Source organism: Phocaeicola massiliensis B84634 = Timone 84634 = DSM 17679 = JCM 13223, assembly GCF_000382445.1.
In the GTDB taxonomy this organism is placed as follows: domain Bacteria; phylum Bacteroidota; class Bacteroidia; order Bacteroidales; family Bacteroidaceae; genus Phocaeicola; species Phocaeicola massiliensis.
On record NZ_KB905472.1, the window covers coordinates 1,174,847 to 1,232,517 of the forward strand.

At 43.4% G+C, this 57,671-nt stretch carries 42 protein-coding genes, 1 tRNA gene and 5 pseudogenes (2 of these 48 running past the window's edge); 27 read left to right on the plus strand and 21 right to left on the minus strand.

Going from position 1 to position 57,671, the window contains the following annotated elements; translation table 11 throughout:
* Both tgt and lon read right to left on the minus strand, forming a co-directional pair.
* Positions 1–914, minus strand: partial view of a tRNA guanosine(34) transglycosylase Tgt gene (tgt, locus tag HMPREF1534_RS14045; RefSeq protein WP_005937857.1) — the 5' portion only. It extends 217 nt beyond the left edge of the window; the window shows 914 of its 1,131 coding nt (coding positions 1–914); it begins with the start codon at positions 912–914; its stop codon lies beyond the left edge, outside the window.
* Between the two features lies 1 nt (position 915).
* Positions 916–3,396, minus strand: a complete 2,481-nt coding sequence (gene lon / locus HMPREF1534_RS14040; RefSeq protein WP_005937860.1) for an endopeptidase La — start codon at positions 3,394–3,396, stop codon at positions 916–918.
* A 188-nt stretch (positions 3,397–3,584) separates the two neighbouring features.
* Between lon and HMPREF1534_RS14035 the strand changes: the two genes are divergently transcribed.
* The gene (locus HMPREF1534_RS14035) at positions 3,585–4,289 is read left to right on the plus strand and encodes a tRNA1(Val) (adenine(37)-N6)-methyltransferase (RefSeq protein WP_005937863.1); all 705 of its coding nucleotides are present in this window, start codon (positions 3,585–3,587) and stop codon (positions 4,287–4,289) included.
* 1 nt (position 4,290) lies between these two features.
* Here the strand turns inward: HMPREF1534_RS14035 and HMPREF1534_RS14030 are convergent, their stop codons facing one another.
* Entirely contained in the window at positions 4,291–5,325 is a 1,035-nt protein-coding gene (locus HMPREF1534_RS14030; RefSeq protein ID WP_005937865.1) for a diacylglycerol/lipid kinase family protein, read from the minus strand.
* Positions 5,326–5,574: 249 nt separating this feature from the next.
* Here HMPREF1534_RS14030 and spt point away from each other — a divergent pair, with 249 nt between their 5' ends.
* Complete coding sequence (spt, locus tag HMPREF1534_RS14025) at positions 5,575–6,762, plus strand: serine palmitoyltransferase (protein WP_005937869.1); 1,188 nt, start codon at positions 5,575–5,577, stop codon at positions 6,760–6,762.
* 296 nt (positions 6,763–7,058) lie between these two features.
* A complete protein-coding gene (locus HMPREF1534_RS14020) occupies positions 7,059–7,946 on the plus strand; it encodes a DMT family transporter (RefSeq protein WP_018452808.1) in 888 nt (295 codons plus the stop codon).
* A 20-nt stretch (positions 7,947–7,966) separates the two neighbouring features.
* Here HMPREF1534_RS14020 and HMPREF1534_RS14015 read toward each other — a convergent pair whose 3' ends face one another.
* The 8 genes from HMPREF1534_RS14015 to HMPREF1534_RS13980 all read right to left on the minus strand — a co-directional run bounded on the left by HMPREF1534_RS14015 (position 7,967) and on the right by HMPREF1534_RS13980 (position 23,451).
* Positions 7,967–10,309 carry an ABC transporter permease gene (locus HMPREF1534_RS14015; protein WP_005937874.1) on the minus strand — a complete coding sequence of 781 codons (2,343 nt, stop codon included), beginning with the start codon at positions 10,307–10,309 and terminating at the stop codon, positions 7,967–7,969.
* A gap of 169 nt (positions 10,310–10,478) precedes the next feature.
* Positions 10,479–11,153 carry an ABC transporter ATP-binding protein gene (locus HMPREF1534_RS14010; RefSeq protein ID WP_025066815.1) on the minus strand — a complete coding sequence of 225 codons (675 nt, stop codon included), beginning with the start codon at positions 11,151–11,153 and terminating at the stop codon, positions 10,479–10,481.
* 28 nt (positions 11,154–11,181) lie between these two features.
* Positions 11,182–13,392 (minus strand): ABC transporter permease, encoded by a 2,211-nt coding sequence (locus HMPREF1534_RS14005; RefSeq protein ID WP_005937880.1) that lies wholly within the window; start codon positions 13,390–13,392, stop codon positions 11,182–11,184.
* A 159-nt stretch (positions 13,393–13,551) separates the two neighbouring features.
* Entirely contained in the window at positions 13,552–15,840 is a 2,289-nt protein-coding gene (locus HMPREF1534_RS14000; protein ID WP_005937883.1) for an ABC transporter permease, read from the minus strand.
* A gap of 14 nt (positions 15,841–15,854) precedes the next feature.
* Entirely contained in the window at positions 15,855–18,254 is a 2,400-nt protein-coding gene (locus HMPREF1534_RS13995) for an ABC transporter permease (RefSeq protein ID WP_005937886.1), read from the minus strand.
* A 19-nt stretch (positions 18,255–18,273) separates the two neighbouring features.
* Positions 18,274–20,667, minus strand: a complete 2,394-nt coding sequence (locus HMPREF1534_RS13990; RefSeq protein ID WP_005937889.1) for an ABC transporter permease — start codon at positions 20,665–20,667, stop codon at positions 18,274–18,276.
* Positions 20,668–20,678: 11 nt separating this feature from the next.
* Positions 20,679–21,929: an efflux RND transporter periplasmic adaptor subunit gene (locus HMPREF1534_RS13985; RefSeq protein WP_005937891.1), complete on the minus strand. Its 1,251-nt coding sequence runs from the start codon at positions 21,927–21,929 to the stop codon at positions 20,679–20,681.
* A gap of 55 nt (positions 21,930–21,984) precedes the next feature.
* Positions 21,985–23,451, minus strand: a complete 1,467-nt coding sequence (locus HMPREF1534_RS13980) for a TolC family protein (protein WP_018452811.1) — start codon at positions 23,449–23,451, stop codon at positions 21,985–21,987.
* 206 nt (positions 23,452–23,657) lie between these two features.
* Here HMPREF1534_RS13980 and HMPREF1534_RS13975 point away from each other — a divergent pair, with 206 nt between their 5' ends.
* From HMPREF1534_RS13975 to HMPREF1534_RS13965, 3 genes are all read left to right on the plus strand, one after another.
* Positions 23,658–25,025 (plus strand): sigma-54-dependent transcriptional regulator, encoded by a 1,368-nt coding sequence (locus HMPREF1534_RS13975; protein WP_005937898.1) that lies wholly within the window; start codon positions 23,658–23,660, stop codon positions 25,023–25,025.
* Entirely contained in the window at positions 25,022–26,347 is a 1,326-nt protein-coding gene (locus HMPREF1534_RS13970) for a sensor histidine kinase (RefSeq protein WP_005937901.1), read from the plus strand. Before HMPREF1534_RS13975 ends, HMPREF1534_RS13970 begins: the two co-directional genes overlap by 4 nt.
* A gap of 158 nt (positions 26,348–26,505) precedes the next feature.
* Positions 26,506–26,580 (plus strand) — tRNA-Pro (locus tag HMPREF1534_RS13965).
* Between the two features lie 136 nt (positions 26,581–26,716).
* Here HMPREF1534_RS13965 and HMPREF1534_RS13960 read toward each other — a convergent pair.
* Both HMPREF1534_RS13960 and HMPREF1534_RS13955 read right to left on the minus strand, forming a co-directional pair.
* Positions 26,717–27,652, minus strand: a complete 936-nt coding sequence (locus HMPREF1534_RS13960; RefSeq protein ID WP_004324600.1) for an ISAon1 family transposase — start codon at positions 27,650–27,652, stop codon at positions 26,717–26,719.
* Positions 27,653–27,680: 28 nt separating this feature from the next.
* Entirely contained in the window at positions 27,681–28,064 is a 384-nt protein-coding gene (locus HMPREF1534_RS13955) for an ISAon1 family transposase N-terminal region protein (RefSeq protein WP_005937912.1), read from the minus strand.
* Positions 28,065–28,151: 87 nt separating this feature from the next.
* Between HMPREF1534_RS13955 and HMPREF1534_RS13950 the strand changes: the two are divergent.
* Positions 28,152–28,364 (plus strand): annotated as a pseudogene (locus HMPREF1534_RS13950) (recombinase family protein); the annotation flags it as partial.
* Between the two features lie 170 nt (positions 28,365–28,534).
* On the opposite strand, the gene HMPREF1534_RS13945 reads toward HMPREF1534_RS13950, so the two are convergent.
* Positions 28,535–28,909: a DUF4405 domain-containing protein gene (locus HMPREF1534_RS13945; RefSeq protein WP_026231452.1), complete on the minus strand. Its 375-nt coding sequence runs from the start codon at positions 28,907–28,909 to the stop codon at positions 28,535–28,537.
* A gap of 3 nt (positions 28,910–28,912) precedes the next feature.
* A complete protein-coding gene (locus HMPREF1534_RS13940; protein ID WP_022507604.1) occupies positions 28,913–29,725 on the minus strand; it encodes a DUF134 domain-containing protein in 813 nt (270 codons plus the stop codon).
* A gap of 356 nt (positions 29,726–30,081) precedes the next feature.
* On the opposite strand from HMPREF1534_RS13940, the gene HMPREF1534_RS20650 reads away from it, so the two are divergent.
* The 3 genes from HMPREF1534_RS20650 (at position 30,082) to aspS (ending at position 32,461) form a co-directional block, all read left to right on the plus strand.
* Complete coding sequence (locus tag HMPREF1534_RS20650) at positions 30,082–30,255, plus strand: hypothetical protein (protein WP_005937925.1); 174 nt, start codon at positions 30,082–30,084, stop codon at positions 30,253–30,255.
* Positions 30,256–30,273: 18 nt separating this feature from the next.
* The gene (locus tag HMPREF1534_RS13930; protein WP_005937928.1) at positions 30,274–30,570 is read left to right on the plus strand and encodes a thioredoxin family protein; all 297 of its coding nucleotides are present in this window, start codon (positions 30,274–30,276) and stop codon (positions 30,568–30,570) included.
* 133 nt (positions 30,571–30,703) lie between these two features.
* Positions 30,704–32,461 carry an aspartate--tRNA ligase gene (gene aspS / locus HMPREF1534_RS13925; RefSeq protein ID WP_005937931.1) on the plus strand — a complete coding sequence of 586 codons (1,758 nt, stop codon included), beginning with the start codon at positions 30,704–30,706 and terminating at the stop codon, positions 32,459–32,461.
* A gap of 195 nt (positions 32,462–32,656) precedes the next feature.
* On the opposite strand, the gene HMPREF1534_RS13920 is transcribed toward aspS, so the two are convergent.
* The 4 genes from HMPREF1534_RS13920 to HMPREF1534_RS20655 form a co-directional block, all read right to left on the minus strand.
* On the minus strand, positions 32,657–33,247 hold the full coding sequence (locus HMPREF1534_RS13920; protein WP_005937934.1) for a DUF4251 domain-containing protein: 591 nt from the start codon (positions 33,245–33,247) through the stop codon (positions 32,657–32,659).
* Positions 33,248–33,382: 135 nt separating this feature from the next.
* Positions 33,383–34,270 (minus strand): carbon-nitrogen hydrolase, encoded by an 888-nt coding sequence (locus tag HMPREF1534_RS13915; protein ID WP_025066960.1) that lies wholly within the window; start codon positions 34,268–34,270, stop codon positions 33,383–33,385.
* 16 nt (positions 34,271–34,286) lie between these two features.
* A complete protein-coding gene (locus HMPREF1534_RS13910) occupies positions 34,287–35,318 on the minus strand; it encodes an agmatine deiminase family protein (RefSeq protein WP_005937939.1) in 1,032 nt (343 codons plus the stop codon).
* 193 nt (positions 35,319–35,511) lie between these two features.
* Complete coding sequence (locus HMPREF1534_RS20655; protein ID WP_159106085.1) at positions 35,512–35,655, minus strand: hypothetical protein; 144 nt, start codon at positions 35,653–35,655, stop codon at positions 35,512–35,514.
* Positions 35,656–35,795: 140 nt separating this feature from the next.
* Between HMPREF1534_RS20655 and HMPREF1534_RS19660 the strand changes: the two are divergent.
* From HMPREF1534_RS19660 to HMPREF1534_RS13880, 8 genes and pseudogenes are all read left to right on the plus strand, one after another.
* A pseudogene (locus HMPREF1534_RS19660) lies at positions 35,796–36,057 on the plus strand (ATP-binding protein); the annotation flags it as partial.
* Between the two features lie 57 nt (positions 36,058–36,114).
* A pseudogene (locus HMPREF1534_RS0118845) lies at positions 36,115–36,408 on the plus strand (hypothetical protein); the annotation flags it as partial.
* A 196-nt stretch (positions 36,409–36,604) separates the two neighbouring features.
* Positions 36,605–36,709 carry a PLDc N-terminal domain-containing protein gene (locus tag HMPREF1534_RS21380; protein WP_349998364.1) on the plus strand — a complete coding sequence of 35 codons (105 nt, stop codon included), beginning with the start codon at positions 36,605–36,607 and terminating at the stop codon, positions 36,707–36,709.
* Positions 36,710–36,975: 266 nt separating this feature from the next.
* Positions 36,976–38,097, plus strand: a complete 1,122-nt coding sequence (locus HMPREF1534_RS13900; protein WP_051560897.1) for a DUF4852 domain-containing protein — start codon at positions 36,976–36,978, stop codon at positions 38,095–38,097.
* Positions 38,098–38,563: 466 nt separating this feature from the next.
* Positions 38,564–39,115 (plus strand): annotated as a pseudogene (locus tag HMPREF1534_RS13895) (phage integrase SAM-like domain and Arm DNA-binding domain-containing protein); the annotation flags it as partial.
* Positions 39,091–40,080, plus strand: a pseudogene (locus HMPREF1534_RS13890) (plasmid recombination protein); the annotation flags it as partial. The pseudogenes HMPREF1534_RS13895 and HMPREF1534_RS13890, both read left to right, overlap by 25 nt.
* 107 nt (positions 40,081–40,187) lie before the next feature.
* On the plus strand, positions 40,188–41,093 hold the full coding sequence (locus HMPREF1534_RS13885) for a transglutaminase domain-containing protein (RefSeq protein WP_005937956.1): 906 nt from the start codon (positions 40,188–40,190) through the stop codon (positions 41,091–41,093).
* A 579-nt stretch (positions 41,094–41,672) separates the two neighbouring features.
* Positions 41,673–42,311: a protein kinase family protein gene (locus HMPREF1534_RS13880; protein ID WP_005937959.1), complete on the plus strand. Its 639-nt coding sequence runs from the start codon at positions 41,673–41,675 to the stop codon at positions 42,309–42,311.
* Between the two features lie 255 nt (positions 42,312–42,566).
* On the opposite strand, the gene HMPREF1534_RS13875 is transcribed toward HMPREF1534_RS13880, so the two are convergent.
* Together HMPREF1534_RS13875 and HMPREF1534_RS13870 are read right to left on the minus strand one after the other, a co-directional pair.
* Positions 42,567–47,069: a translocation/assembly module TamB domain-containing protein gene (locus HMPREF1534_RS13875; RefSeq protein WP_005937962.1), complete on the minus strand. Its 4,503-nt coding sequence runs from the start codon at positions 47,067–47,069 to the stop codon at positions 42,567–42,569.
* A gap of 64 nt (positions 47,070–47,133) precedes the next feature.
* On the minus strand, positions 47,134–47,697 hold the full coding sequence (locus tag HMPREF1534_RS13870; RefSeq protein ID WP_005937965.1) for an HdeD family acid-resistance protein: 564 nt from the start codon (positions 47,695–47,697) through the stop codon (positions 47,134–47,136).
* Between the two features lie 194 nt (positions 47,698–47,891).
* Between HMPREF1534_RS13870 and HMPREF1534_RS13865 the strand changes: the two genes are divergently transcribed.
* The 9 genes from HMPREF1534_RS13865 to HMPREF1534_RS13825 form a co-directional block, all read left to right on the plus strand.
* On the plus strand, positions 47,892–49,331 hold the full coding sequence (locus tag HMPREF1534_RS13865; protein ID WP_005937968.1) for a Na+/H+ antiporter NhaC family protein: 1,440 nt from the start codon (positions 47,892–47,894) through the stop codon (positions 49,329–49,331).
* 123 nt (positions 49,332–49,454) lie between these two features.
* Positions 49,455–50,831 carry a C1 family peptidase gene (locus HMPREF1534_RS13860; protein ID WP_005937971.1) on the plus strand — a complete coding sequence of 459 codons (1,377 nt, stop codon included), beginning with the start codon at positions 49,455–49,457 and terminating at the stop codon, positions 50,829–50,831.
* Positions 50,832–51,366: 535 nt separating this feature from the next.
* Positions 51,367–52,716, plus strand: coding sequence for a Na(+)-translocating NADH-quinone reductase subunit A (locus tag HMPREF1534_RS13855; RefSeq protein ID WP_005937974.1), 1,350 nt, complete (start codon positions 51,367–51,369; stop codon positions 52,714–52,716).
* A gap of 28 nt (positions 52,717–52,744) precedes the next feature.
* Positions 52,745–53,953 carry an NADH:ubiquinone reductase (Na(+)-transporting) subunit B gene (locus tag HMPREF1534_RS13850; protein ID WP_005937977.1) on the plus strand — a complete coding sequence of 403 codons (1,209 nt, stop codon included), beginning with the start codon at positions 52,745–52,747 and terminating at the stop codon, positions 53,951–53,953.
* A 13-nt stretch (positions 53,954–53,966) separates the two neighbouring features.
* Positions 53,967–54,641: a Na(+)-translocating NADH-quinone reductase subunit C gene (locus tag HMPREF1534_RS13845; RefSeq protein WP_005843521.1), complete on the plus strand. Its 675-nt coding sequence runs from the start codon at positions 53,967–53,969 to the stop codon at positions 54,639–54,641.
* Between the two features lie 18 nt (positions 54,642–54,659).
* Positions 54,660–55,298 (plus strand): NADH:ubiquinone reductase (Na(+)-transporting) subunit D, encoded by a 639-nt coding sequence (locus HMPREF1534_RS13840; protein ID WP_005843523.1) that lies wholly within the window; start codon positions 54,660–54,662, stop codon positions 55,296–55,298.
* Between the two features lie 24 nt (positions 55,299–55,322).
* Positions 55,323–55,919 carry an NADH:ubiquinone reductase (Na(+)-transporting) subunit E gene (gene nqrE, locus HMPREF1534_RS13835; protein ID WP_005843524.1) on the plus strand — a complete coding sequence of 199 codons (597 nt, stop codon included), beginning with the start codon at positions 55,323–55,325 and terminating at the stop codon, positions 55,917–55,919.
* A gap of 18 nt (positions 55,920–55,937) precedes the next feature.
* Positions 55,938–57,212 carry an NADH:ubiquinone reductase (Na(+)-transporting) subunit F gene (nqrF, locus tag HMPREF1534_RS13830; RefSeq protein ID WP_005937980.1) on the plus strand — a complete coding sequence of 425 codons (1,275 nt, stop codon included), beginning with the start codon at positions 55,938–55,940 and terminating at the stop codon, positions 57,210–57,212.
* Between the two features lie 228 nt (positions 57,213–57,440).
* Positions 57,441–57,671 carry the 5' portion of a BF3164 family lipoprotein gene (locus tag HMPREF1534_RS13825; RefSeq protein ID WP_005937986.1) on the plus strand. The gene runs 873 nt beyond the window's last position, so the window shows 231 of its 1,104 coding nt (coding positions 1–231); the start codon lies at positions 57,441–57,443; its stop codon lies off the right edge, out of view.

Genomic DNA, 57,671 nt, shown 5'->3' on the forward strand with positions numbered 1-57,671 from the left:
ATGGGTGAATAGTCATCTTCCCATTTCTTGTTACGCATATTCATGATTCCGTCTTTGGTAAAAAGCATTCCGTTTCGTCCGTTACGGGTAGGCATCACACAATCAAACATATCTACACCGCGTTCAATTCCTTCCAATATATTTATCGGAGTGCCGACTCCCATCAGATAACGAGGCTTGTCTTTAGGCAGTATTTCATTGACTACCTCAATCATTTCATACATCTTTTCGGTTGGTTCACCTACAGCCAAGCCTCCGATGGCATTGCCGTCGGCCCCCTTTGATGCAATAAATTCTGCCGCTTGCTTGCGGAGGTCGGGATACACACAACCCTGTACGATAGGAAACAATGATTGCTTATATCCGTATTTGGGTTCTGTTTCGTTGAAACGTTTCAAGCAGCGGTCCAGCCAGCGATGGGTGAGTTGCATGGATTTCTTTGCATACTCGTAATCGGCGGTGCCCGGTGTACATTCGTCAAAAGCCATCATAATATCTGCTCCAATGGTTCGTTCTATATCCATTACCTTTTCGGGGGTGAACATGTGCTTGGAGCCATCGATGTGTGAACGAAACTCCACACCTTCCTCACGCATTTTGCGGATGCCCGACAAGGAGAAGACCTGGAAACCGCCACTATCGGTCAGCATGGGACGGTCGAAGCCGTTAAACTTATGCAAGCCGCCGGCGCGTTCAATGATATCCAGTCCCGGTCGCAGATATAAATGGTACGTATTTCCTAATATGATTTGTGCCTTAATATCGTCTTTCAACTCATGTAAATGCACGCCCTTTACTGTTCCCAATGTGCCTACCGGCATGAAAATAGGAGTTTCTATCTGTCCGTGGTCTGTGGTGATGATTCCGGCACGGGCATTAGATTTGGGGTCTGTATATTGTAAGTCAAAAGTCATATTATTTCTTTTCTTCGTTTGTTTGATTAGTAATATTAAAGTCTATGGCACCGTTTACTTTTTCATCAGTCAAAGCAAGCTTCAACACCTCTTTAATGTCATTTACATAGTGGAAAGTTAGTCCTTCCAGGTATATTGCCTGTATTTCTTCAATATTCTTGCGGTTTTCTTCGCATAAGATGATATCTTTGATACCGGCGCGTTTGGCTGCCAGTATTTTTTCTTTGATACCACCTACCGGCAATACTTTTCCGCGCAAAGTGATTTCTCCCGTCATGGCAAGATTTGCTTTCACTTTGCGTTGGGTGAGGGCGGAAGCTAATGAAGTTACCATGGTAATACCGGCGGAGGGGCCGTCTTTAGGGATTGCTCCTTCGGGCACGTGGACGTGTATGTTCCAATTGTCGAAGATATCTTCTTTCAGGTTAAGTAACTGGGTGTGAGCCTTGATATATTCCAAGGCCAGCATAGCAGATTCCTTCATTACGTCACCCAAGTTTCCGGTCAAGGTAAGTTTGCCGCCTTTCCCTTTGCTCAAGCTGGTTTCTACGAATAAAATCTCTCCGCCTACGGCTGTCCATGCCAGTCCGGTTACTACACCTGCATAGTCATTGCCTTGATATTTGTCACGAGTATATTCGGGAGTACCCAGATATTCTCTTACGTCGTCAGGCTTAATTTCATGCACCTTTTCGAAACCATCACGTGCAAACTGCAAGGCAATCTTACGCATGATTTTATTTATCTTTTTCTCCAGCTCCCGTACACCGCTTTCACGTGTGTAATTTTCGATGATATATTCCAAAGCCTGTTTGCTGAACTTCACATATCCTTTCTTTATGCCGTTGGCTTCCAGTTCTTTCGGCACGAGGTGACGACGGGCGATTTCCACCTTTTCCTCTGTGATATATCCGCTCACCTCAATCAACTCCATGCGGTCGAGCAAGGGAGGAGGGATTGTTCCGAGGTTGTTGGCAGTGGCGATAAACATTACCTTGGATAAGTCATAATCAACGTCCAGATAATTATCATGGAACGTGTTGTTTTGTTCAGGGTCAAGCACTTCCAGCATAGCCGAGCTGGGATCTCCGCGGTGGTCGCTACCCAATTTGTCTATCTCGTCCAGGATAATCACCGGATTGGACGATTCGGCTTTTATCAGACTTTTGATGATGCGGCCGGGCATGGCACCGATATAGGTTTTGCGGTGTCCTCGAATTTCGGCTTCATCATGTACGCCACCTAATGACATACGTACATATTTACGTTTCAAGGCAGAAGCTATAGAACGTCCTAAAGATGTTTTACCTACTCCCGGAGGACCGTAAAGACAAATGATAGGCGATTTCATATTACCTCTCAACTTCAGTACAGCCAAGTGTTCCAAGATACGTTCTTTTACTTTCTCCAATCCGTAATGGTCTTTATTCAGGGTCTTTTCTGCGTTGCCGATATTCAGATTGTCTGTGGTGTATGACTCCCAAGGCAAAGCCAGTAATGTCTGCAAATAAGTGAGTTGCACATTAAAATCGGGAGACTGCGAATTGATACGCTCTAGCTTTGACAGCTCTTTTTCAAAAAGTGCTGCCACCTCTTTCCCCCATTTTTTTGATTGGCCTTTCTGACGCAGTTCATCAATCTCATCCTCTTGTCCGCCACCCAATTCATCCTGAATATTCTTAATTTGCTGTTGCAGGAAGTATTCACGTTGCTGGCGGTCGATATCTTCGCGGGTACGTATCTGGATGTTTTGTTTGATATTGGCCAGTTGTACTTCGCGGTTCAGTATCTGAATAAGACGATACATACGCTCTTTCAGTACGTCATATTTCAGTAATTCTATTTTTTCTTCAACGGTAAAAGGAAAGTTTGAACTGATAAAGTTGACCAGGATTTCCGGATTGTCCAGATTCTTTATAGCAAATACCGTATCGGGGCTGAGCTTTTCCGAAACGTCAATAAATTTGGCGGTCAAGTCTTTGCAGGTGTCTGTCAGGGCCTTGAATTCATCGCTGTCTTGCTCTTCATTATTCTCATTGATAGCTGTAACCGTTCCTTTTAAATAAGGAATGGTTTTGGTTATATTGTCCAAATGGATTTTGGGGCCGTTTGACTGCATGATAACGGTCGTATTACCGCCCGGCATTTCAAAAATACGGAGAATTTTTGCAATAACTCCCACATGGTATAGGTCGGCAAATCCCGGATCGTCTAAGTCTCCTTGTACTTGGCATACAACGGCTATTGCTTGTTTTTTCTTATATGCAGCGTTGACCAGTTTCAAAGTACTGGGGCGTCCGATAGTTACAGGCATGACTACCGATGGAAACATGACCATATTGCGCAAAGGCATTATAGGAATTTCTTTCTCAAATTCGATTGCAGATAAATCATCCGTATCGGTTTGAATTTCAGCCAGCATAGAGATGTCATCAGCATCTGTATTCATCAAAATATCCTCTGTCTTTTTTCTTTTAACCATAATTCTATCTTCCTAGTTGTGTTTTTAAATGTTGGGCTGTTGCCCAAAACGGGGACAAAGTTAATCATTCCTTGGCGAATAAGGAAAATTCATGAGTACTAAATGAGTTTTTTAAATCAAATAATTCCTAATATTTGGCGTATTCAGACTGAATTGACTACTTTTGGCAAAAAAATAATATAACAGCTATGCCAAACCCTTATTTTTCATTCAAACAATTTACTGTTTATCATGACCGTTGTGCCATGAAAGTAGGCACGGATGGGGTATTGCTGGGGGCATGGACAGATGTGTCCGGTGCGCGCGATATTTTGGATATCGGCACCGGGACAGGGTTGATAGCCCTGATGCTTGCCCAGCGCAGTGAAGCGCATATTATGGCTGTCGACATAGATGAAGATGCCGTGAAGCAGGCCAAAGAGAATGTGGAAAAATCACCGTGGCCTGGTAGGATAGAGGTGGAACGTCATGATATTTGTTGCTTTAATTCGGATATCCGATATGATGTTATCGTGTCAAATCCTCCTTATTTTTTCAATTCTCTGAAATGTCCTGACGGACAAAGAAACATAGCTCGTCATATAGTTGGTTTGGACTTTGAATCTCTGATAGATAGTTGTGGAAGATTACTCTCTCCATCAGGGCGTTTCTCTGTCATTATTCCGACAGATGGTATGGATGAGTTTATGAGAATCGCCTCGGAGGGAGGGCTGTGTTTGTCTCGTCGTACATGGATAAAGACAAAGCCGGATGCCGCTCCCAAGCGGGTATTGATGGAATTTAAAAAGCAACCGGCGGTGAGTGTGGAGAGCTGTTTGGTTGTGGAACTCTCCCGCCATATATATAGTGAAGAATATATAGCGCTAACCAAAGATTTTTATTTGAAAATGTAATCTATTTTTTGGATAATCGCCTGAGCAGATGACGATTCAATACGAAAAGATGATTGTACTTCTGTTTAATCAACTCTTCATGTTTAGGCTTCAAACCGCTAAAATACTCTACGATTTGTTGCAGGAGGCTAAAAGGTTCCTCCTCTTTTTTTTTATTGGAGATTATCACATTCAGTCCATGAGGAATGAGTTCCACTTCGATGTCTTTACCTCCCATCACCGGATCGCCGTCATAATGCATTACCCCTTCTTTGGTGCGGTGTATCTTTATCTTTTTGGCACGCATGGTTTTAATGCGGCTGTTTTGGTCAATCGTTTTATTGAATAACTGGAAAGACAAGGACGGGACATCAAGGACGGTAAACGGTTCCAGGATGGTGACATCCATCAGTCCGTCGGTCAAAGAAGCCTGAGGAGCAATATAGGCATTATTGCCATACTGCGATGCATTGGCGCAAGCAATCAGGAATGCTTTGTATTTAATTGTCCCCTCTTCATTCTCTATTTCGTAAGTTTCGGGTTCGTAAGTCAGGCTTTCGTGCAAGGTATTTTCCAGATAAGTCAATAAGCCTCTTTTGCCGGAATCGGCAAATTTCAAGCTCACAAAGGCATCGAAGCCCACACCGCATGTGCAGAAAAACGGCATGTCGTTTATCTTACCGTAGTCCACACAAGTGCATTCACCGGTATTCAGCAAATCAATAGCTGCTTTAGCATCCATCGGAATATGTAAATGCCGTGCCAATCCATTGCCTGAACCACAAGGAATAATGCCTAATGCCGTGTTTGTATGTACCAACGAACGGCCGATTTCGTTAATCGTACCGTCACCGCCTATGGCTACTACAATGTCTACATTGTCTTTGGCAGCCGCAGCTGCAATTTCAACGGCATGACCGGCGTATTGTGTTTTTACAATAGAATAATCAAAAAGCGCACGATCTATGCGCTCGTCAATCCATTTCAATATGGCCTTTTTCCCTTGTGTTCCTGAGATGGGATTTACAACAAATACAATTCTTTTTTTTGCGGTCATACTTCTTTAGGTCGTTTAGCTTTCAAATGAGATACAAAAGTAATACATTGTTAGTTATAACCATCGAAAATCATAAAAGTTTTGAGGTTACTAAATATTTTTTTTGAAAAAGAGAACAATGCTTTGTAGAAATTACTATCTTTGCAGCCTGTTTTGACGGGAACTCCTTTAAAAACAGAATGTATTAGTGAGTTTATATACATTTATTTTAATGTAAACCGATGAGGTTTACGCCACATATAATAAAATATGGGATTATTACAAGACAAGTTAAGTAAATTCAGATTGCCTCAGTTATACATGGAACAGGGTGTTTATCCTTATTTCCGTGAAATAGACAGCCATCAGGATACGGAAGTTATCATGGACGGAAAAAAAGTCCTGATGTTTGGCTCTAACTCTTATATGGGGCTGACTTACGACAAAAGAATTATTGAAGCAGCAATTGCTGCAACCCGTAAATATGGTACAGGTTGTGCAGGTTCACGCTTCTTGAATGGTACACTCGACCTTCATGTTCAGTTAGAAAAAGAATTGGCAGAATTCGTAGGTAAGGATGATGCGCTGGTTTATTCTACCGGTTTTACGGTAAACGAAGGTGTGGTTTCATGTCTGACAGACCGTAATGATTATATCATTTGCGATGACCGTGACCACGCTTCTATTGTAGACGGACGTCGTCTTTCTTTTTCTACTCAGTTAAAGTACAAGCACAATGATATGGAAGCTCTTGAAAAAGAACTTCAGAAGTGCAAGCCCGAATCGGTGAAACTGATTGTGGTTGACGGTGTATTCTCTATGGAAGGAGACTTGGCAAACTTGCCCGAAATTGTCCGTCTGAAAGAAAAGTATAATGCCAGCATCATGGTAGACGAAGCTCACGGCTTGGGAGTATTCGGTCATCAGGGACGCGGTGTATGTGACCACTTCGGCCTGACTGATCAGGTAGATGTTATTATGGGTACTTTCTCTAAGTCACTTGCCTCTATCGGTGGTTTTGTGGCAGCAGACAAAGACACGATAAATTGGTTGCGTCATAATTCACGTTCTTATATTTTCTCTGCAAGTAACACTCCGGCTGCAACGGCTGCCGCACGCGAAGCACTTCACATCTTGAAGACAGAGCCCGAACGTAAGGCAAACTTGTGGACGATTACAAATTATGCATTAGACAGTTTCCGTCAGGCCGGTTTTGAAATCGGTGATACCGAGAGTCCTATCATTCCGCTTTATGTGCGTGATACTGACAAGACATTCGAGGTGACCAAATTGGCTTTTGATGAAGGAATCTTTATCAATCCGGTTATTCCTCCTGCATGTGCACCCCAAGATACATTGGTTCGTGTTGCTTTGATGGCTACCCATACCAAAGAGCAGGTTGACTATGCAGTAGATAAGCTGACTCAATGCTTTAAGAAATTAGGCATATTGAAATAAAAGAATTTGTTTTAATGGTGCGGCTTGACAATATTTTGTTGAGCCGCATCTGTTTTTCAGCAGATGTCTGATTCGGTATCTGGTCAGTCGGGATATGCATACGTATGCGTGAGCCGATACGTACGTACGCATCGGTCTTCACGTATATATGTATAAGTCTGCACGTACGTACGCATAAGCCTATACGTATATATGTCATTGTGTCAGCCTCATCTGAGAATATTTACGCTCGCGGGCTTTTGTGCATGAGTTGCTTTTCGTATCTTTGTGTCTGTTTCCAGATAGACAGTGACAGAATGAATCAGTTAAAAGGAATTATATATGCAGCAGTGTCGTCGGCAACTTTCGGGCTGGCGCCTTTTTTTTCTATCAGTTTATTGGCTGTCGGCTTTTCTTCTTTTGAAGTGCTGACTTATCGTTGGGGAGTAGCCACGGTGGTATTGCTACTGTTCGGATTCCTTGCAGGATGTAATTTCCGGTTGGGGGCTAAGGAGTTTATGACCGTTTTCGGACTAAGTTTGTTCAGGGCGGTTACCTCATTCAGTCTGGTAATTGCTTATCAGAATATAGCAAGCGGAGTGGCATCCATTATTCATTTCATGTATCCTTTGGCAGTGGCTGTTGTTATGATTGTTTTTTGCAGAGAAAAGAAATCTGTCGTTACATTTACTGCCATACTGCTTTCATTGATAGGAGCTTCATTACTGTCGTCGGGTAATATTGAATTTAGTGGAGGAGATACCGGGGTAGGGTTGGTAGCTGCTTGTATCTCTGTGTTTTCGTATGCAGGCTATATTATAGGAGTGAGGAAAAGCTGTGCTGTACATATTGATTCCACGGCTTTGACTTGCTATGTGATGGGATTGGGCGCTTTGTTTTTCTTCTTGGGAGGTATGTGTTGGGAGGGAGGCATCCGTCTGGAAACCAATGGCATCACTTGGCTGTATATTCTTGGATTGGCACTTCCTGCGACGGCCATATCAAACATTACTCTGGTAAAGGCCATTAAGTTGGCAGGACCTACGCTGACTTCTCTCTTCGGTGCACTGGAACCGTTGACGGCAGTACTGATAGGTGTATTTGTATTCAAAGAGCTATTTACCGTATATAGTGCAATGGGCATTGCATTGATTGTAGTTTCCGTCTCTCTTGTTGTTTTTCAGGAGAAGCGAAAGAGAGTCTGATGCAACGCCCATGGGTGTGGTTATTCGGTTTTGAGACTTTCGGTCGGATTGCTGCGGGCAGCGCGATAGCTATGTATAGTCACTGTAATGCCTGTGACGACAAGGACCAGAGCAAGCGGTAAGACGAAATTCCACCAAGTGGCGGAAGCCCGGTAAGCAAACTGTGCCAGCCAATGTTCCATGAGCCACCACACAAGGGGTATGGCAATGGTGTATGCTATCAGGATTTGCCATAGAAAAGAGCGGTTCAATGCCCATACTATTTGCCGGTTTAAGGCACCATGCACTTTGCGGATGGCTATTTCACGGGTGCGGTGGCGGACAGCATACCATGAAATGCCGAACAGTCCGAAACAGGTAAGTACCATTGCTATGAGTGAGTAGCTTATCAAGATTTTGGACAGAGTCGTAATTATCTTGTTCCGTTGCATAAACTGTTGGTGCATGTCTGTGTACTGAAACTCTCTTCCGTCATACATTTTCTCCCATAACTCCTTGATTTGTGCCAACGTTTCATGACGTGTTTCGGGGTGTAGTCTGGCTTGTATAAACATACCTGCTCTGGTCAGGCTGCTTTCGGGTGCAAAAGAGATTTTTTGTCCTGCGATTTCTTCTTCCAGTGAATTGAAAGGGAAGTTTTCTATGATACCTGCCAATATGCTCAGGCTATCGGAAAATGTATCAAATTCACGGAGGTTATGTCCTATTTTGGAAGCATCAATGTTCAATATGCGGGCATAGCTCTCGTTGATAAATACCGGATGAGAGTATTCCTGATATGCTTTAGCCGGTGATACACCCGCCAGCTGGCGTATGTGCATGGTTGAGAGGAATGCAGTGTCTGTTGGAATTTGTATTGTATAATAATGTTTCACGCTGCCGTCCGGTTGCTGCATGGGAAGCTCGTGCATCCACGCATTCAGTACAGAGCTCATGGATAAGGATATTGATTCTATTCCGTTGATGTTTTTCAGTTCTTTATAGAAGGGACTTTTCCCATTTAGCTCGATGGTATTTTCATAGCGGCAGGCACGGGATTTCAACAAACCCATTTGAGCTTGTGCCATTGCTGTGGCATAAACTAATCCTATAGAAAAAATGAATTGCAGGGTGACTAGTATCCATATCTGTTGCTGCTTTCTTCTTCCGGTGTAATTGTGGCTGTATTCGCTCAGGGTTTGGCGGGAAAGTTTCCGGCTGATATATAAGCCGGGTATCACTGCCATGGCAGAAACAAATGCTAAAAGCAATGGCAAGACTTGCCAGCTGAAAAAGAAAGAAAGGGATAGATGCGCCGACAGTAATTCATTGAACCACGGTAGTAAGTCATTGATAAGCAGCAAGGAAAAGAGAAATGACAATAGTACGGTGAGCGTCGCATCGTAGAATAATTGTCTGCGGATTTCCTTCAGTTGAGCTCCCATCAGTTTTTCGATATGTATCATTTTTATCTGTTGCAGGGTGCGTGACAGGCTCAGGTTGGTATAGTTGAAACAGGCAATGGCAAGTACCAGCAGGGCCGAAATCAGGCCGATGTAGAGTAAAGGTACGTCGCTTTGCTGGAAATAGGGAAGCTCTTGTTGCTTGCTGTTCTTGTTGGTATTAAAATACAGGTTTTTGAGAGCATCTACATAATATTGTGTACTTCCGGGAGTGAGAGTCGGTATTTTATCCTTTCTTATTTTCTCTTGTAAGAGCGATGCGGAAGCACCGGGGTGTAACTTTAGAAGAGTTGGGCCTCCCCAAAATTCTCCTGTTATGCCGGTTAACAAGTCGAAATGCAGGAATGATTGTGGGCGTTCTTTCAGAATAGCACCTACTTCATATTTTTGTGTCTTACCATCTGCGTCAATAATCTCAATCATTTCTCCTATTCCGCTATGACCGTGAAATAGTTTACGGGCAAAGGTTTCGCTGATGGCGATTTTGTCCGGTGTTGTCAAGACTGTGCTTAGATTACCTTCCAGGGTGGTGTAGTGAAAGAACTTATTTAATGTGGAATCTGCACAGATAAATAACGGGTGCTCATATTTTATTCCGTTGTATTTACAGATGTCCGCGTACATCCCATTCAGGCGTAGCATGTCTGTGATTTCAGCATATTTTCCCTTTATTTGTTCGGCGGTGTTCGCATTGACGTAGGATACTTTTACACCTTCTTCCATCGGAGAGTCTTGTCGCAGTGCGAAGATGAGATGGCGGTCGGGCGTCTGCTGTTCGATGTTATACTCGTGAATAAAGAAAGTGACAAGCAGGTTGGTACATCCGAGTCCCACTGTCAGACTGATGAGGGAGATGAGAATAAACAGTTTATTTCTCCACCAACCGCGGAAGATGATTTTAAAGATGGCAATGGTGTTCATTTCTTTGTATCTTTTAGGTTCAGAACATTTAAGATTAAATCATTGGAGGCTTTCCCTTCTGACAGTGCTTCTTTTCATACACTTTCTTTTGGATACAGAATTGCACGGATACACGGATTCCTTTTTTTGTTCCGTGAACTCCGTGCCATTCGTTCCTGAAAAATGCGGTCTAGATTTTTACCTCGTTTACTACCTGCCCGTCAAACAGGTTGATGGTTCTTCCCGCATAGCCCGAATCATGTTGGGAGTGTGTAACCATTACGATGGTTGTTCCTTCCTTGTTCAGTTCAGTCAACAGTTCCATCACTTCCTTGCCATTCTTTGAATCCAAGTTTCCGGTAGGCTCATCGGCAAGGATTAGTTTGGGATTGGCTACTACGGCACGGGCAATGGCTACACGTTGTTGCTGACCACCGGAAAGTTGTTGCGGAAAGTGCTTTACACGATGGGCGATTGCCATTCGGTTCATGGCTTCTTCCACCCGTTTCTTACGTTCGGAAGCCGGAATGCCCATGTAAAGCAGGGGCAGCTCGATATTTTCGTAAACGTTTAATTCGTCTATCAGGTTGAAACTCTGAAAAACGAAACCGATGACACCTTTACGAAGGTTGGTACGCTGCGCTTCGGTAAATTTAGACACATCTGTGCCGTTCAGGTAGTATTCGCCTCCCGACGGATTGTCCAATAATCCGAGAATATTCAATAAGGTAGACTTGCCACAACCCGAAGGACCCATAATGGCGACGAACTCGCCTTCTTTAATTTCCAGACTGACATTATTCAATGCCCATGTCTCAACTTCTTCTGTTTTGAAGATTTTCTGTAAGTTTACTGTCTTAATCATCATTGTTCTATTTTTAAATGTTATTATATCATTCGTTTTTGATAATTTCTGCCGGATTGATGCGGGCTATCCTGTAAATGCGCCAACTGATGGTCAGCAGGATGACCATGGCGGCAACAAGCATTGGAATACTCCATAGCATCGGATGCCTGTAGTCGAACTTTATCATGCTGTCTGCCATAATCATCAGAAAGAGGCATATCGGTACGGCCAATATCATTGCCACCAGATAAAGCATTACATAGCTTTTGCCAAAGAGCCAATAAATATCGCTGATGTGGGCTCCATTGACTTTTCGGATGGCTACTTCTTTTTGTCGGCGTTCCGTATCTATCTGTATGGAATGGTAGATTCCCAAAATGGTAATTAGCAGTGATATGATGGCACAGACGATGAACAGATTTCGCAAGACATTCAAACCTTCTACCTGATTGTCATAAAGCGTTGTTGCTTCATATGTGGCATTTGCCGGATAATAAGGATTTATTTTCTCTTTTATTTCCTGCAGGGCTTGCTTGCGGTTCGCACCCTCTTTCAACTGTAAGATGATGTTGTCCGGTTCATATCCTTTTTCAAAAGGAAGTACTGTCAAATAAGAAGTCCCGTATTGGGGTTGAGGGAATACTTGGCACTGTCCCTTGATGGGGTATTCCAATTCTTCTCTGAACCGGATGGTTTGGAAACTGCTGTCACTTCTTATCTCAGTATCGATGGTAGGTGTGATATAAGCAAATTTTTCTCCCGGTTTGTGGTGCTTCTCTATTTTCATCTGGTTCAGATATTCTTCAGTCACTTGATGGACGATGACGTATTTCTTTCCTATATTCATCGTATTAAAACAGAATAAAGATAATGATTCGCACCAACTTTTAGCACGAAAGTAGTCACAAACTTCTGTTAGCTCCTTATTTAATTTGTTGTCATACGAGTAGGTGGGAATGATAATGAGGTTTTCCTTTTCGTCATCTGTTAATAGGGGAGTGGTGCTGCTGGAATAGCTTTGCATTTGCATATATATTCCTGCAATTCCGAAAAGGAAAAGAAAGGAAAAGAAGAATTGTGAACCCAGCGAGATATTGCGCAGCAGATGCTTCCCTCTGCCGGCTCGTCCGCTTAGCCCCTTGCGGTGTATATGGCGGATGATTCTGGTGACAGACACATAGCACAGAAGGAATGAGGCTCCCAAGATGAGAACCGTATATTTTAGTTCGCTTGCTAACAGAAAAGGAATGTCGATTTCCAATTCCCGCCGGATGTCATAGCTCAGGCTGTTGATGAAAGCCGGTAACAGGCTTTCGGACAAGGCAAGTGTAAGAATGCAACTGAAAGTCAGAATGATGAATTGCTCAATGAATAACAATCCGAAGATGTTGTTGCTCTTTCCTCCCAGGCATTGTCTGAGGGTTATTTCGCGTGTGCGGTTGACAAAAGAACTGATGCTGAATGAAAAATAATTAGTCAGTGCAACAATCAGGATAATCAATCCGATGATGCTGATATACAATTCCATACCCGCTCTGTGGGGGAGTTGGCTCATCAGATAGCATTGAGGTTCTGCTCGGTAGCCCTCCCAGTCAAGCAATGCCAACCGCTTGTTCACAGTCTCTATATCCGAAGGATTTCTGAGTAACAGTATTTTATCACCGTATGATTCAGGGGACGGGACAAATAAATCATACGAGGTGATGTAGTTATTCATGCCGGCCGGATAAGATTCTATGATGGCTCCTATGGTATAAACTTTTTTATTGATGGTGACGGAAGAACCGATGGTAGTGCCTGCATCGGCATATTTTCGGATGAAGTTTCTGGTCACGACAATGATGTCCGGTCGTTTGTCGAAGTCTTTCAGGCTTCCTTCAATGAGTTTTGGAGGGAAAACCAGAAAATAGTCATGGTTACAGAAAGTGGTAGAAACACGATAGACGGCATCCGATTGTGTTTCAAAATTAGTAGTTCCATTAGTGAAGAATGCCATTCCCAGTATCTCTTCGTTGCCCAATCCTTTTATCTTGTCAGGACTGAATCCTATGTACATGTTGGGATGGTTTTTACCCCGAATGACTGCCATGCGTTCATAGGTGTCCAAGAATTTATTACCTCGGCTCATGATGGTGCTATAATAATGGCAAACGCTGAAACATAGCAGCCCTGCCGTGATGCAAAGTATGGATATGATGCTCCTTACTTTCTGTTTGGTCATGTTGCGGAGGGTAATGGTCAAAAGATGTTTAATCATAAAAGCGGTTTTTTAAGTGTTTGTTCTTTATTGTAATATACAATAACTGTGCCTGAAATGTATTTGGTTGATAATAAGAGCTATACGGAATGCCTTAGTGTATGTTCATCGTGCGCTTTTGCACTATTCGTGTGCGATAGCGCACGATGAACGTTTCTTTTATTCCTTTTTTACGATATTTGCCGGGTTCAGGTGCATCATCTCATATATTTTGTAAGCCGTTACCAAGAATATCAGCAGGGCGATGGCAAGGAACAGTAGCATGCCTTTGTCCCAGCTATAAATATTCCCAAGAGTAGTGTCTGCGGCCAACTCTGCCAAAGTCAGTCTTAATATGGGATAGACGCAGCAAAAAGTGAGAACATAAATAATTAAGTAGGTTTTGCCGAACAACAGGGCGATGACCTTAGGTGTGGCTCCGTTTATTTTTCGAATGGCTACTTCCTTCTGCCGGCTGACCGTATCCATGGAGATGGCGGAATAAATGCTGAGTATCACCAGCAGCAGGCTGACAATGGCCAGCAACATGAATGCACTCCGCATCAGGTTTACAGTGCCCATGACGGTTTGCTTGGAGTCACTGAAATCGTGAATATCCAGTGGAAGTGTAGCAGGTACATAGCGGCGGCATATTTCCGTTATCTCTTTGATTACGTTTGAGGTAGCGTCGGAGCCGGAGGTCTTGAAGTAATAAGCGGAAGGATAGGGGTCTGCTAAAAATACGGAACCGGACAGATTGCGTTGTCCGCCTTCCTTATATAATGCACGGAAAGTACCGGCTATGCGATATTCATCTCCGCTCAGCGTGACGCTGCCTTCTATGCTGTCTTTTTGTAATTGTTCTTTAAACTGCTCGCTGACGTACACCGTTCCCCGGTCATTCTTGTCCACTAGTTTTCCTTCCATCGGAATCTTGAAGAACTCAAAATAGTGCGGATCTCCGGTAGCCATGAGCACTTGTCCTTGGGGTCGGCCGTTTTTGATGTAATTCATATAGGTGAATGCTTGGATGTCGAAGGAGCGGGAAAGGGATATCCGGTCCGTGATATCGGGCAGACGGTCGATATCCGAAAGAATGGCATCCATGTTCTGCCGCATACGAATGCTGTTTACCGACAGAGATACAATCTGTTTCTCTTCCTCAGAAGATAACGGGCTGTACATTTTGTCGAACATATCGTTAAAGATGAGTGTGATTCCGAATACGCCCCCTACAAAGAAAATGGAGATAGCCAATTGTACACTTATCATGATGTTGCGAAACACGTGCCGTTCCCGTTTTTGCACGATATAATGAATGATGCTCAATTGTCGCAACCGGTGAATGGGGTACAGTATGACGGACATACATACCAACAGCAACACCATGTACAGTCCCAGTTGCATGCCGTATATCTTTGGCATAGGCAGGGAAATCATGTCTTCTTGAGGTATATAGACATATGCCAAAGATACTACAACCTCTGTTATGATTAATGAAAGAAGGAAAGCAACGGACAGCATCCAGAATATTTCGGCAAAGAGCAGCGAGAACAGTCCCTTGATATTCGACCCAAGACATTTGCGCAGTGCCAGCTCACGTTGCCGGTTATAAAACATTTGGATGATGAATTTCAGGAAATTGATAAGTCCCGACAACAGGATAAGAGAACCGACAAAGCGGAAAAGCAGCATGGTGATGTTTCTTTGCAAATCATCATTGCGTGCCGCATTCAGGCTGGCGTATGCATGTACATTCAGTTCCCCACGCTGCCAAGTTGTTTGTTTCAGTTGCTTGTTCAGGTTTTCCAGAGTGGTTTCTCCCATGAGGAAAGTACCGACATTGAATGATGCATACGGATCCATGGATAAGGGAAAATAGCAATCGATGTCTTGGCCGGTAACTACACCGACAATCTTGTAATCCTTTATCTGTTCGGGATACTCTTTATACGTTGGCACGAGATGGATGATCATGCCTGTCGGGTCTTCTTTCCCAAACGCTTTGTGGGCGAACTCTTGGGAAATAATGACTTCATCGGGGGCATCGAGTTTTCCTTTTCCACTGACCGGACGGATGACCTTATAGGGGAAGAAGGAAGAGGAAACACATTGGTATTTGATGATGAAAGGCAGTTCTTGCTGGTTCTTGTCGATGACCGTGATTTCTGTATTGCGAGGAAAAGAAGCTGTTACAAGGCTGTCCATGCCTGTTATGGATTGTTCATCCAGATAACGGATGTCATCCAATTTCCAATAGATGTCGGCTGCGGTATCCTCCGAACAGCAGGCCAGGCTGATGCGATGCTCGTAATCCGGCAAATCTGTTTGTGCGGTTACAATATCAATAAAATAATTCGTCAGACAGAAACAGGTGATGCCTATTGCCAGACAGATAGCGGATATAAAGCTGTGAGCTTTGTATTTTAGCAGATTTCTTAAAGCTACTTTTAAATAATGTGTTATCATTGTTGAAGTCGTTTTTATTCGTTTTTAATAACTTCGGCAGGATTAGTCTTTGCAATCTTCAGAATACGGAAAATAATGGTCAGTATCGTAATGGCGGCTACTCCCATAAAGATAGAAGTCCAAAACAGTGGTCCGTCATTGAAGAACACAATATACATATTTTTCCATAGCTGGAACACGACGTAACAGATGGGGAAGGCTATGATGGCGGAAAATGCCAGCAGATAAATGTACATACGGGCAAACAACAGGATAATCTGTTTCAGTCCGGCACCGTTCACCTTGCGGATAGCCACTTCCTTTTGTCTGCGTTCTGTATCCAGAGTAATAGCTGAATAAACGCCCAATAAAGTGATAATCAGGCTGACAAAAGAGAAGAAGAAAATAATGCCTTTCATCTTGTTTTCTATGGCTTGTGTCTGATGTATGTCATCCAGCAAGGTGGAAATCCGGGGTTGTATGCTTGGAGGAAAACTTTCTTTCAATGTCTCTTCTATGAAGCTTTTTACTTCTTCCACACTGCCCGGTTTACACTTCAGATAGCAATGGCCCACATACTCATTGAAGTTGCAGGGCAGAAAGATGAATCCCTGACTTTGGTTATAGGTATCTGCTATGAAATCGGAACAAGTGCCGCATACGGTATATCCGTCTTCATAGTTGTATAAAGTCATTCCCAATAAATCTTTCTTCATGCGTTCCGTTAGTTTATGGTCTGCCACCATCTGTTCGTTTGTTTCCAAAGTATGTCCGCTCAGGATGGGGATATTCATAAACTCGAAGAAGTTGCTTGATATGTTCATAATGTTGACTTCTATATAGCTGTCCCGGTTTCCTTTTTCAGTATACATACCTGTACCCGAAATGCCACCCAGATAATTTATGTCTGCCGGCAGCTTGTCTGTAATGGAAGGATGGCGGCTGATACGTTCTATCAAGGCCAGTTTTTCGCTATTCTTCATAAAGCGGTAATCCAATGGAAGACTGATGATTTCGGATTTTTCTTTTTCTGTCAGTGTATGAAACAGGGTGCTTCCGGTCTTGTCGGCTTGCAGATAAAGAGCTGTTGTGAACACGACGAACAGCCAACAGATGAAAAACTGAATGCCCAAAAGGATATTACGTATGCTGTGGCGGCTTCGTTTGGGGTTGCTGCCGCGAATGCCTGTTTGTATGGAAATATGTTTTATTCGCCATACGGTTATCAGACACAATAATAAACACAGCAGGAGGATACCTGCCATATATTCTGTAGTCTGTGTCAGTAATAAGTTCCGTTCCACCAGCAAGGTGAAATTGAACAATGAAAAAGACAGGAACGGACTGAGCATTTCTATCATACTGAAGGTGAACAGAAAAGCAATCAATGAGATGAATACGGCCTGGGTAAAGAGCAGTCCGAACAATTGTCTGTCACCGCTTCCTGTCGCTTTGCGTATGCCGAACTCATGTGAGCGGTTCAGGTAACTGCCTGTCAGGAATTGGAAGAAGTTGAGCAAACCGGTCAGTAAAATCAGCAGGCCGATGACGGAGGTAATCCCGGCAAAATAAGGGGCGATGGATTTTTCGAGGAAATTCTTTCCAAAGGGAGAGGCTGTCACGTCATTCTCTTTCTTGAACATCGTATGTTTCAGGTTCATTGCCCGAAAGCGTGCCTCCAGCTGGGTAGGCGTTTTACTCGGACGGAGAAGGGCGAATCCCAAGCCGCCTGTCATATTATTATTACTTTCAAACTGCAATACACCTTCACTGTCGTTCAGGGTAAGCATATCAATTTGATGCAGGAAACTCAGACTGGTATTGAGTGGGATATCTTCTATCACGGCTTGTATGGTGTAGGAGATGCCTCCTGTGCGTGGCGTGGTGGAGGGTGAGGTGGACAATCGTTGTGCCAATATCATCCGTTTCCCTATCGGACTCTCATCATTGCCGAATATTTTCCGCGCAAGTGAGCGGGTCAGTATTACGGAATTTGGGGTATTCGAAGCCGTTTCCCATGAACCTTGCACTATTTGGGGAGTGAATACTTTGTTATAGGAAGAATCTACCTCCATGGTGTATAAGTCTTCGTAGGGCAACTCCTTTCCTTCGGGCGTTTCTACATTGTAACTGCGCGGACGGGGATAGCCAACGAAGGTGTAGTCTTCTGCTTCGTCAACTGGTGTTTGGCGCAGGCTCTCTATCAGATTGGCGGGAATACCCGAATAGATGTCGCCGTCCGGTGTATAGAGGTTTACATTGGCAATGCGTTCTTTATTGGTGAAGCATTGGTCGACAGAGTAGATGAACCGGCTGCAATAGAGGCAGATACTAAAGCATAAAATGCCTACAGATAACCCGAGAATGGATATCAGGTTCTGTGTCTTGTATTTTAACAGATGGCGAAAGGCCGTTTTTATATAGTGTTGAAGCATAGTCTTAATTTATGATTGATTATTCTGATTTTATGATTTTTGCAGGGTCTATGTTGGCGGCTTTGTGTATCTGCCATATCAGGGTTCCCAATGAAATAAGGAGGATTACCAATAAAGCAATGAAATAGATGCCGATGCCGACAGGAGCTTTCATGATGAATGTCCTCGTATAGATATGTATGAGATAATAGGAGAGAGGTACAGCTACTATAAATGCACCGCCTATCACCTTGATATATTTACGGAAAAGCAACAGATAAAGATCTTTCATGCCGGCTCCGTTCACTTTGCGGATAGCTATTTCGCGATAACGCTGCCGGATGTCGAACAGGGATAATCCGAACAGGCCTAGACAAGAGATAGCAATGGCTATCAAAGCAAAGACAGAGTAAATATGAGCCGTTTCTCTATCTTCGGAGTATAAGTCGCTGACTTCATCCGTAAGCCAGGAATGGTTGAACTCTTCCGTGTTGTATACTTCTTTTTCTATTTTTCTAAGGAGCTCCATCACTTCTTTCTCCTTACCGGGCTTGGTGGCTATTATGAAGTCACCGCTGACGTCTTCCTTTCCGACAACAAATGCCATCGGCTTTACTCCTTGGGTGAGATGGGCGGGATAATAGTCATCTATCACAGCTACCACGGGCATTAGTTTGGTTCCTCCCTCTTCCATTTCCCCATTTCTGAATGTTATCCAAAGCGGTGATTCGCTTCGTACAAAAGCATCCTCCATTCGGGCATATCCCATCGCTTTCATCGCCGCTTTATTCAGAATGATTTTATAGTCACTCCAGCTTTCAAACTTTTGCGGAATCTCTCCCTCCAGCACCTTCAAATCATATAAATGGAAAAAGTTGGGAGAAGGAAACAGCGTGAGCATATTCAGACGTGTATCTTTATCATTCAGCAATGTGCAGAAGGAACTTCCTCTTAATATGGAAGGACGTGAGTTCATCCACATCTCAATGTAGGGACATTCGTTCAGTTGTTGTTTGATATAACTATATCGGGCAGCACGCTTGTTTCGGTCGGTCTCTTCTTCTCGCACGAGATGATTGTTGTTCTCGTGGAATAATTCGGCCCTGAGGATGCCTTCCGTCCGATATCCGGGAGGGGTGGATAGTAAAAAGTTCAACTGTTTGCCAAAATAGAGCGACAAGACAAGCAGCAATATGGTGATGATGTATTGCAAAAACAGGAATGCCATGCGGATAGTGATGGATTGGCGATTCGATGCAATCGAACGGATGGACGCAATGGGAGACAGGTAATTGTATTTGATATACGGATAGACGGACGTAACCAAAGGCAATAAGACCAAGAAGCCCAATGATATCTGCCAATCGAATGCAGAGTAGCCGATTCGCTCACCCATCAGTTGGCTGACAGGAATCTGGCTGGCTTCCACCAACAGCCATGCCGTCAGCAATGCGACAACGGCCAGGAGTTGGTTTTCCAACCAGATTTGCAGAAATAGCGGCAAGCGTTGCAAGCCGAATACCTTTTTAACTCCATATTCTTTGGAACGTTTCATCATGAATACCATATATATATTGATGAAGTTCAATATCCCTACCAACAACAATAAGATGGCTACGCCCGAAAGAATATACAGATGTGTGTGATTCCCGAATTGCATGATGGAGTCGTAATCGTCATCATGCCCGATAGCGTTTTCCCAATAGAAGTCTTCCCAAGGAATGAATTTCCAACGTATGCTGTTGCCATTTTTGTCTTTCTTAAATACGTTGCTGACTTGGTTTATCTCGTCCAGGTCCACTCCGGGCAGCACACGCTTCAGCGATATATCCATTCGCTGCCATTGCTTTACCAAGTTGTATGACACGAGCATGTCAAACCGAAGTAAGGTCTTACATCCCGGTTCATCTATCACTCCGCGGATAATGACGTCTTTCCCATAATACTCCACGACTTTCCCTACCGGATTTTCTTTCCCAAACAGTCGGCGGGCATACTGCCGGGTGATGACAGCATCGTCGGGGGCTGTCAGTCGTGCCTCTCCCGTCAATACGGGGTAACGGAAAAAGTGAAAGAATGTAGAGTCGACGGCCATTATGTTCATTGCATAATGACTGTTCTTGTACTTTACATTGTCTTTTTGCTGTGCCTGCAAGCGGCATTGTTCTACGATTTTATTTTCCGGGATGTAGGCTGAATCTGTGTCCGACCAGCCTTCTTCCGGACTTCCGGGGTGAACGTTTCCGTCGATGTCCCGCAACGGGATGATAATGTGTTGCGGGTCGATGCAATGCGAGTCCACAGTCAGTTCCCGGTGGATATACCGCATCAGGACAATGCAGCAGGCCAGGCTGAACGCCAGTCCCAGGAGATTAATGATTGTATATGATTTTGAACGCATCAGAAAGCGTCCGGCATATTTCAGTGTTTTCATTTTGCGTGCTTTTATTTCAATATCAGTTCTTCTGCGTCGCCAAAGGTATCATATCCTGTGACAACTACCAATTCTCCGGGCTGTAATCCTTCTGTTATCTCGTACTGTTGTGGGTTTTGGCGTCCTATAGTCAAAGACACTTTGATGGCTTTGGTCTTCGAGGCATTTACTTTATAAACCCATTGCCCGCCGGTGACTTGATAGAAATTTCCGCGTGGAATGACGATGGCCTGTTCGGGTTGTCCCAACTCTATCTGTACCCTGAAACTCTTGCCAACACGAACATTGTCAGGCATTTCTCCGGTGAAAATAAGATCTACATCAAACATACGGTCTTTAACTTCTGGTACTACTTTTGTAATTTTTAATGGATAACGTTTCCCTTGGTAATTGATGGTGGCAGGCAGACCGGTAGTGATGCGGTCGATGTAATATTCGCTAAGCGAGGTGTGAATCTTATATTGGTCGAGCACTTTGATTTCGGCTATGCTTTCGCCCGATGCGACCTGTTGCCCCGGAGTTACTTTCACGAAACTGAGTTGTCCTGCAATCGGTGCTGTGACCACCAGATTATTCATCCGTTCCAGTGAACGCGTAAATTTCTTTTGTTCGCGTTCGAGGTCATTCTTCAGCAAATCCTTTCGGATGAGCGTCACAGCCGAATCGTGACGGAGACTTTCCATCTGAAGGGCACTGTTTTGCAGTTTATAATTATATTCGTCTTCCGAAACTTCCAGTTGGGCTTTGCTTTTAATACCCATCTTGTATTCTTCTTTGTCCAAAGCGAAACTTTTGGTCAGGCGGTTCATTTCATATTGCGTCTGCAGAGTCTGTTGTTTCAGCGTGAGGCTTTTTTGCTCCATCTCAATTTCCTTCTCTTTATAAGTGATTCGCTGTTTCTCCCATTCATCGCGTTGGTCCTCGATAGAGCGCAGCAAATCGGGATTGCTGAGCACAAGGATGGAATCTCCTTTCTCCATCATGGTTCCTTCTTCGCCGATGATGCGTTCCACGCTGCCGGCTTCGCGGGTATTTATCTTGATGGTCAGGATAGGTTGGACTAATCCTTCCACATCAACGTATTCCATGAATTTGTCATTCTTCACTTCAGCAATTTGTATATTGTCGGTTTCGATTCGCAATTTGCGGGGTCCGAATGACAGGCTGATGACATAAATCAGGAAGATAACAAAGGCTGTACCTCCCAGCAGATAATAACGATGGCGTATATACCACGGTTTCTTTTCAATTTTAATATCCATAGTTTTTATTTATTTGTTCGTTTCCGGTTCTTTCCGTATGCACGGCATGTTGGGTTTACTTGTATGGCAGGCTTTCCTCTATCGGGCAATGGTTTTGAAAATCGTATCCTGTCATGCTCCTTATTCCATAGTACAGACTCCAATATGTTTTCAGGGCGGTGATATAATCACGCCTTGCCCTGTCTTTTTCGGTAATGGAAGCATTGAGGTCTAGTATGGTGGATTTTCCGAGAATGTACAATCGCTTTGCCACTTCATGTCGCCTTTCGGCTGTCTTGTCGGTCTTGAAAGCGACGGCTACCCGATAGGCTTGCAAGTTGAATTGGCGCACCATCTTGCAGACGTTCAATTCAAAATCCTTTAGAGCCTGTTCTGCCTGTGTGTTTACCAAGTCGACGTTAGACCGGGCCACCCGTATTCGTCCTTTACCCCGTCCCCAATCCAGAATGGGCAGAGAGATGCCGATGCTGGCATATTGTTGCTTCAATGGGTCGCGGTAAGTATCGGCAAGTTTGTTTCCTGTCTGTGACAAACCGAACTGAACATATAGATCAGCCTTTAGTCCGGCATTGGCTTTGGCAGAAGCCAGTTCGCTGCGGCTTTCCATTTTCAGACGCTCGTATGTTTCAGGTTCGGGACTGTTCTTGAATGCCAGATGCAGTGCCTCCTGCATGGGAATCTCGAAATTGGGAATTTCATCATCGGGGATGACCCTCAAGTTGACTTCGCGGTTTATACCCAGAAAGGAACGTAAGGTTTGCATTTGATCTTCCACTTCGATGCGGGCATTCATTACATTGGTTTCTTCCGTGAGTTTGTTTATCTCGAGTTGGAGCATTTCATTTTCATTAATGGTGCCTATGTTATATCTTCCTTCGGCATATCTATACAGGGTGTCGGCCGATGCATGGTTGGAAGTGGCGATATCGAGATTGGTTTGTGCAGTTGCCAGATTGAAGAACAGGGTGCTGGTTTGGGAAGAGACTAATTCCAAGGCTTCGGAGTATGTCTTGCGTGCTTCACGATAGCGGATGGGTTCTATGCGGCGGTTCCATTTCAGGGAATTATAACCGAAAAGGGACTGCTCATAACCGACAACGATTGGTTGGGTATTGTAAGCCGTGAGGTCATTTTCAAATTCATCAATGCGTTGGGTAGTGGTCTTGATAAAGAAGCTGCCACCGGTGAACCACACATTCTGATTTATTTTCAAACTCAGATCTGTGCTCAGTTGGTTCTGTTTGACAAACTGGTTGGTGCCGTCCGGCTGGGTAATCTTATTGATTTCCCGGTTAAGGTTGGGGGATGAACTCAACGTAACGGACGGCAAATAGTTTGCACGGAAGAAGCGGTAGTTCCAGTAAGCAGCACGATAAGTGTGTCGTGCTGCTTGGGCTTGCGGCGAATGTTCCTGTGCGATTTCAATGGCCTGCTGCAGTGTGAGGCTGATTGTTTCTTCTTGTGCTGTGGCTGTTCCTGCAACCAATAGGATATAAAAAGCTAAAATATAATATCGTTTCATGTTATTTGTTTTATGCTTTCTAATTATCAAAATGCGTGCCATAATGCCATTTCTCTGTTTACCAAAGACTTGTATGTAGGCTCATGCTTATGGGCGCGTGCGCATTCGCACAAAAATAGTGCGGATACGCACATACAGCGCATCTTAAAAAGCCGTATCTTTGCTCTCGCAGGAAAAGATATTTCCTGCATGATAAAAGAGAGATAATGGAAAACAGAGGAAAAATACTTATCATAGATGATAATGAAGACGTGCTTTTTGCACTGAATCTTTTATTGGAGCCTTATGTGGAGAAGGTGAAAGTCACTACCCAACCGGCCCGTATCGATTTTTTTATGACTACCTTTCAGCCGGATGTCATTCTGCTCGATATGAATTTCCGCCGTGATGCCATCAGTGGGCAGGAAGGTTTTGATTGCCTGGAACAGATTTTGAAGTTAGACCCGCAGGCGATTGTATTGTTCATGACGGCTTATGCGGATACAGACAAAGCAGTAAGGGCTATCAAGGCGGGAGCGATTGATTTTATCCCTAAGCCTTGGGAAAAGGAAAAGTTATTGGCTACTTTATCTTCAGCCATTAAGTTGCGGGATTCACGTAAGGAGATAAAGCAACTGAAAGAGCAGGTGGTGGCATTGAGCGGACAAGATGAAACGGTCCCCAATATGATTGGCCATTCGGAGGCAATGCAGAATGTGTTTGACACCATCCGGAAGTTGTCGGATACAGATGCCAATATATTAATATTAGGTGAGAATGGAACGGGAAAGGACTTGGTGGCGCGTTCGCTCCGTCATTATTCTCCCCGCAGGGAGTCTCCTTTTATAACGATTGACTTGGGAAGCATTCCTGAAACCCTTTTTGAGAGCGAACTCTTCGGTTATGAGAAGGGGGCATTTACAGATGCTCGCAAGGCAAAGGCAGGACGCATGGAAGTGGCTTCGGGAGGGACTCTCTTTCTGGATGAAATAGGAAATCTTTCGCTGCCTATGCAATCCAAGCTGCTGACAGCGATAGAGAAGAGGCAGATTTCGCGTTTGGGCACTACAAGCACGATTCCTATTGATGTTCGTTTGATTAGTGCCACCAATGTAAACATTCACCGGATGGTGGAAGAGGGAAACTTCCGTCAGGATTTGCTTTATCGTATCAATACCATTGAGATTCATATACCTCCCTTGCGTGACAGAGGCGAGGATGTCCTTCTTTTGGCAGACTATTTTTTGCAACGTTACATTCATAAATACAAGAAAGAGATAAACGGGCTCAGCCGGGAGGCGAAGCAAAAGTTGATGCGCTATCATTGGCCGGGCAATGTACGCGAATTGCAGCATGCCATTGAACGTGCCGTGATTTTGTCGGATTCTTCTTTGTTGAAACCCGCTAACTTTATGTTGCAGCCACAGCCCGAAAAAAAGGTGGATACTGATGAAATCTTGAACTTGGAACAATTGGAGCGCCATGCCATTGAGCGTGCCATGAAACGAAGTGAGGGTAATTTGAGCCGTGCTGCCGAATATTTGGGTATAACGAGATACGCTCTTTATCGTAAATTAGAAAAGTTAGGGTTATGAATCGATTTCAAACACTCCGTATTGTGTTGCTCATGCTGTTATTGGCGGCAGCATCTGTTGCTGCCTATCTGTTTTTCCGGCATGAACTCTATTTCTGTTTACTATTTTCATTGTTGATTGTTCTAGGCATCATCTTGTATGTATGTCAATGGCAACAGAAAACAACTCTTATGGTAGCCCGCATGATAGAGGGTATCCGATATTCCGATTTTTCTTTGAGCTTTTCAGTCCGGCATAAGTCGCGTTCCGAGCAGTTGCTTGCCGAAGAAATAAACAAGGTAGTGTCTGAGTTTAGGACGAAGTTATCGGAAAAAGAAGAGCGTTATCAATATTACGAAACATTGCTCGACACCGTAGACAGTAGTTTATTGGTAGCAGACAGCAGTGGAATGGTACATTGGATGAACTGTGCGGCAGTTCATGATTTATGCGGTTATCCTATTCACTCATTGAATGAATTGTCTTCTCTCAATTCCTCTTTTCCTGTTATTATTACATCACTTCAACCGGGTGAAGTAAAGGCGGTTCGCATCTGTCGTGGAGATGTCATGCAGGAATTGGCAGTGACAGTCACCGAATATTCTTCTCAAGGAGTGGATTTACGTCTGATAAATCTGAAGAATATTCATTCTGTACTCGAAGAAAATGAGATAGAGGCCTGGCAGAAATTGATTCGTGTCCTGACTCACGAGATAATGAATTCTATTGCACCCATTATTTCATTAAGCGAAACATTGAGTGAGCGGGCTGTGCAGAATGGCATGAACGAGAAAGATTACGGTATTATGCTGCAAGGGATGCAGACCATTTATCGGAGAAGTAAAGGACTGCTCGGATTTGTAGAGAACTATCGGAAACTGTCCCGCTTGTCAATGCCTGTTCTGGCTCCGGTCAGAATGGAAGAATTACTGGATGATTTAAAGAAATTATTTCCCAGCCGGGATATACATTATATATATAGGACAGAGGATGCAGACAAAATATTGATGTTAGACCGTTCTCAAATAGAGCAAGTGCTTATTAACTTATTGAAGAATGCCGGTGAAGCTTGTATAGAGCAAGAAATTCCGGAGGTGATCATTGCTACTCATTATGAAATGGAAAAGCGAATATTTATGCTTACGGTCACTGATAATGGCAGTGGTATTCTTCCCGATGTACTGGATAAGATATTTGTTCCGTTCTTTACTACTAAACCGACAGGTTCCGGCATCGGGCTTAGCTTATGCAAACAAATAATGAATCTGCATGGAGGAAGTATTTCAGTTTCGAGCGAAATAGGGAAGGGTAGTTGTTTCTCCTTGAAATTTCTGTGTAAATGACAAACATTTTTTTTATCATTAATGATTTAATAATCAGTACTCTAAAAGAAAAGTATAAAAATGGGGAATAAAAAAGATGCGTAAAAGTTTGCAGATATAAAAATAAGTCGTACCTTTGCATCGCTTTTGAGAAACAAAGCAACACTAAAATACAGATTCGGGGTGTAGCGCAGTCCGGTTAGCGCACCTGCTTTGGGAGCAGGGGGTCGTGGGTTCGAATCCCGCTACCCCGACTGATGAGAATCAAGGAGTTACAGTAAAATGTAGCTCCTTTTTTTATTCTCCGAATGGGGCGGTTTACCTTTGGTTTAAACCGAAAGTGAAGGCTCAGTTGTAATTCTTGGGGGATTAACATTTGTTAATTCTCCTTTATGCATACACCTTTGCTAATCTATACAGAAAAAACCTCTTATCTACTACTCCACGAAATGAAGCCCTAAATGCTTTAATTTTTGCATTAAAAGCTTCCGCAGCAGCATTTGTGCTTCTGTTCACAAAGTAGTTTAATATCCGTTCGTAATGATTCTCAATGGAATTGGCAACAGTAGTGAATGTATCATAACCAAACTCCTCAATTTCATTATACCAAAGTGCCAGTTTGGCACGAGCCACATCTTTATCTGTATAGTCTGAAAATATCTTCCCTAATCGTAGTGCGTAATAGTACACGGATTTTATATCCGGGAATTGTTCAAAGAGTAGTTTGGCTCTTACCTTCTGGCTTTGCAGCCACTTGTCCGGAGCCTTAAACAGCAGGTACCGGCTTCTGGCCAACAACTGTCTGAGTGTATCTCCATTGCTAAACACTTTAGGTTCATAACTTTCCCCCTTGGCTTTAGCTTCCTTGATTTTCCTGTTCTCATCCTTCATTACTTGCCAGCGATAAGCGATCCGAAGGTCTTGTACAGCTTCATAAACCAACTTTGAGACATGGAAACGATCCACTACCTGCATAGCCCCGGGAAAACAACGTTTTGCTATTTTCTGCATACTGCCGGCCATATCAAGTGTAATTTCCTTTACTTGGTTGCGCTTATCGGCATCTATTTTGAGAAGCACATTGATAACATCCTCTGCTTTAGTTCCCTTTACAATAGCTACAATGGTGCCTTTTCGACCATGCTTATCCCGATTGGTAAGGATTGTATATAGTTCGCCTTTGCTTAAAGCCGTTTCATCAATACATAAATGATAACCTATATTTTTAGGATAAAGAATAAAGTCTTCAGCATGTTCCTTCTGATTCCAATTATTGAAATCACTTAAATGTTCTTTGTATTGAGTCTGGAGTTGCTTGCCATCCATACAGTAATGTTCTGCTACACTTTGGCAACTAACCGCATGATTGTCTAAGTAACGCTTTTAAAAAAGCTCCGAACTCAGCTGTTATGCGAGTACCGGAGGCTACTAAGTTCCAATCACGACTATAAGTTTGTCCTGTTTCCGGGTCTCCCCAACGACGCCGCTTGATGCGTAGATATACAGCCTTGCCGCGAACAGGAAAGTCTTGCACTTCTATTTCCGGGAAGAAACCTTTGGAATGTAGATGTAAATGGGAATGCTCTTGAGGAATGGAAGGCTTTTCCTCAAGAAAAAAAATGAAGCAAGTCTCTTGAGAGACATGGTTAACCAGGTCAAAATAGTCAAGCAGGCCTGCAGGAAAGAACAAGCTCAACATCTCCAGTGGAGTGGCAGGGGGTTGAAGGTTCTGTTTCATGCCACAAAGATAGTGTTTTTAACTAATTCCCCCAAGTTTTCAAACTGAGCCAAAGTGAAGGCGTTCGGGTTCAATAAAAAGGAGTTAATGAGTGTTGCTGCCAAGATTGCCGACAATCTAACCTTCGCAGATGATGTCTCCGATGAGGATGTAAAGCATAAACCTATACTTGCTGAGTACATTGAAACGGAGAGTGGAAAGAAGTCTAACAGCCTCCAACTTCTTGCAGCGTTGGCGATGTACAGAAAAACGAACTCTATTCTGATTGTAGCTAAATTGGATAGGCTGTCAAGAAATGTCTAAAGGATATAGGTTTCAGATTACACAAGTCAAGAGGTTACTTGTCAGAGCAGGGTTGATGTCGTGAAGTCGCTTTAATAGGCAGGACAAATTTAGAGCAAGGTCAATCTTATATACCTCAATCCGAATTTGTCCTACCTAAAAAACAGCCGGAGAAATAATGGCAGTCTTTATAAATAGACAAGCCAAGGCATTATTGTCATTATCAATAGCATTAAAAATAAAATATAGAGCAATATTTGTAGTATATGGTTCGGGCATTTCTTTTTAACAAAAGCCGATACTATATTTATGTGTAACAAAATATGAATGGTAAGCAGAATGACCAAAACAATTCCTGCCCACAAATGAATTTCGCCCCAATCATGCCTTCCCAAGCCCAACAATTGTGAACTCCATGGAGTAACACCTTGAAATTTGACAGCATGGCGAGAAGGAATGACTATTTCCAATATGAAGCCACTTATACTTACCAATGCCATTGCTATCAACATAACAAAGTCTATGACAATGTTAAGTAGCATTTTGTTCTTTATAAACATCATTCTTTATGATTGTTGTCCGTGACATTCATGATGGTGTTCATGGGATGAGCAGCCTACTCCCGAATCAGTAAGTTTCCCGTTTAAGTAGTCGGTAGCGACATCCAAAATATTACCGGAACACCCCCTTATAACTTTGATGTGGTGGGTTGTAAGTACATTTAAAGCACCTTGCCCCATATTCCCTGCCAACATGACGCTGACTCCCATGTTTTCTAATTCTCCTGCGATATTGGATTTACATCCGCATCCTTGTGGAGAAGGAATAGTCTCGCTGCTTAGAATCTGATTGTCTTGCCCTACTGTCAAGATTGTGTAATACTCACAGTGACCGAAATGGTTGTCAACTACATTCTCTTTTGTCGGAATTGCAATTTTCATCATAATCTCATTCTTATTAATGTTAATATTACTAATGCTTATGTCGTTGGAGTGGCAGATGGGACATTCCATTTTGCGAATTTTAAGTGTAGGATTGATATTATTGAATACCAAACCGCATACTCCGCAACGGAACCATTCACTATCAGTGTACGCTACTCCACCTTCTATCATTATAACAACACCACGAACCAGTGCTTGGGCAATCTTCTGACGCGCGCTGGTATATATTCGGCTAAGAGTCGGACGTGATACCCCCATTGAAACAGATGCCTCTTGTTGAGTCTTCATTTCATAATCACATAACCGTATTGCTTCATACTCTTCAAAATGCAAGAATATAGTATCCTTGCGACTACTGTTTGAAGCTATAGGTTTAAAGCCTGCAACAGAAGGCATGTTATTGACTTTACGGATGTTTTTTGGACGTGGTGACATTAAATATTTATTGTTTTCGACTGCAAAGATAATGAACAAATGTTCATAACGCAACAGTAAATCGTTTTTTAACACAACAGATAAAGAGTTATATATATCAAGAAAATAGCTCTCTTGCTGTTTCAATATGCAGGAAATTCAGTTAGATTTTGTACACAATGAAATCATTCGTCATTATAATGAAGTGGATGCATCAGGGGCTCCGGATTCACTTCAGAATGCACAGAAAAAGTTTTCTCTCTTTGTGATTATATGTTTCTATATGATGTCTTTCATCTATATTTTCTGTATTGTGCGAACCATCTTTTTGCCTATTTTGTTGCATTACCAGTATTAAACCTTAAAATTGAAAAGATATGGATAAGGAAGAAAAGAAGAAAAAGACGGAGCAAAAGGATGAACTGATGGAAAATGACCGGTGCTATCCTGTTGAACAAGTGTCCAATACCGGTGAACCCACCAAGAAGGAAGTGAAGGCGGCGGTAAAAGAATTGAATCCGGACCTGAACAGTCTGGGCAGTAGAGGATAATTTAAAACTGAAAAGAAAATGGATATAGCCGAAAAAATTGAAGATGCCAAGCAGTCGGACGCATTGTTGCTGATTGTATTCTATACAGACTGGTCGCCTCATTATGAATGGATTGAGCCGTTACTTCATGAATTTGAAACGCCGGTCAATATTATCAGAGTAAATATGGAGGGCGACAAGAAAGTGGCCGATGCCTATAACATAGAAACAGCTCCCGGTTTCGTACTTCAGCGAAAAGACAGAATACTGTGGAAAAAGACAGGAGAGGTGTTTCCCGGAGAATTGAAGGATGTGATTGAAATGTTCAAGAATTGATGCCCGAATATCAGTATAGGTTAAAAAAGTTCCGTTACTATGAAGTAGCGGGATTTTTTTTCTTGTAGGCGGTTTTGTACAATGAAAAACATATCGTACCTTTGCACGATAATTGATTAAAATTAAAGAATATATGTTCAGAAGTCATACTTGCGGAGAGTTGCGACTCTCCGATGCAGGCAAAAGTGTAACGTTGGCCGGCTGGGTACAGCGTGCACGTAAAATGGGAGGAATGACCTTCGTCGACCTTCGTGACCGTTATGGTATTACTCAGCTGGTGTTCAATACGGAAGTGAATGCCGAACTTTGTGAACGCGCTAACCATTTGGGGCGTGAATTTGTGATTCAGGTGACCGGTGAAGTGAATGAGCGTTCAAATAAGAATACGAATATTCCTACCGGCGAAATAGAAATTATCGTATCGGAACTGAACGTTCTTAACAGTGCACTTACTCCTCCTTTCACTATTGAAGACAATAGTGACGGTGGCGATGATATTCGCATGAAATACCGCTATCTGGATTTGCGACGCAGTTGTGTCCGTCAGAATTTGGAATTACGCCATAGAATGACGATGGAAGTACGCCGCTATTTGGACAGCAAAGGTTTTCTTGAGATAGAAACACCCATGTTGGTCGGTTCTACTCCTGAAGGGGCTCGTGACTTTGTGGTTCCTTCACGCATGAATCCGGGACAGTTCTATGCATTGCCTCAGTCACCGCAGACATTGAAACAGTTATTGATGGTATCAGGTATGGACCGTTATTTCCAGATTGTGAAATGTTTTCGTGATGAAGACCTTCGTGCCGACCGTCAGCCTGAGTTTACTCAGATAGACTGTGAGATGAGCTTTGTGGAGCAGGAAGATATCATTTCTACCTTTGAAGGAATGGCCAAACATTTATTCAAGGAATTGCGTGGTGTTGAGCTTACCGAGCCGTTTATCCGTATGCCGTGGGCAGATGCTATGAAATATTACGGTAGCGATAAACCTGATTTGCGTTTCGGAATGAAATTTGTGGAACTGATGGATATTCTGAAAGGCCACGGCTTTTCTGTATTCGATGATGCTGCATATATTGGTGGTATTTGTGCAGAGGGTGCTGCCGTTTATACCCGTAAACAGCTTGACCAGTTGACCGATTTCGTCAAGAGACCGCAAATTGGCGCAAAAGGTATGGTATATGCTCGCGTAGAAGCTGATGGAAATGTAAAATCAAGCGTAGATAAATTCTATTCACAAGAAGTGCTGCAGCAAATGAAAGAAGCTTTCGGAGCTAAGCCGGGTGATTTGATTCTGATTCTGAGTGGTGACGATGCCATGAAGACTCGTAAACAGTTGTGCGAACTTCGTTTGGAAATGGGACGTCAATTAGGTTTGCGTGATAAGAATAAGTATGCTTGTCTGTGGGTTATTGACTTCCCGATGTTTGAGTGGAGCGAAGAAGAAAACCGCTTGATGGCAATGCACCATCCGTTTACTCATCCGAAAGATGAAGATATTCCTTTGTTGGATACAGATCCGGCAGCCGTTCGTGCAGATGCATACGATATGGTTGTGAATGGTGTAGAAGTAGGAGGGGGATCTATTCGTATCCATGACTCTCAGTTGCAGGCCAAGATGTTCGAGATTCTGGGCTTTACACCCGAAAAGGCACAAGAGCAGTTTGGCTTCCTGATGAATGCATTTAAATATGGTGCTCCTCCTCATGGTGGTTTGGCATACGGTCTCGACCGTTGGGTATCTCTGTTTGCCGGCCTTGACAGTATCCGTGACTGCATTGCGTTCCCGAAGAATAACAGTGGGCGTGATGTGATGCTGGATGCTCCTGCTGCTTTGGATCAAAAACAGTTGGATGAGTTGAATCTGGTTATCGATATCAAAGAATAAAGTGATAGATACATAAAAGGGAGTGTGCCAAAACTACGGCCTATCCCATCGTCAGCTGTAGGGGCAGGGTTTGCCTGCCCGAAGGCGCAAAGCAAACTGTTTTTCGGGCGAGCGAAAACCTCGCCCCTACGACTAAATGATGGCATTATCCACGTTTTGACACAACTCCTTTTTTATATTGCCTTTCGATAAGTCTTACCAAGTTGTTCCCTGAAATACTCCGCTTTCATTGTAAGGGACCAAATAACCGTTCATGGTCAACGTATTTCCGGAGAAGTTCGGGTTGATGGTTACACTGGCCTGATTGGTACCACCGGTTAACACGATAGAGACTGTGGCTGATACGGCAATACCGTTAATGCCGTAGTTGTAATAAATATTGCCATCCTTGTCCTGGCGCATACTTATACCGTTTACGCTTCCTTGTACAGTGACACCGCCCAAACCGTTCGGGCTCCAGTTATACACAAAGTTAGTGAAGGCGGTCTGAATAATTCCTTGTCCGTCGTTTACCTCCACATAGTTGGTGTTTGAGGACACAAAACGCATAATACCGTTACGGAATACTACGTTATCAGCTTCCAAAACAAAGGAACCGTTTTTCAAGGCATCGATAGCTTTCATGAAAGACACGGAATCTTGCTGTGCTTCCAAGGCCTTCTTTTCCTGACGTTCTTTTTTCCATGCTTCGCGTTTGGCATCTTCTCTTTGTTTTCTGGTTTGTGCATTTGTTACTCCGCTGAAGCAAACAAGTAACAATGCTGCTAAGAATAATACTTTTTTCATAATTAAAGCTGTTTTGTTAATCAATATATCTTTTAGATAATCTGATAACAAAACAGCTTCAATCGCAATTTGTTTAACGAATATGTGAATTTATATAACGATAACGTTTCTACTGTTTTTCTACTTATTCATCTTTTAGTCAACAAATCGTTTGGTCAATTTGTCAAATTCGTCTATTCTGCGGTCTCTGAGGAATGGCCACCAGCGGCGAACTTCTTCGCTTCGTGTAATGTCTACCTCCGTTACTATATTTTCCTCTTTCATGTTGTCGGCTTGTGCCAGTATTTCACCTTGAGGACCTGCTACAAAGCTATTTCCCCAAAACCGGATTCCGTTTGTTTGTTTCGAAGGATCAGGCTCATGCCCTACGCGATTGACGGCTATTACAGGTAATCCGTTGGCTACGGCATGTCCTCGTTGGGAAATTACCCATGCTTCCAGTTGGCGAGCTTTTTCTTCCGGGGTATCTGTGCTTTCCCAACCGATAGCAGTGGGATAGATAAGAATTTCAGCACCTTTCAAGGTCATCAGACGCGCTCCTTCAGGATACCATTGATCCCAGCAAACTTGTACACCCAATTTTCCTATTGAAGTTTGAATAGGTTCGAAACCTAAATCCCCCGGAGTGAAATAGAATTTTTCATAATATGCCGGATCGTCCGGAATATGCATTTTTCTATACTTCCCGGCAATACTTCCGTCTTTATCGAATACAACGGCCGTGTTATGGTAAAGTCCCGGAGCACGTTTCTCAAATAAGGAAGTGACCAGTACGATACCATTGGCGGATGCAATTCCACTATAGAATTCGGTGGAAGGACCGGGAATCGTTTCTGCCAGGTCAAACAGAGAGGTATTTTCTGTCTGACAGAAATAAAGCGTATTGTGCAATTCCTGCAACACCACTAGCTCTGCGCCCTTGGATGCCACATCTTCTATACTGTGTTTCAGTTTATCCATGTTTTCAGCCGTATTGCCTGTACAAGACTGCTGAATGAGTCCTACTTTAATTGTTCTTCTCATATTATATACGTCTATATTAATATACACCTTCAGGATATTGCATGGTGACGCAATGAAGCGAGCCATGTTGTTTAATCAATGCCGTGCAATCCACACCGACAATCTCTCTTCCGGGAAAAGCTTTTTCCAATACTTCTTTTGCAAGAGTATCATTATGAGGCTGATTGTATGTGGGAAGCAGAACAGCTTCATTCATAATCAGGAAATTGGCATAGGTTGCCGGCAGCCGTTCTCCATTTATATCATAAATGGCATCGGCCATAGGGAGGGGAAGTAAGCGATAGGGATTTCCCTCCGGCGTCCGGAAAGCTTTCAGTTCTTCTTCCATTGCCACCAACTCTTCATAATGCTCGTCTTTTTTGTCTGTGCACTGCACATATACGATGGTATCGTCAGGACAGAAACGTGCCAGCGTGTCGATATGACTGTCTGTATCATCGCCGGCCAAATAACCGTGTTTCAGCCATAACACCTGTTTCAAGTTGAATGTTTCTTTCAGATATTGTTCTGTTTCTTCCTTCGTTTTCTCGTTTCGGTTGTAGGACAACAAGCACTTTTCTGTGGTAAGGAGTGTGCCTTTTCCATCACTTTCTATCGAACCTCCTTCCAAAATGAAATTTCTTTGGTAGACATATTCTCCTGTCAATGTTTTGCAGCGATAATATAGATTGGAGTTTATCATATTATCATAATTGGCAGCGTACTTCATTCCCCAACCGTTAAAACAGAAATCCAGTAAGAGCGGTTCTCCGTTCTCTTTCAGCATGGTAATAAAGGCGTGGTCGCGTGCCCATGTATCGTTAGTCTTCACGGCCGAAACGGTGAGATTCTTCACATTGCATCCGTGCTCATAGATTCTGTCTCCGATTCGATGAGGTTCCGGGGCTACTACCAGCAAAGGCTGACGTTTTAAAATTTCGTAAGCTATATTAAGGAAGCAAGCATCTACTTCTTCCAACATATAGGCCCAATCAGTGTCTATATGGGGCCATGTCAATTGTATCAGGCTCTGTTTGTGCCATTCTGCTGGCAAATAAGTTTTCTTCATATTCTTTAATTTTACCCGACAAAGATAGGAAATAAAAATGAGCTACTCACTTTTCGAAGCGAGGTGATTTTAGAAAAACTTGGTGCTATATCATGCTCTTTCATTTAATCTCTAAGTAGAGCCATAGTCTCCCTTACCCGATTCATCGTAAATCGGGTATTTTTTTATTGCTGTATGTCAGAAAGTTATTCTTTTATCCCAATCTAATTATCTCATTGTTTTTCTCTTTGCAGGCTTCGGTAGCCAATGTGATGCCGGTGTTGTAGGAATATGCTGACACAATATCAGGCTTGCGTTCGTTGGCCTGTACAGTGTTGCGCTTGGCTTTGCCATCCACAAGATTATCTCCTTATCTCCGTCTGCCTTGGACAGCCTTCGGTGGAAAGACTTCGCAAACTCCTGCATCCTGTTGGCAAGTGCCGAATTATCGATACCGTGCTCCACGCGGCAGAGAGTCACCTCGGATGGGACACCGTTCTTCAACATAGGTCGTACAAAGAAACCGCTGGTTCGGTGGGCATAGCCATTTATGATAACCGTGTGAAGATAGAAAACCCCGGAACTTTTCCGTCCAACTGGGATACGGAAAATGAAATCAGAGCATGAATCGAAACCACAAAATCCATTATTGGTAAATGTCCTGTACAAGCAAAAAGTTTTGGAAAGTTGGGGACGTGGCATTGGGCTGATGATGTCTGAATGTCGTAAAGCCGGATTACCCGAACCGGAATATAAAATATGGGCAGATAATGCGGCTTCAAGGTGTGTTTGACCTGCCGCATCGAAAGAAATGCACATTGAAAAACTGTGCCGACTCGTGGGATTCGATGAAAGGCAGACCGAAACACTCGTCAAGGGAAAGCCTTTGGAGTATGCAGGGAAACTCTACTCGGAGGAACACGGACGGAGATTTACGACCGAAAAAGTCAGGCTTTCAAGTGTTGAAAGCCCTGACGGATGGGGCAAACTGGTTCTTGCTATTGCTAGAAAGCCCATTGCCGAGTGGTTCAAAGAGTAATTCGACAAGCTACGGCAGAGCATACACCGATCTATACAGTCGCAAAGGAAAGGCAGGGGAATGAAGATATAACCATTTTATCTTGCCGGGAAACAATAAAAAAGTGTTGTTCATAATGCCTTATGAATGGCACTTTTTATATATTTGCACACAAAATAAGGATAGAGCAAATAAAAGTAAATACAGAATCGTAAAATTATGTAGATATGGATATAAGCCTTTTACTTATAATACTCATTTTCTTGCTTGATATAGCCGTACTATAAGTATTGTACGCACAAAAAGCACACAAGGAAGCAGAATATTATATGTCTTGATTGTTTTATTACTTCCTGTTATTGGAATTTCAATATATTATTTAATTCGTGAATAGTATGGAAAGATTTATCTATTTGATAATCAATTTCTCAATATGGATTATTGTGGTATGGACTATTGTACCTATCATTATCGATGATCTTACCATTGATTCAATAATAGCTCGTTTAGGTTTGGGATCTGCTTGCATCGCTAATTTGTTTCAGAAAAAAAAGAAAATCAATATATCACTCTTTATTGTATCAATAGTCTTAATTATTACTGCAACTATTATAAAAATCTATTAATATGAGAACTATAGAATTAAGCATAAAAAAACGTATGAAAAGAATGAATCTGACCGCTTTGTTGTTAGGTGGTGTCTGTTTGTTATGCCAACCACTCCAAGCCCAGCAGAGCATTGATGCTTGTGACGGTCGTACTTATAAAGTAGGCGACACGCTCCGTATTGGCGAACCATTGCCATCGGGCTATCTATTTGTTAAGCAACTAAACGCCAACAATCAATTTGATAAGCTGAATCCGAAAAACTCAACCGGACGGACTGCCGTCATTACCGACATACCTGCTTACCAGCCCAAACTCTATCAACAGTTCGGCATTTACCAACAGCCGGAAACGCCCCAAATAGTCTTTGCCGAACAGGGCGATTTCAAGATTGGCGTATATCTAAACATGGCTTTAACCAAAGGAAACATCATGTCCGGACATCATGTTTCTCATATGGATGGAGCTGTCGACCTTACCCCGGCTATCTTGTTCGCCTACACACATAAACTTTACGGCAAACCTATCGACACAGCATCAGTCGAGACCTATGCCTCTCTCTGTGCTCCCCAACAGTATGCAGAAGCAGCCAATGACCCGTTTGCATTGGAAGAACTTCGTACAACATATCGGAAAGAACTGGAACAAGCTGTGGCAAAGGCAGATTTCAATAAGGTTTTCCGTATCAAATGTTTGTCGGAACTTCAAATGTACGACATCAATCAACAGCGTTTCCCGCTTTCGGGCTTAACGTGTGTCAATGTGGAAACCAAGCAGAATAGCGAATTGTCCCAACAAGGTTATTGCTTATGGGGAACTTGTGCCTTTCATTTCACTAATGCTCCGTCATTTGCCACCCTACCTTGTGAAAAATCCATTGCTCAAGGCATCTATACCATGCGTAAAATGACCTCGGCGACCTTACCGCCAACGGCTACCCTATATGTATATGTACGCATCCTCCAACAGCCGGTATCACTTCCCGATAAACGTACCATGGTGATGCGTCCCGGAACATCATTCGATTTCGAGTGGTCAACACTCCGTAAAGCATACGGTCAAAAAGCTTTGAACATGGAGATTATACAAACAGACGGTTATTATAATGTCTTCCCTTATAACATACAAGAAGTGACATACAATTATCTTGGTACACAAATGTTGCCTAAAAAGTAGCGCAATGAGCAATATGCAGGCATATAAAGCAAGGGGTTGTAAAAGAAGAAAAGACATTTCAGAAATTTGATTGTAATAAATGAGCTATGCCTTCGGTGGGGTAACTCGCTGGGGTTGTTAAATTGTTATCCCTATTTCTTAAATAATTCGATAAAAGTTTATTTATCAATTGGTTAAATCCAATCGAGAAAAGTCTAAAATAAACACATAGCGAAAAAGTAAATTTGGGCAAAGCGTAGCGAATTAGCTGATAGAGCGTTCGTTACGCTTTGTTTGTCTATGGGGCAGAGCCAACGAAATACCACCTCGAAGCCAAACGGTGCAGAAGTTCAGTTACCACTTCGTTACTCCCGTAACGGGTGCAGATTTCTTGCTAAAAGGTTATGTTTCTGCGTTTTGCGCAGATTTACATAGCTGTCGGTAACTCACTAATAACTAATTTTGTAACCAAAAAAAGGAGTGAGTTATGCGAAGTACATTCAAGGTATTATTTTACGTGAAGAAAGGCAGCGAGAAGCCTAACGGCAACCTGCCTCTGATGTGCCGTATCACGGTGGATGGCGAGATTAAACAGTTCAGTTGCAAGATGGACGTTCCCCCATGCTTGTGGGAAGTGAAGAACAGCCGTGCTTCGGGCAAGAGTGTCGAAGCGCAGAAAATCAACCTTGCGGTGGATAAAATCCGTGTTGAGGTAAACCGCCGCTACCAAGAACTGATGCAGACGGACGGTTATGTTACCGCCGCCAAACTCAAAGACGCCTATCTCGGTATCGGCGTCAAGCAGGAAACTTTGCTGAAGCTGTTCGAGCAGCACAACGCCGAGTTTGAGAAGAAAGTCGGGCACAGCAGGGCGCAGGGGACATTTACACGCTATCGGACGGTCTGCAACCATATTCGGGAGTTTTTGCCCCATACCTACAAGCGAGAGGATATTCCGTTAAAGGAACTCAATCTTACGTTTATCAACGATTTCGAGTATTTTTTGCGCACGGAGAAAAAATGCCGCACATACACATTACGCTCGTCCCCATCGTCAAGGGAGAGAGCAAGCGCAGGAAAAGGGAAGAACAGACGAAGAAGCGATACCGCAAGAAACCGATTGACACCGTGAGGCTGTGCGCAGACGATATTATGACACGGTTGAAATTGAAGTCCTACCAAGATACCTATGCCGAAGCGATGGCGAAATACGGGCTGCAAAGAGGCATAGACGGCTCGAAAGCTCGCCACAAGTCCACGCAGCAGTATTATCGGGATATACAGAAACTCGCCGATAACCTCAAAGCGGAAGTGGTGGATTTGCAACAGCAGAAAGAAACGGCGCAGGAGGAACTAAGACGGGCGAAAAAAGAAATACAGACAGAGAAGCTGAAAGGGACGGCAACCACCGCAGCTGCCAACATCGCCGAGAGCCTCGGTTCTCTTTTCGGTAACAACAAGGTAAAGACGCTGAAAGGGGAGAACACCGCCCTGCATAGGGAAGTAGCCGACCACGAGGAAACCATTGAAGCCCTGCAAGACAGAATACAGACCATGCAGGCAGACCACAGCCGGGAGATACGGGAAATGCAACAGAAGCACGGCAGGGAGATAGCGGACAAGGACACAAGGCACAAGCAGGAAATATCGTTTCTGAAAACGGTAATCGCAAAGGCGGCATGGTTTCCCTACCTGCGTGAAATGTTGCACATTGAAAAACTGTGCCGACTCGTGGGATTCGATGAAAGGCAGACCGAAACACTCGTCAAGGGAAAGCCTTTGGAGTATGCAGGGAAACTCTACTCGGAGGAACACGGACGGAGATTTACGACCGAAAAAGTCAGGCTTTCAAGTGTTGAAAGCCCTGACGGATGGGGCAAACTGGTTCTTGCTATTGCTAGAAAGCCCATTGCCGAGTGGTTCAAAGAGTAATTCGACAAGCTATGGCAGAGCATACACCGATCTATACAGTCGCAAAGGAAAGGTAGGGGAATGAAGATATAACCGTTTTATCTTGTTGGAAAAAAGAGCCGTTCATAATACTTACGAATTGCTTTTTCACTATATTTGCAGTTAAATAAACAGAAGTTTTAATTCCTATTATTGACATCATGAAGAAGATATTTAAAGTTTTTAGTTTGAGCATATTAGGCTTATTGCTCTTAACTGTATTAGCCCTATTGTTAGTACGTTATGTATTCAACAGACAATTAAATGAACCCTTAGGAAAGGATAAGATAGAACTATTAAAGAACGCTGGTGAGTATGCACCAGATAGTGTGTCATATAATTTTGTTTATCAGCAAGATACTGCCAAAGCACAGCAAATCCGTGAATACTTCAGATTAGATACCATTGTGAAACCTACAGAAGTCACATGGAATAGAGCTATTGCATTGGCACGTTTCGTAGCCAAGAATATTCCTCATGCCAATCAAAATAACTATCCAAAGAAATGTAACGCAATAGGACTTTGGGAATATACCCGCACGATAGAGCCAGCTTTTAACTGCCGCCTCCATTCAATCCTTTTGCATGAGTTATTGCTGTCGGAAGGAATAGTGAATCGTTTTGTCACTTGCCTTCCCGCTGATTCGTTAGATTCTGACTGTCATGTGGTAAATCAAGTATGGCTACCCGAAATACAAAAATGGGCTATGCTTGATTCCGATATGAGAGCTTGGGCAGAAGATGAAAACGGAACACCTCTTTCTCTCGCTGAAATGCGCGAACGTTACATAAACGGACAAGAAATTATATACCGCCCCTTATTAGATTCAGAAAATAATTTCAATTATTACAAGATGTATTGGGCCAAAAACCTCTATTGGTTTATATCTTGGGAGGTAACTGGTTATAGCCGTGAAGATAATAATCCTGCATTCAGCAACCATGACCGCGAGATAATACTTGTTCCTAAAGGGTTCAGTGGCTTTGACTTAAGCGACAAATCAGTACTAACTACGGAAGAATCACGTTTTTGGGCCGTACCGGATAGTTTGACCGTTTCACTGTAACTTCAGAGTTGGGAATGACTCTATTTCAACGGTCAAGAACTGTCATCAACCAACAGCAACAGATATCAATAAATATCCGGTTTTTCCAAAGTTCTACTTCGGGAAAAGTAAGGAAAAACAGAGATAAACAAAGCCTCCGGCAAGGTAGCTCTCCGGAGGCTTTTTGCATTTGCACATATCAGAAAACAAAAAGAAAGTAATATCGGAGTATTACACCCCAAAAACGCTCTGCCGGCTGTTGCATAATGAAACGACATACTTGGCTGATCGGTGTGGTTCTCCCTCCATGCGGATAAATTCCGGTAACAAAATGACAAAGCAGATTCCCCTAACACATTACAGCCCGTGAATGGGCTGAATGATTTTTTTGCCAACCGATTTTATAAAATTGCCGCCGATAGTTCGTACTTTCAGAAAAAGATGTTACATTTGCAAATGAAAGAGTTATTTGACAGCATAGCAATGTAAAGCGCTGAAATTCGCACGGTTACTGACTCGTTACCGCTACTTCTCAAATAATTCGCTAAGAGTTTATTCTTCAATCGGTTAAATCCAATCGAGAAAAATCTAAAATAATCTATGTCCCGACTAAGTGACCTATATAAAGCAATGGAAACATTGCGCAAAGAAGGTCTTTCGTTAAATGAAGACCTCGAAAAACAAGTAAGTGATTTGGAAGAGAACATCATCAAAAAAGAAATCCTTCCGATTGTAACCGAGACGATTGCACCGGCTTTAAAGCAAGTGCAGCGTGAATTAGTGCTTGTTGTGGATTATGTACCCGGCTCGCCTATTAGCGTACATTTGTCTCGCAAACGAAATTTCACAGCAGATATAGCGGATGCCAAAGAGATTCTTCCTGATCCACAGGTGGAACATAAGGAAATAGGTAAGACCGGGCCGAAAGGCGAAATTGCACCGGCTACTCGATTAAAGATTACATTTGCTGATGGTCACGTGATTCAAGAGCCACAAGCAGCTGAGACTTTTCGTAAGTTTGTGATGGAAGTAGGTGCCGAACGCATTCGTACTTTAGGAATGAAACAAAATAAAGTGCCTTTGATTTCCAATACGCTTGATAAGAAATATAAAAGTTCACAAAAGCCTGTCGGTAATGGTTGGTATCTGATGACATGTAGCAATACGCTTACCAAGAAACGGGATATAGAACGTATAGCCAATATGTTTAATATAAAGATTAAAGTTGAAATAGTGTAATTCTTTCCACTATGAAACGAATAAGAATAAACAGTAAGAAAAAGTGATCAATTGTTTGCTCCTAATAAGGAATTTGGCTACTTCTGTTTCAGAATTGTTTGTTATTAGTAAAATGTAGCAGATTAATGCGGCTGTAATGTTTTCAAATCGTTATCAAGAACTTATTATTAATTAATGTCAGATAAATACGCAAAAGTATATTATCTAAGACAAAAACAGAATTTCATGTACATATATCAATATGAAAGCATGTAATTAGTTGTCGTTTCGCTTTGTTTGCGAAGCAGGGGAGGAAGAGGTGGTGTCTTCCTTTTCCTTTTTTTTATGGGCTCTTTTCCATAAGAACCAACGGAACAAATCATTCCATTTATCGAAATCTTTTTTATACATGATGCCGATACCTTGTGTGGTCAGGGTTGATTTTGTGAAATAACGGTCGTTGGTCTGATTGTATCCTCGTAGACGGAAGTCTCCGTTTTTAGTCAACAGCCAAATGGCTTCAAAGTCACCTACAAAGTTGGTGTTTGCCATTGCATTATCTTTATAACCAAAGTTACCATTGATTATCAGTCGATTATTCAATAATCTGCCGGAAAGGACAGCTTCGGCTTCTACATCTGTCCATCCTTTGTCTCCTGTACTCAGGTTGGCACCGATGTTCCAGTTCTTATTGTCCATCCATTGGGAGAGCATATTATTGAGCTGACCGGATAAAGTGCTGAAGGCTAATGAACTGGTAGCGTTTGAAGATTGGTCGTTGTTGGCGTAATCGTAGGTGTAGAACTTACCGATACCCAGCAGATAGATGATTTGTGTGTTCATTTGTTCTTCTGTACTGGTGATGCTGCGCACCACATCACGGTCTTCTTCCCTGACTGTCGGTAAATCCAGGTCAAATTTAATATCGGGGCTGGACAGGTTGCCGGTCAGGTTCATCAGGCAGTTTACTTTAACGGTGCTTTGTCCCTGCGAAAGTGAAGTGTCGATACCTAAATCACTCAATGAGGCAGAGTTTACCGTATAAATCGCCTGAAGATCCAGATTGGCCTGATATGGGTCACCTGTGAAGGTGACTGTACCGCCGGACTTCAATGTAAAATCTTTGCGAATCACTTCCTGCATGCTGAGCTTATACATTCCCTGGTCGATAATGTAGTTACCGAACATCTTAAAGTCTCCTTTATTAAAGTAGTTCACTTGCAGATTGCCGTTGCCTGTTGCTGTAATATTGTCGCCTGCTACCGGGTCCATCACGATTTTCATGGTGGCATTGGGGGTGGCGTTAATCAGCATATTGATGCGCAGGTCCATGGGAGGACCCTCTTCTTCTTTTTCTTTCTGCACATTCGAGTGATGGTACAGATTGGTTTCCACATTATCATGGATACGTTTGGGGGTCTTGTCGACAAAGGTAATGAACTGGGTATTGGTAGCCTCTGTCGTGATGCCTGTGATATAAGTAAAAGAGGTGTTGTGTCCTGTTGTCAGTGAGGCATCTACGGTCATGGCATTGTTTCCTCCGTCCAATATGACGCTTCCCGAACCGTACACCTTGCCGTAGAAAGGCATATCGCCGCCTTCGTGGGTATCATACATCAGCAGATTGTCGCCACTGATATTAAAATGATACATTAGGTTTTTTAGTTTGGTATGATGCAGATAGCCATTGACTACTCCACTGTTTCCTTCGCGGTCGTACACGTGTACATCGGTAAACAGTAATTGTCCGGAGGAAATATGTACCGAATCATCGCGTATTTGGAAATAGGTGTTCAGTACATCAATCTTGGTATCTATATTGGCACGTGCCTCTCCTTCCAAATCCAGGTGCTTGAAGTCTCCATAGAGTCTAATATGACCGTTGACACGTCCGGTTAAATCGCTGAATATGCCTTCCACAAAGGGCTGGATGAGTCCGATATTGGTGCTGTCTGCTTCAATCATCAGGTCCAGTCCTTTCATTTTCGGAGATACGTATCCGGTGACATGAGTGGCCGAAATACCTTCTTCCGCAATTTTTGCATCAAGGCGTACTCCGCCCAGTTCCGAATCCCATACGCCTGTAATATCGGCTTCACCCAACAATGCTTTATTCAGGCAGAAATTATGCACATTGAGTTTGGTGTGCATGGCAGGCTCTTTCATTACTCCCTTCATGTTGACAGTCCCGGTAACCAAGCCGTTGAATGCCACATCATCAAAATGCACTATATCCAGTACATATTCCAAATTGATATTCTTTAAATCGATATGGCAGGAGTCTTCCTTGCTTTTTGTCAACTTTCCGTTGATGCGTAAATGCTGGTTTTCATGTTCAAACAGAAAATTGTCGATATAGACACGTCCGGAGTCTACGGCAATATGCGAAGGATGTATATTCCAAATCGTATCGTTCAATACCACTTTCGTGGGTTTGATGTTAATGTCGGCCTGTAAGATGGGGTGTTTCCCCTCCGTTTTATAGAATTGGGTCACGGCAGCAAACTTACCTCCGTAAGTGACATTTGTGTTATTTCCCCAATTGACAGTTGTTTCCAGCCGGTCGTTTTTGGCTTGGGTATCGACAGTAAGATTCACCATTGCACCACTGTTCATCAACATACCGGTTCTGAGGGAACATTTGAACCAGTCTGACGGATTTTCGCAGATGAGTACCCCCGAATCATAATGGGTTCCATTATATTTGAAAGCCGGAAAATGTCCTTCAACGCGCAATTTCTCTTCGCGGTCGTTGAAATACCCTTTGATGGAGGCAGGGAACTTTAATTCCAGCGGTATTTGAAAGAGTTTTTGAAAGAACTCTGTATTATTTACTCTGATGTCGAATTTGAAGTTGTTGTGAGGAACCGGCATGTTTTCGTTCAGCGTCAGCAGGGAAGGGATATAGCGTTGAACAGTCTGCAATATGCTGGCCGGAATTGTGTTATAAGAATAGTCTCCACGTATGACAGCCGTCATGAACGAGGAAAGCACTTGTATTTCTTTTTGTCCTTCTACCTGTCCTGCCGTAATGGTAAGGTTGTCAAGGAAATAGTTGTTCCCTTCGGGGGTATTCATTTGCAAGCTGTCCAAACGGATTTTTCCGTTCATGTCGTCGATAGACTTCCCGGTAAAGTCTGCTGTCACGTTCAGGGAAATGTCCGTATCTTTGTATTTGTCGGACAAATGCAGGTTATCCGGTCGGAGATTCTTTAAGACGGCCTTCAAGTTGAATTCGGGTATGGCGCACGCCACGTTGAAATTGCCGTTTATCTGAACAGAGCCGTTGTCATCATCCATTGCCAGCTTGCCGTTGAAGCCTCCGTCTTTATACACGCCGTCCAGTGCTATATTCTCATATTTATATTGGCTGTATTCGAAAGAGGCAATATTCCCTTTGATATAAGATTCGGGATAGTGATTTTTATAGTTGAACCCTTTCAATTCCAGATTGAAGTCTGCCGTACCGAATTTCTTTTCGTTATCAAGCAGTTTGCCCACATTCAGGTCGGCACTGGCGATATTTCCCGAATAGGTACGGTTCTGTTGTTTGTCAATGCTCATCATAACATCGGCTTTGATTGTACCTACGCCGGTGTGTAGGAGTCCTGTGATAATCAAATCGTGAAGATATCCGGTGGCATCACCGCTAAAACGTACATATTCCAACTGCTGAAAAATAGGAGGAACTTTCCCGGCCACATTACTCATAACGGTGCTGATGCCTTCTTTATTCAGGTTTACGTCGGTCAGCTTTCCCATGATATACATATTTCTTCCTGCGTTCCAGTCGGCAACGGATGCTTCTCCGTTGATCATCAGACTGTGGTTGTCGGTCAGTCGCAGGGTAGGGCAGTCTATATTCTTTCCTTTACCGGAGAAATCCATGTTGAAATGTAACGGAGTATCGAACTTGGCCAAGGCCGGGACAAAAGGGGCTATGTCTTTGAGTACGACAGAGGCATTGACGCTTCCTTGATATTGCACATTGTCTGTCAGTTTAGGAAGATCCGGCAAACTGTCGTAACGCATGGAAAGGCTGTCAATGCTTAAAGCAGAATTGGAAAGCTCGAGGGAAAAATCCTTTATATTCAGTCGCTTATTGTTGGCAGTGACTTTCATTGAGAACTTTTGTAAAGCAAATCCACACTGTTCTTCAAAGCTCAGACGACGGATGGAGGCGTTCAGCGAGTCGTTGCGGAGCGCCTTCAGCGAAACGGTGGCTGCGAAGTTCTTTACGGCAAGATGGCCGGTATTGAACCGTCCGGGGGTTTCGGGCTCCGACAAGACATCGTATGTGATACGTCCGCGTCTTATCAATAAAGAGTTGATGCGTAAATCCAGATTTGTCTGAGTCTTCACCGTGTCTTTGGAAGCAAAAGCATCCAGAACAAATTGATAATTGGGAGGAGACTGAGGCGTTTCCCGCTCCATATTGGCCGAAAAGCCGAAAAGCTGAACACTGGTAATAGTGATTTTCCCTTTCAGCAGGGGGAGTATTTCAAATTTGGCAGACAGACGCGCCACTTTCAGCATTTCCCTGCCCCGGCGGTCTTCCAGCAACACATCTTCCACAATAATGCGGTTCAGCAGGCCCATGTCGATTTTTCCTACAGAAACTTCCGTGTTGAGCACTTTGCGGAGCTCTTTGGTCACTATATAAGACAATTTGTCCTGAACGTATGGAATGTTCAGAAGCACAATTATCCCCAGATAAACTCCCAAGAGAATACCTAGCAGTATGCGAACTGTATATTTAAGACTTTTGCTTGATATCATTGCTTATTTTGGGCTAACAAAGGTACGAAATACGTCCGAAGTAGCCCAAAATAAACTTGGATTTTTACTTGTTTTTATGCAATCTTTTCAACTCAAACGAGAAAATGATACGGAAACAACCGATAATGAGGAAAGTAACGGACAGCATATAAAGCACAGTGACTGCTCCGAGTCCCGGTTGCCAGATGATAGCCATGGAACATAAAATGGCCAGAATGCCGAATACCAGATACCATCCCCAGTCTTTGGTGCCGTAGCGTTTCAGGTCGGTGGAATAACCGCAAAGGGTGAATCCTCTGAACATAAGCCAGAATGCGACGATAAACGGAATCAGTTCCATGCTTACCAGCGGATAGAATACCAAATAAATACCTATCAGCAAATCAATGATACCGCCTGCCAGATACCATCCCCAACTGTTGATAATCTTTTTGTTGCCGACGGCAAAAAAGATTTCGAGGATACCGCTGACCAGAATTGAAATACTGAAAATGACACTCAGTGCCACATAACTGCTCACGGGAGCAAACAAAAGGCATAATGCTACTGCGATGTAAAGCAATCCCAATAATAGGGACATCCACCAGTTCTTTACCGCGTAGCCCAAGCCACCAACTAATTCATTCATGTTTGTTAAGTTTTAGGTTATAATTTCAACTAATAACGTCCTCTATACAAAAATGTTTGCCCATAAATACAAAAAAAGTATTTAAATAGCTGCACTTGACTTTTAGAACTCAAAAAATATTCCGAACTTTGCACGGTGAAAGCAAAAAGATTCACTTTATTAGCATTTTTGAATAAAAACTGAATAAAAAAAGAATGAAAGATAACAGAATTCCTTCTCCGTTTATTTCTTTGTTACCCGTATTTGTACTTATTTTATTATTGTTTGTCACCATCCGTGTCTTTGGCAGCGATGCGTTGTCGGGCGGAAGTCAGGTTTGTTTGCTTACGGCTACGGCTGTTTGTGTATTGATAGGGATGGCAGGGTACCGAAGAGCTTGGAAAGATTTTGAACTGGCTATTACGAATAATATAGCCGGAGTAAGTACGGCATTGATTATTCTGCTGATTATCGGTGCTTTGTCGGGGGCATGGATGATTAGCGGCGTGGTTCCCACATTGATTTATTATGGCATTCAGGTGATACATCCTCACTTTTTTCTGGTGTCTACCTGTGTGATTTGTGCCATTGTTTCAGTCATGACAGGCAGTTCGTGGACAACCATAGCCACTATCGGCATCGCATTGATGGGAATCGGCAAGGCACAAGGTTTCAGCGAAGGCTGGATAGCGGGAGCGATTATTTCGGGTGCTTATTTCGGCGATAAGGTATCCCCGCTGTCCGATACCACTATTTTGGCGTCTTCCGTGACGGACACTCCGCTGTTTACACACATACGCTATTTGATGATAACCACCATCCCCTCATTGGTCATCACATTGATTATTTTCACTGTTGCCGGACTGTCTCACGAGGCAACGGACACAGGTCATATTACCGAATACATGCAGGCACTCGACTCCAAATTCAATATTTCCTGGTGGCTGATGATTGTTCCCGTCGTGACGGGAGTTTTGATTGCCCGCAAGGTTCCTTCGGTCATTACTTTGTTTATCTCCACCACACTGGCCACTGTCTTTGCACTTATATTCCAGCCGGATTTGTTGCGCGAGATAGCAGGGCAGGGGGTAGCAGGTCTTACTGCACTTTTCAAAGGAGGCATGGGCATGCTCTTCGGTGGCACCCAACTGGAGACAGGCAGTGCAGAGATAAATGAGTTGGTTGCCACACGCGGTATGTCGGGAATGATGAATACCATTTGGCTGATTGTCTGTGCCATGTGCTTTGGAGGGGCTATGACGGCAGGAGGCATGCTGGGCAGTATCACCTCTGTGTTTATCCGTTTCACCAAGAGACGTATAGGGATGGTGTCTTCTACCGTTGCATCGGGATTGTTCCTCAACCTGGCCACTGCCGACCAATATATCTCCATTATTCTGACCGGCAATATGTTTAAGGATATTTATGAGGCAAACGGATACGAAAGCCGATTACTGAGCCGTACCACCGAAGATGCTGTAACAGTCACCTCACCGCTTATCCCCTGGAATACCTGCGGTATGACTCAGGCAACTATTCTGAGTGTGCCTACACTCACTTATCTTCCATATTCTTTCTTTAATCTGATTAGTCCGCTGATGAGTATCACGGTGGCGGTTATCGGTTATAAGATAAAGAAGAAAATAACCGAATAATTTTTTTCCCGGTGTGCAGACAGGAATGGGTACACCGGGAAAAAAATCTCCCGAAGAGTGGGGATTTCAAAAATAACTTGTATTTTTACAGACCTAAAAATAATCAATTTATATTTTCATATTATGAAGAGACACATCACTTTTGCCTTGCTTTTTGCGGCAGCATTGACCGCGCAGGCACAACAGGGAGGCATTTCGAGCGAGATGCTGAATCAAATCAAACAAAGTTATCAGGCAACTCCTACCGACAAGGCAATCCGCAATGCTTTAGGCGGAACAAGTATCAATACCTTGGCACTTAATCAGGAAAATCAGGCAGACTTTGACACTCATTTCTCTAATAAAGTCTTATCGAAAGGCATTACCAATCAACGCTCGTCAGGACGCTGCTGGTTGTTTACGGGACTGAATGTGCTTCGCAGCCAGATGATAGCTAAGTACGGCCTGGATGAAATGGAGTTTTCGCAGAACTACTGCTTCTTTTATGACCAGCTGGAAAAATCGAATCTTTTCTTACAGGGAATCATTGATACGCGTGAAAAGCCGATGGACGACAAGATGGTGGAGTGGCTCTTTAAGCATCCCTTGAGCGATGGAGGGCAATTTACTGGTGTGTCGGATATTATAGGTAAATACGGACTTGTACCGAAGAGCGCGATGGTGGAGACTTTCAGCAGTGATAACACAGGAAAAATGAATAATCTGATGGGACTGAAACTGAAAGAATTCGGCTTACAACTCCGTGAGGCTGCTGCTGCCGGAGCCAAGCCCGCCGAACTGGAAAAAAAGAAAACGGAAATGCTGGCTACGGTCTATCGCATGCTGGTGCTGACACTCGGTGAGCCGGTGTCTACGTTCACTTGGAGCATGAAGGGAGGCGAAGCGAAAGAGTACACTCCCTTGTCTTTCTACAAGGAATTTCTGGGCAATGACCTGACCAATAATTACGTGATGCTGATGAACGACCCCAGCCGTGAGTTTTATAAATGCTACGAGATAGACTATGACCGCCATAGCTATGACGGTAAGAACTGGACGTATGTCAATCTGCCTATAGAAGATATCAAGGAAATAGCCATTGCTTCCATCAAAGACAGCACAATGATGTATTTTTCTTGCGATGTGGGTAAGTTCCTTGATAGCAAGAGAGGACTGCTGGACCCTGATAATTACGATTATGAGTCACTGATGGGGACAACTTTCGGTATGGACAAGAAACAGCGTATCCAGACATTTGCCAGTGGCAGCAGCCATGCCATGACGCTGATGGCTGTGGATTTGGATAAGGCCGGGAAACCGAAAAAATGGATGGTGGAAAACAGTTGGGGAAGCACCAACGGATACAAAGGTCATCTCATTATGACGGACAAATGGTTTGATGAGTATATGTTCCGCGTGGTGGCGGAAAAGAAATATGTCCCTGCCAAGGTGCTGGATATCCTCAAGCAAAAACCGATTCGCCTGCCGGCATGGGACCCGATGTTTGCGAACGAAGAATAATAAAATAATAAAAAAACGGAGCTGCAAAATTTGCAAATCGGCATGCAAAATTTGCAGCTCCGAATGTATACCCATCCGGATGGTTATCCCCCTTGAAGGGGGAGGTTCCTTCGGAAGAACTTCCCCTTCAGGGGAATCTCCTTCGGAGAATAATTATATATAATAAATTAATATAATATATAACTGATAACATTCGCGCAAAATTCTGCGCAAGATTCTGCGCAAGAAACTGCGGGAGAAACTGCACAAGAAACTGCGGGAGAAAACACGTACGTAAGCGAGGGCTTACACGTACGTATGCATAAGCCTACGCTTACGTATGTATGAGCCTGCACATACGTATGCATCGCCCCCTGCATACGTACGTGTATTTCGATGCCGGAATATCTTAATTCGCGTACCGTCAATCCCTATAATTACACAGGTTTATATTATTACGGATTTTTTTCCATAATAACCGCCAAATCTTTCTTTTTTCACATTTTTTTTCTGTACTTTTGCGCTCAAATTTAAAAACCATTTTTTATAACCCAATATGGCAAATGTGATTAAATTACACAAAGGCTTGAACATCAACCTGAAAGGAAAACCTGCTCAGGAGATTTTCGACGTGAAGCAGCCGGACATCTATGCGTTGGTGCCCGATGATTTTCATGGCGTGACTCCTAAAGTGGTGGTGAAAGAACAGGAATATGTGATGGCCGGGGGAACATTGTTTGTAGACAAGAACCACCCCGAAGTAAAGTTCGTTTCTCCTGTTAGCGGTGTCGTGACATGCATTGAGAGAGGCGAACGCCGTAAAGTCCTTAGCATCTCCGTTGCTGCGGCAGCAGAGCAGGACTACGAAGAGTTTGGAAAGAAAGATGTTTCGACTATGACAGGCGAACAGGTAAAGGCTGCCCTGCTTGAAGCCGGACTCTTTTCATTCATCATCCAGCGCCCGTATATCGTGGTTGCCGACCCGAATGCCAAGCCGAAAGGCATCTTCGTTTCTGCATTTGATACCAACCCATTGGCTGCCGATTTCGAATTCGTTCTGAAAGGTCAGGAAAAAGACTTCCAGACAGGACTCGATGCATTGGCTAAAATGGCGAAGACGTATCTGAATATCAGCGTAGAACAGAAGAATCCTGCACTGACAAGCGCCAAGAATGTGACTGTGACAGTTTTCGACGGTCCTAACCCTGCCGGAAACGTTGGCGTTCAGATTAACCACATCAGTCCTATCAACAAGGGCGAAACCGTTTGGACTCTTCGTGCAGAAGATGTTATCTTCATCGGACGTTTGTTCAATACAGGTCGTGTAGACTTGACCCGCACCATTGCATTAACCGGTTCGGAAGTGAAAAAACCGGCTTACTGCAAGTTGAAAGTAGGAGCGTCGCTGACAGATGTATTTGCAGGACGTGTAACCGAAGGTGCAAACTTACGCTACATTAACGGAAACGTGTTGACCGGTACGCTTGTCAAACCTAATGGATATTTGAGCGCACGTGCCACAAGTCTTACCGTGATTCCCGAAGGCGATGACCGACACGAATTCCTGGGCTTTATCATGCCCCGCACCAATCAGTTCAGTGCGAGCCGCAGTTATTTCAGCTGGTTATGCGGAAATAAGGAATACACACTGGATGCCCGTATCAAAGGTGGCGAACGCCACATGATTATGTCCGGTGAGTATGACAAAGTATTCCCGATGAGTATTTTCCCCGAATATTTAATTAAGGCTATCATTGCCGGCGATATTGACCGTATGGAAGCACTTGGTATTTACGAAGTGGCTCCCGAAGATTTTGCAGTATGCGAGTTTGTAGACTCTTCTAAACTGGAGTTGCAACGTATTGTGCGTCAAGGTCTGGACATGCTTCGCAAGGAAATGTGCTAAGTAATTAAAAACTAAGAATAAAAAGTTAATGAAAGCGTTAAGAAATTATCTCGACAAGATAAAGCCAAACTTTGAAGAGGGCGGCAAACTCCACGCGTTTCGTTCGGTGTTCGACGGTTTCGAAACATTCTTGTTCGTACCCAACAGCACTTCGAAAACAGGAGTTCACATCCATGATGCGATTGACAGTAAGCGTATCATGTCGATTGTGGTTATTGCGTTGATACCGGCTTTGTTGTTCGGTATGTACAACGTAGGTTACCAGCACTTCTTGGCAGTGGGCCAGGAGGCAGGTTTCTTTGAAAAATTCATTTATGGTTTCCTGGCTGTTCTGCCTAAGATTATCGTGTCATACGTAGTCGGTCTGGGAATCGAATTTGTGGTGGCACAATGGAAGAACGAAGAAATTCAGGAAGGTTTCCTGGTTTCAGGTCTGTTGATCCCGATGATCGTTCCTGTGGAATGTCCGTTGTGGATTCTGGCTGTCGCTACAGCATTCTCTGTTATCTTCGCTAAGGAAGTATTCGGCGGTACAGGTATGAATATCTTCAACCCTGCATTGATTACCCGTGCTTTCTTGTTCTTCGCTTATCCTACCAAAATGTCCGGTGATGCCGTTTGGGTAAGCACTGACAGCATTTTCGGTATCGGTGGCGGACAGGTAGTGGACGGTTTTACCGGCGCTACGATGTTGGGACAGGCTGCTACAGCCGCTCCGGGTGCAAGCGAACTGATTAATGTGAACGGTACTCCCGCTACCATGTGGGATATGGTTGTAGGTTTGATTCCGGGTTCTATCGGTGAAACCAGCGTTATCGCTATCGCACTGGGTGCCATCATCCTGTTGTGGACAGGCGTGGCAAGTTGGAAGACCATGTTCTCTGTCTTTGCCGGTGGTATCGTGATGGGATTGATCTTCAATGTATTCGGCTCTACAGATAACATGATGGCTCAGTTGCCTTGGTACGAACACATCGTATTGGGCGGTTTCTGCTTCGGCGCCGTGTTCATGGCTACCGACCCTGTGACTTCCGCACGTACGGAAAAGGGTAAGTTCATCTACGGCTTCCTGATCGGTGTGATGGCTATCGTTATCCGTGTGTTGAATCCGGGTTATCCCGAAGGTATGATGCTTGCCATCCTGCTGATGAACATCTTCGCTCCGCTGATTGACTACTGTATCGTACAGAAGAACATCACAGCCCGCGAAAACAGATTAAAATCAACTAACAACTAAAATATCGGACATTATGAATACTAATAGTAATAGTTATACTATCATCTATGCTTCGATAATGGTTGTTATCGTAGCATTCCTGTTGGCATTCGTGTCTTCTTCTCTGAAAGAAAAACAGTACCAGAATGTAGAACAGGACACAAAGAAACAAATTCTGGCAGCTTTGAACGTTTATGACGTAAAAGATGTGAATGCAGAATATGATAAATATGTGAAAGAAGACGATTTGATGCAGGCAGACGGTTCTTTGGTAAAGAACGATGCTGCTTTCCAGACTTCTTATAAAGGTGAAATCGCTAACGGACGTCTTCATGTATTCGTTTGCGACGTGGATGGTCAGACCAAATATGTGCTGCCTATTTATGGTGCCGGTCTTTGGGGACCTATCTGGGGATACATCGCATTGAATGATGACAAAGACACTGTATATGGCGTTTACTTCTCTCATCAAGGAGAAACTCCGGGTCTGGGTGCAGAAATCACCACTACTAAGTTCCAGGATCAGTTCTTGGGCAAACATGTAATGGAAAACGGTACTGTAGCTTTGGGTGTTGAAAAACACGGCAAGGTGGCAAAACCCGATTATCAGGTAGACGGTATCTCAGGTGGTACTATCACTTCTAAAGGTGTAGATGCGATGATTAAGGATTGCCTGAGCATGTACAATTCATTTTTAACTAATAAATAAGAGGAGGGTAAATAGAATATGAGCGCATTATTTTCTAAAAAGAATAGAGAAGTTCTTTTAACTCCGCTGGGTTTGAATAACCCTGTCACCGTACAGGTGCTCGGTATCTGTTCTGCACTGGCTGTAACGGCTCAGCTGGAACCGGCTATCGTGATGGGTCTTTCCGTAACCATTATTACAGCCTTCTCGAACTTCGTTATCTCCTTGTTGCGTAACACCATTCCCAACCGTATCCGTATCATCGTTCAGTTGGTGGTTGTTGCCGCATTGGTAACTATCGTTAGTGAAATTTTGAAAGCGTTCGCATACGATGTAAGTGTGCAGCTTTCTGTATATGTAGGTTTGATTATTACAAACTGTATCCTGATGGGACGTCTGGAAGCGTTTGCTATGATGAACGGTCCTTGGGAATCATTCCTGGATGGTATCGGTAACGGATTGGGTTATGCCAAAATCCTGATTATCGTGGCATTCTTCCGTGAACTGCTGGGTGCCGGTACATTGTTTGGCTTCCAGGTTATCCCGCAGGCTGTTTATGACTTGGGCTACCTGAACAACGGCTTGATGTTGATGCCTCCTATGGCGTTGATTATCTGTGCTTGTATCATTTGGTACCAACGTGCAAAACACAAAGAATTGCAGGAAAGTAATAATTAATCCCCGTTATAAAACGAAAAGAATATGGAATATTTAAGTTTGTTTGTAAAGTCCATCTTTGTGGACAATATGATTTTCGCATACTTCCTGGGGATGTGTTCTTACCTGGCAGTATCGAAAAACGTAAAGACAGCCGTAGGTCTGGGTGCAGCCGTTACTTTCGTGTTGATTGTAACTCTGCCGGTGAACTATTTGCTGGAAAATTACGTACTGGCACCTAATGCGCTGATTGATGGAGTAGACCTCAGCTTCTTGAGCTTTATCCTGTTTATTGCCGTTATTGCCGGTATCGTTCAGTTGGTGGAAATGGCGGTTGAACGTTTCAGCCCGTCGCTCTATGCTTCATTGGGTATCTTCCTTCCGCTGATTGCTGTAAACTGTGCCATCATGGGTGCTTCATTGTTTATGCAGCAACGTCATTTCATCAACATTGGTGAGGCAACCACTTACGCTTTGGGCTCAGGTATCGGTTGGGCACTGGCTATTATCGGTCTGGCTGCCATCCGTGAAAAAATGGCTTACTCTGATGTTCCTGCTCCTTTGAAAGGTCTGGGTATCACTTTCATCACTGTAGGTTTGATGGCAATGGCATTTATGTGTTTCTCTGGTTTGAAAATCTAAAAGGAAAGGAATAAGACAATGGATATGAATTTAATATTAGCTAGTATTGGAGTATTCCTTGGAATTATACTTCTGCTCGTTGTTATTTTGCTGGTAGCTAAGCAGTATCTTACTCCGAGCGGCAAAGTAAAGATAACTATCAATGGAGAGAAAGAACTGGAAGTAGAACAAGGTTCAACTTTGCTGAACACCCTGTCTGTCAATGGCATCTACCTGTCATCGGCTTGTGGTGGTAAAGGTTCTTGCGGTCAATGTAAATGCCAGGTTGTAGAAGGCGGTGGTGAGATTCTTCCTTCTGAAAAGGGACATTTCAGCCGTAAACAACAACAGGATCATTGGCGTCTGGGTTGCCAGGTGAAAGTAAAAGGTGACCTGGGCATCAAGATTGATGAATCTGTACTGGGTGTTAAGGAATGGGAATGCGAAGTAATCAGCAACAAGAACGTTGCCACTTTCATCAAAGAGTTTATTGTGGCTTTGCCGAAAGGTGAACACATGGACTTCGTTCCGGGTTCATACGCTCAGATTAAGATTCCTAAATTTGAAATGGACTACAACAAGGATATCGATAAAGACCTTATCGGTGCGGAATATCTGCCCGCATGGGAAAAATTCGGTTTGTTCGGCTTGAAATGTAAGAATACGGAAGAAACCATCCGTGCTTACTCTATGGCCAACTATCCTGCCGAAGGTGACCGTATCATGCTGACAGTGCGTATCGCTACTCCTCCGTTCAAACCGAAAGATCAGGGCCCCGGCTTTATGGATGTGAATCCGGGTATCGCTTCATCTTACATTTTCACGCTGAAACCGGGTGACAAGGTAACGATGAGTGGTCCTTACGGAGACTTCCACCCGATCTTCGATTCTAAGAAGGAAATGATTTGGGTAGGTGGTGGTGCCGGTATGGCTCCGTTGCGTGCACAGATTATGCACATGACCAAGACACTGCACACTACCGACCGTGAACTTCACTATTTCTATGGTGCACGTGCATTGAACGAAGTATTCTATCTGCCGGACTTCCAGCAATTGGAAAAAGACTTCCCGAACTTCCACTTCCATCTGGCTTTGGACCGTCCGGATCCCGCAGCCGATGCAGCAGGCGTGAAGTATACCGCAGGTTTCGTTCACAATGTGATGTATGAAACTTATCTGAAGGATCACGAAGCTCCCGAAGATATTGAATACTACATGTGTGGTCCCGGCCCGATGTCTAATGCAGTTGTTAAGATGCTGGATAGCCTGGGTGTTGAGCCTGCTTCTATCATGTATGACAACTTCGGCGGATAATGTTCAGACAAAATTCCCCTTTTATTGAAATCACCCTCGCTACAACTCCTGTGGCGAGGGTGATTTTTAGTTGTATGAGCGTTTCGATACATCCCTCGTTTTTTTGTGGGAGTGTGCAAGATACCGGCACGGGCATACTTTGTTTCATCTTTTTAGGTCTTATATGCTTGATTCCTTTTTCCTTTTATTATATTTGACCCCATTACCAAACCCTATATCTATTATATTATGAAACAATTATTTATCTATTCTATTCTTTGTTTAAGCCTGGCAGCTTGCGGCGGAAAAAAGAACAATGCGGCAGAACCTCAGGAAACACCTGCTGCCGATAGTATTGTGGAAGAAAAGATAGTAGCACTTCCTCCATTGGAAGAAGGCGAAGTCTTTCTGAAAGATAAGGACCCCTTCGGTGAAGTGGTGGAACTGCAGGGAAACCATATAGTGGAACCGGATACGTTT

Coding starts and splice junctions, on each gene's coding strand:
- lon (WP_005937860.1), bottom strand. CDS start 3,396: ATGGTTAAAAGAAAAAAGACAGAGGATATTTTGATGAATACAGATGCT.
- HMPREF1534_RS14035 (WP_005937863.1), top strand. CDS start 3,585: ATGCCAAACCCTTATTTTTCATTCAAACAATTTACTGTTTATCATGAC.
- HMPREF1534_RS14030 (WP_005937865.1), bottom strand. CDS start 5,325: ATGACCGCAAAAAAAAGAATTGTATTTGTTGTAAATCCCATCTCAGGA.
- spt (WP_005937869.1), top strand. CDS start 5,575: ATGGGATTATTACAAGACAAGTTAAGTAAATTCAGATTGCCTCAGTTA.
- HMPREF1534_RS14020 (WP_018452808.1), top strand. CDS start 7,059: ATGAATCAGTTAAAAGGAATTATATATGCAGCAGTGTCGTCGGCAACT.
- HMPREF1534_RS14015 (WP_005937874.1), bottom strand. CDS start 10,309: ATGAACACCATTGCCATCTTTAAAATCATCTTCCGCGGTTGGTGGAGA.
- HMPREF1534_RS14010 (WP_025066815.1), bottom strand. CDS start 11,153: ATGATTAAGACAGTAAACTTACAGAAAATCTTCAAAACAGAAGAAGTT.
- HMPREF1534_RS14005 (WP_005937880.1), bottom strand. CDS start 13,392: ATGATTAAACATCTTTTGACCATTACCCTCCGCAACATGACCAAACAG.
- HMPREF1534_RS14000 (WP_005937883.1), bottom strand. CDS start 15,840: ATGATAACACATTATTTAAAAGTAGCTTTAAGAAATCTGCTAAAATAC.
- HMPREF1534_RS13995 (WP_005937886.1), bottom strand. CDS start 18,254: ATGCTTCAACACTATATAAAAACGGCCTTTCGCCATCTGTTAAAATAC.
- HMPREF1534_RS13990 (WP_005937889.1), bottom strand. CDS start 20,667: ATGAAAACACTGAAATATGCCGGACGCTTTCTGATGCGTTCAAAATCA.
- HMPREF1534_RS13985 (WP_005937891.1), bottom strand. CDS start 21,929: ATGGATATTAAAATTGAAAAGAAACCGTGGTATATACGCCATCGTTAT.
- HMPREF1534_RS13980 (WP_018452811.1), bottom strand. CDS start 23,451: ATGAAACGATATTATATTTTAGCTTTTTATATCCTATTGGTTGCAGGA.
- HMPREF1534_RS13975 (WP_005937898.1), top strand. CDS start 23,658: ATGGAAAACAGAGGAAAAATACTTATCATAGATGATAATGAAGACGTG.
- HMPREF1534_RS13970 (WP_005937901.1), top strand. CDS start 25,022: ATGAATCGATTTCAAACACTCCGTATTGTGTTGCTCATGCTGTTATTG.
- HMPREF1534_RS13960 (WP_004324600.1), bottom strand. CDS start 27,652: ATGGATGGCAAGCAACTCCAGACTCAATACAAAGAACATTTAAGTGAT.
- HMPREF1534_RS13955 (WP_005937912.1), bottom strand. CDS start 28,064: ATGAAACAGAACCTTCAACCCCCTGCCACTCCACTGGAGATGTTGAGC.
- HMPREF1534_RS13945 (WP_026231452.1), bottom strand. CDS start 28,909: ATGATGTTTATAAAGAACAAAATGCTACTTAACATTGTCATAGACTTT.
- HMPREF1534_RS13940 (WP_022507604.1), bottom strand. CDS start 29,725: ATGTCACCACGTCCAAAAAACATCCGTAAAGTCAATAACATGCCTTCT.
- HMPREF1534_RS20650 (WP_005937925.1), top strand. CDS start 30,082: ATGGATAAGGAAGAAAAGAAGAAAAAGACGGAGCAAAAGGATGAACTG.
- HMPREF1534_RS13930 (WP_005937928.1), top strand. CDS start 30,274: ATGGATATAGCCGAAAAAATTGAAGATGCCAAGCAGTCGGACGCATTG.
- aspS (WP_005937931.1), top strand. CDS start 30,704: ATGTTCAGAAGTCATACTTGCGGAGAGTTGCGACTCTCCGATGCAGGC.
- HMPREF1534_RS13920 (WP_005937934.1), bottom strand. CDS start 33,247: ATGAAAAAAGTATTATTCTTAGCAGCATTGTTACTTGTTTGCTTCAGC.
- HMPREF1534_RS13915 (WP_025066960.1), bottom strand. CDS start 34,270: ATGAGAAGAACAATTAAAGTAGGACTCATTCAGCAGTCTTGTACAGGC.
- HMPREF1534_RS13910 (WP_005937939.1), bottom strand. CDS start 35,318: ATGAAGAAAACTTATTTGCCAGCAGAATGGCACAAACAGAGCCTGATA.
- HMPREF1534_RS13900 (WP_051560897.1), top strand. CDS start 36,976: ATGAAAAGAATGAATCTGACCGCTTTGTTGTTAGGTGGTGTCTGTTTG.
- HMPREF1534_RS13885 (WP_005937956.1), top strand. CDS start 40,188: ATGAAGAAGATATTTAAAGTTTTTAGTTTGAGCATATTAGGCTTATTG.
- HMPREF1534_RS13880 (WP_005937959.1), top strand. CDS start 41,673: ATGTCCCGACTAAGTGACCTATATAAAGCAATGGAAACATTGCGCAAA.
- HMPREF1534_RS13875 (WP_005937962.1), bottom strand. CDS start 47,069: ATGATATCAAGCAAAAGTCTTAAATATACAGTTCGCATACTGCTAGGT.
- HMPREF1534_RS13870 (WP_005937965.1), bottom strand. CDS start 47,697: ATGAATGAATTAGTTGGTGGCTTGGGCTACGCGGTAAAGAACTGGTGG.
- HMPREF1534_RS13865 (WP_005937968.1), top strand. CDS start 47,892: ATGAAAGATAACAGAATTCCTTCTCCGTTTATTTCTTTGTTACCCGTA.
- HMPREF1534_RS13860 (WP_005937971.1), top strand. CDS start 49,455: ATGAAGAGACACATCACTTTTGCCTTGCTTTTTGCGGCAGCATTGACC.
- HMPREF1534_RS13855 (WP_005937974.1), top strand. CDS start 51,367: ATGGCAAATGTGATTAAATTACACAAAGGCTTGAACATCAACCTGAAA.
- HMPREF1534_RS13850 (WP_005937977.1), top strand. CDS start 52,745: ATGAAAGCGTTAAGAAATTATCTCGACAAGATAAAGCCAAACTTTGAA.
- HMPREF1534_RS13845 (WP_005843521.1), top strand. CDS start 53,967: ATGAATACTAATAGTAATAGTTATACTATCATCTATGCTTCGATAATG.
- HMPREF1534_RS13840 (WP_005843523.1), top strand. CDS start 54,660: ATGAGCGCATTATTTTCTAAAAAGAATAGAGAAGTTCTTTTAACTCCG.
- nqrE (WP_005843524.1), top strand. CDS start 55,323: ATGGAATATTTAAGTTTGTTTGTAAAGTCCATCTTTGTGGACAATATG.
- nqrF (WP_005937980.1), top strand. CDS start 55,938: ATGGATATGAATTTAATATTAGCTAGTATTGGAGTATTCCTTGGAATT.